The 57,399-nt window shown below is 65.0% G+C and carries 47 protein-coding genes (2 of these 47 running past the window's edge); 26 read left to right on the top strand and 21 right to left on the bottom strand.

The genetic code is table 11. The features are described from left to right. Positions 1-2,034, bottom strand: partial view of a penicillin-binding protein 1A gene (locus OPU71_RS06410; RefSeq protein ID WP_267726332.1) — the 5' portion only. Its footprint begins 354 nt before the window's first position; the window shows 2,034 of its 2,388 coding nt (coding positions 1-2,034); the start codon lies at positions 2,032-2,034; its stop codon lies off the left edge, out of view. 256 nt (positions 2,035-2,290) lie between these two features. Between OPU71_RS06410 and OPU71_RS06415 the strand changes: the two genes are divergently transcribed. Next, positions 2,291-3,301: a hypothetical protein gene (locus tag OPU71_RS06415; protein ID WP_267726334.1), complete on the top strand. Its 1,011-nt coding sequence runs from the start codon at positions 2,291-2,293 to the stop codon at positions 3,299-3,301. Positions 3,302-3,404: 103 nt separating this feature from the next. On the opposite strand, the gene katG is transcribed toward OPU71_RS06415, so the two are convergent. Then, complete coding sequence (gene katG / locus OPU71_RS06420) at positions 3,405-5,621, bottom strand: catalase/peroxidase HPI (protein ID WP_267726336.1); 2,217 nt, start codon at positions 5,619-5,621, stop codon at positions 3,405-3,407. Between the two features lie 358 nt (positions 5,622-5,979). On the opposite strand from katG, the gene OPU71_RS06425 reads away from it, so the two are divergent. Further along, entirely contained in the window at positions 5,980-8,358 is a 2,379-nt protein-coding gene (locus OPU71_RS06425) for a glycogen debranching protein (protein ID WP_267726338.1), read from the top strand. A gap of 40 nt (positions 8,359-8,398) precedes the next feature. Here OPU71_RS06425 and OPU71_RS06430 read toward each other — a convergent pair whose 3' ends face one another. Further along, on the bottom strand, positions 8,399-9,568 hold the full coding sequence (locus OPU71_RS06430) for an isovaleryl-CoA dehydrogenase (RefSeq protein ID WP_267726340.1): 1,170 nt from the start codon (positions 9,566-9,568) through the stop codon (positions 8,399-8,401). Positions 9,569-9,796: 228 nt separating this feature from the next. Here OPU71_RS06430 and OPU71_RS06435 point away from each other — a divergent pair, with 228 nt between their 5' ends. From OPU71_RS06435 to OPU71_RS06450, 4 genes are all read left to right on the top strand, one after another. Continuing rightward, positions 9,797-10,822 carry an MBL fold metallo-hydrolase gene (locus OPU71_RS06435; protein WP_267726343.1) on the top strand — a complete coding sequence of 342 codons (1,026 nt, stop codon included), beginning with the start codon at positions 9,797-9,799 and terminating at the stop codon, positions 10,820-10,822. A 40-nt stretch (positions 10,823-10,862) separates the two neighbouring features. Beyond that, complete coding sequence (gene phaC, locus OPU71_RS06440; RefSeq protein ID WP_267726345.1) at positions 10,863-12,689, top strand: class I poly(R)-hydroxyalkanoic acid synthase; 1,827 nt, start codon at positions 10,863-10,865, stop codon at positions 12,687-12,689. A gap of 106 nt (positions 12,690-12,795) precedes the next feature. Then, complete coding sequence (locus tag OPU71_RS06445; RefSeq protein ID WP_267726348.1) at positions 12,796-14,109, top strand: DUF3300 domain-containing protein; 1,314 nt, start codon at positions 12,796-12,798, stop codon at positions 14,107-14,109. A 35-nt stretch (positions 14,110-14,144) separates the two neighbouring features. Then, complete coding sequence (locus OPU71_RS06450) at positions 14,145-15,086, top strand: DUF2950 domain-containing protein (RefSeq protein ID WP_267726350.1); 942 nt, start codon at positions 14,145-14,147, stop codon at positions 15,084-15,086. A gap of 70 nt (positions 15,087-15,156) precedes the next feature. Here OPU71_RS06450 and OPU71_RS06455 read toward each other — a convergent pair whose 3' ends face one another. Then, complete coding sequence (locus tag OPU71_RS06455) at positions 15,157-16,173, bottom strand: questin oxidase family protein (RefSeq protein WP_267726352.1); 1,017 nt, start codon at positions 16,171-16,173, stop codon at positions 15,157-15,159. A gap of 258 nt (positions 16,174-16,431) precedes the next feature. Between OPU71_RS06455 and OPU71_RS06460 the strand changes: the two genes are divergently transcribed. Continuing rightward, entirely contained in the window at positions 16,432-16,872 is a 441-nt protein-coding gene (locus OPU71_RS06460; RefSeq protein ID WP_267726354.1) for a hypothetical protein, read from the top strand. Between the two features lie 174 nt (positions 16,873-17,046). Here OPU71_RS06460 and OPU71_RS06465 read toward each other — a convergent pair whose 3' ends face one another. Next, positions 17,047-19,125 carry a PAS domain-containing methyl-accepting chemotaxis protein gene (locus OPU71_RS06465; protein WP_267726356.1) on the bottom strand — a complete coding sequence of 693 codons (2,079 nt, stop codon included), beginning with the start codon at positions 19,123-19,125 and terminating at the stop codon, positions 17,047-17,049. 512 nt (positions 19,126-19,637) lie between these two features. On the opposite strand from OPU71_RS06465, the gene OPU71_RS06470 reads away from it, so the two are divergent. The 3 genes from OPU71_RS06470 (at position 19,638) to groL (ending at position 22,403) form a co-directional block, all read left to right on the top strand. Continuing rightward, positions 19,638-20,270, top strand: a complete 633-nt coding sequence (locus OPU71_RS06470) for a hypothetical protein (RefSeq protein WP_267726358.1) — start codon at positions 19,638-19,640, stop codon at positions 20,268-20,270. Positions 20,271-20,412: 142 nt separating this feature from the next. Continuing rightward, positions 20,413-20,730 carry a co-chaperone GroES gene (locus tag OPU71_RS06475; RefSeq protein ID WP_267726360.1) on the top strand — a complete coding sequence of 106 codons (318 nt, stop codon included), beginning with the start codon at positions 20,413-20,415 and terminating at the stop codon, positions 20,728-20,730. A 50-nt stretch (positions 20,731-20,780) separates the two neighbouring features. Then, positions 20,781-22,403: a chaperonin GroEL gene (groL, locus tag OPU71_RS06480; RefSeq protein ID WP_267726362.1), complete on the top strand. Its 1,623-nt coding sequence runs from the start codon at positions 20,781-20,783 to the stop codon at positions 22,401-22,403. 144 nt (positions 22,404-22,547) lie between these two features. On the opposite strand, the gene OPU71_RS06485 is transcribed toward groL, so the two are convergent. After that, positions 22,548-22,946, bottom strand: coding sequence for a hypothetical protein (locus OPU71_RS06485; RefSeq protein ID WP_267726364.1), 399 nt, complete (start codon positions 22,944-22,946; stop codon positions 22,548-22,550). A 130-nt stretch (positions 22,947-23,076) separates the two neighbouring features. Here OPU71_RS06485 and OPU71_RS06490 point away from each other — a divergent pair, with 130 nt between their 5' ends. From OPU71_RS06490 to OPU71_RS06500, 3 genes are all read left to right on the top strand, one after another. Further along, the gene (locus OPU71_RS06490) at positions 23,077-24,033 is read left to right on the top strand and encodes a restriction endonuclease (RefSeq protein WP_267726367.1); all 957 of its coding nucleotides are present in this window, start codon (positions 23,077-23,079) and stop codon (positions 24,031-24,033) included. An 824-nt stretch (positions 24,034-24,857) separates the two neighbouring features. Next, positions 24,858-25,601, top strand: coding sequence for a hypothetical protein (locus OPU71_RS06495; RefSeq protein WP_267726369.1), 744 nt, complete (start codon positions 24,858-24,860; stop codon positions 25,599-25,601). A 753-nt stretch (positions 25,602-26,354) separates the two neighbouring features. Then, positions 26,355-26,954: a hypothetical protein gene (locus OPU71_RS06500; RefSeq protein WP_267726372.1), complete on the top strand. Its 600-nt coding sequence runs from the start codon at positions 26,355-26,357 to the stop codon at positions 26,952-26,954. Between the two features lie 277 nt (positions 26,955-27,231). Here the strand turns inward: OPU71_RS06500 and yjjJ are convergent, their stop codons facing one another. From yjjJ to OPU71_RS06530, 6 genes are all read right to left on the bottom strand, one after another. Beyond that, positions 27,232-28,587, bottom strand: coding sequence for a type II toxin-antitoxin system HipA family toxin YjjJ (yjjJ, locus tag OPU71_RS06505; RefSeq protein WP_267726374.1), 1,356 nt, complete (start codon positions 28,585-28,587; stop codon positions 27,232-27,234). Between the two features lie 192 nt (positions 28,588-28,779). Further along, positions 28,780-30,444, bottom strand: coding sequence for an energy-dependent translational throttle protein EttA (gene ettA / locus OPU71_RS06510; RefSeq protein WP_267726376.1), 1,665 nt, complete (start codon positions 30,442-30,444; stop codon positions 28,780-28,782). 157 nt (positions 30,445-30,601) lie between these two features. Next, on the bottom strand, positions 30,602-31,222 hold the full coding sequence (locus OPU71_RS06515) for a carbonic anhydrase (protein WP_267726378.1): 621 nt from the start codon (positions 31,220-31,222) through the stop codon (positions 30,602-30,604). A 34-nt stretch (positions 31,223-31,256) separates the two neighbouring features. After that, positions 31,257-32,192 carry a hypothetical protein gene (locus OPU71_RS06520; protein ID WP_267726380.1) on the bottom strand — a complete coding sequence of 312 codons (936 nt, stop codon included), beginning with the start codon at positions 32,190-32,192 and terminating at the stop codon, positions 31,257-31,259. Continuing rightward, positions 32,189-32,923, bottom strand: coding sequence for an RNA polymerase sigma factor (locus OPU71_RS06525; protein ID WP_267726382.1), 735 nt, complete (start codon positions 32,921-32,923; stop codon positions 32,189-32,191). The genes OPU71_RS06520 and OPU71_RS06525 overlap by 4 nt, the downstream gene beginning before the upstream one ends. Positions 32,924-32,927: 4 nt before the next feature. Next, on the bottom strand, positions 32,928-34,790 hold the full coding sequence (locus tag OPU71_RS06530) for a vWA domain-containing protein (RefSeq protein WP_267726384.1): 1,863 nt from the start codon (positions 34,788-34,790) through the stop codon (positions 32,928-32,930). A 167-nt stretch (positions 34,791-34,957) separates the two neighbouring features. On the opposite strand from OPU71_RS06530, the gene OPU71_RS06535 reads away from it, so the two are divergent. Next, positions 34,958-35,998, top strand: a complete 1,041-nt coding sequence (locus tag OPU71_RS06535; RefSeq protein ID WP_267726386.1) for an adenosine deaminase — start codon at positions 34,958-34,960, stop codon at positions 35,996-35,998. Between the two features lie 3 nt (positions 35,999-36,001). Here the strand turns inward: OPU71_RS06535 and OPU71_RS06540 are convergent, their stop codons facing one another. After that, positions 36,002-36,559 (bottom strand): HD domain-containing protein, encoded by a 558-nt coding sequence (locus OPU71_RS06540; protein WP_267726388.1) that lies wholly within the window; start codon positions 36,557-36,559, stop codon positions 36,002-36,004. Positions 36,560-36,561: 2 nt separating this feature from the next. After that, entirely contained in the window at positions 36,562-39,378 is a 2,817-nt protein-coding gene (gene uvrA, locus OPU71_RS06545; protein ID WP_267726390.1) for an excinuclease ABC subunit UvrA, read from the bottom strand. A 238-nt stretch (positions 39,379-39,616) separates the two neighbouring features. Between uvrA and OPU71_RS06550 the strand changes: the two genes are divergently transcribed. Together OPU71_RS06550 and ssb are read left to right on the top strand one after the other, a co-directional pair. Next, complete coding sequence (locus OPU71_RS06550) at positions 39,617-40,984, top strand: MFS transporter (protein ID WP_267726392.1); 1,368 nt, start codon at positions 39,617-39,619, stop codon at positions 40,982-40,984. Continuing rightward, positions 40,984-41,502 carry a single-stranded DNA-binding protein gene (ssb, locus tag OPU71_RS06555; protein WP_267726395.1) on the top strand — a complete coding sequence of 173 codons (519 nt, stop codon included), beginning with the start codon at positions 40,984-40,986 and terminating at the stop codon, positions 41,500-41,502. Before OPU71_RS06550 ends, ssb begins: the two co-directional genes overlap by 1 nt. 138 nt (positions 41,503-41,640) lie before the next feature. Here ssb and OPU71_RS06560 read toward each other — a convergent pair whose 3' ends face one another. From OPU71_RS06560 to OPU71_RS06570, 3 genes are all read right to left on the bottom strand, one after another. Beyond that, the gene (locus tag OPU71_RS06560) at positions 41,641-41,940 is read right to left on the bottom strand and encodes an HU family DNA-binding protein (protein WP_267726469.1); all 300 of its coding nucleotides are present in this window, start codon (positions 41,938-41,940) and stop codon (positions 41,641-41,643) included. Positions 41,941-42,043: 103 nt separating this feature from the next. Continuing rightward, the gene (locus OPU71_RS06565) at positions 42,044-42,271 is read right to left on the bottom strand and encodes a hypothetical protein (RefSeq protein ID WP_267726397.1); all 228 of its coding nucleotides are present in this window, start codon (positions 42,269-42,271) and stop codon (positions 42,044-42,046) included. A 38-nt stretch (positions 42,272-42,309) separates the two neighbouring features. Further along, positions 42,310-43,944, bottom strand: coding sequence for a response regulator (locus tag OPU71_RS06570; protein WP_267726471.1), 1,635 nt, complete (start codon positions 43,942-43,944; stop codon positions 42,310-42,312). Positions 43,945-44,103: 159 nt separating this feature from the next. Between OPU71_RS06570 and rapZ the strand changes: the two genes are divergently transcribed. The 4 genes from rapZ (at position 44,104) to mgtE (ending at position 47,397) form a co-directional block, all read left to right on the top strand. Further along, complete coding sequence (gene rapZ / locus OPU71_RS06575) at positions 44,104-44,946, top strand: RNase adapter RapZ (protein WP_267726473.1); 843 nt, start codon at positions 44,104-44,106, stop codon at positions 44,944-44,946. Positions 44,947-44,960: 14 nt separating this feature from the next. Then, the gene (locus OPU71_RS06580) at positions 44,961-45,350 is read left to right on the top strand and encodes a NusG domain II-containing protein (RefSeq protein WP_267726475.1); all 390 of its coding nucleotides are present in this window, start codon (positions 44,961-44,963) and stop codon (positions 45,348-45,350) included. Then, positions 45,331-45,888 carry a Gx transporter family protein gene (locus OPU71_RS06585; RefSeq protein WP_267726399.1) on the top strand — a complete coding sequence of 186 codons (558 nt, stop codon included), beginning with the start codon at positions 45,331-45,333 and terminating at the stop codon, positions 45,886-45,888. The genes OPU71_RS06580 and OPU71_RS06585 overlap by 20 nt, the downstream gene beginning before the upstream one ends. A gap of 63 nt (positions 45,889-45,951) precedes the next feature. After that, a complete protein-coding gene (gene mgtE / locus OPU71_RS06590) occupies positions 45,952-47,397 on the top strand; it encodes a magnesium transporter (protein WP_267726401.1) in 1,446 nt (481 codons plus the stop codon). 11 nt (positions 47,398-47,408) lie between these two features. Here mgtE and OPU71_RS06595 read toward each other — a convergent pair whose 3' ends face one another. From OPU71_RS06595 to thiD, 4 genes are all read right to left on the bottom strand, one after another. After that, positions 47,409-48,635, bottom strand: coding sequence for an MFS transporter (locus OPU71_RS06595; RefSeq protein ID WP_267726403.1), 1,227 nt, complete (start codon positions 48,633-48,635; stop codon positions 47,409-47,411). Between the two features lie 100 nt (positions 48,636-48,735). Further along, complete coding sequence (gene hemL / locus OPU71_RS06600; protein WP_267726405.1) at positions 48,736-50,019, bottom strand: glutamate-1-semialdehyde 2,1-aminomutase; 1,284 nt, start codon at positions 50,017-50,019, stop codon at positions 48,736-48,738. Positions 50,020-50,090: 71 nt separating this feature from the next. Then, complete coding sequence (thiE, locus tag OPU71_RS06605) at positions 50,091-50,714, bottom strand: thiamine phosphate synthase (protein ID WP_267726407.1); 624 nt, start codon at positions 50,712-50,714, stop codon at positions 50,091-50,093. Beyond that, positions 50,711-51,538: a bifunctional hydroxymethylpyrimidine kinase/phosphomethylpyrimidine kinase gene (thiD, locus tag OPU71_RS06610; RefSeq protein WP_267726409.1), complete on the bottom strand. Its 828-nt coding sequence runs from the start codon at positions 51,536-51,538 to the stop codon at positions 50,711-50,713. Before thiD ends, thiE begins: the two co-directional genes overlap by 4 nt. Before the next feature lie 104 nt (positions 51,539-51,642). Between thiD and OPU71_RS06615 the strand changes: the two genes are divergently transcribed. The 6 genes from OPU71_RS06615 to OPU71_RS06640 all read left to right on the top strand — a co-directional run. Further along, complete coding sequence (locus OPU71_RS06615; protein ID WP_206256560.1) at positions 51,643-51,795, top strand: rubredoxin; 153 nt, start codon at positions 51,643-51,645, stop codon at positions 51,793-51,795. Positions 51,796-51,959: 164 nt separating this feature from the next. Then, positions 51,960-52,316 carry a response regulator gene (locus OPU71_RS06620; RefSeq protein WP_267726480.1) on the top strand — a complete coding sequence of 119 codons (357 nt, stop codon included), beginning with the start codon at positions 51,960-51,962 and terminating at the stop codon, positions 52,314-52,316. 26 nt (positions 52,317-52,342) lie between these two features. After that, entirely contained in the window at positions 52,343-52,708 is a 366-nt protein-coding gene (locus OPU71_RS06625; protein ID WP_324256040.1) for a response regulator transcription factor, read from the top strand. A 15-nt stretch (positions 52,709-52,723) separates the two neighbouring features. After that, positions 52,724-53,245 (top strand): chemotaxis protein CheW, encoded by a 522-nt coding sequence (locus tag OPU71_RS06630; protein WP_267726411.1) that lies wholly within the window; start codon positions 52,724-52,726, stop codon positions 53,243-53,245. A gap of 60 nt (positions 53,246-53,305) precedes the next feature. Further along, a complete protein-coding gene (locus OPU71_RS06635; protein WP_267726413.1) occupies positions 53,306-55,459 on the top strand; it encodes a methyl-accepting chemotaxis protein in 2,154 nt (717 codons plus the stop codon). Between the two features lie 24 nt (positions 55,460-55,483). Continuing rightward, positions 55,484-57,399, top strand: the start of a protein-coding gene (locus OPU71_RS06640; protein WP_267726415.1) for an Hpt domain-containing protein. Its footprint extends 4,645 nt past the window's final position; 1,916 of the gene's 6,561 nt are visible here — the first part of the coding sequence; its start codon is at positions 55,484-55,486; its stop codon lies off the right edge, out of view.

Genomic DNA, 57,399 nt, shown 5'->3' on the forward strand with positions numbered 1-57,399 from the left:
AACGTCGCCGACAATCGGCAGGGCGCTGCGGGCACCCTGGCCCCAGTAGTCGCTGCGCAGGGTGATGCGGGCATCGTTGAAGCCGACCCAGGCACCGCCCACAAGCTGCGGATGCATCAGGATGAACCAGCCGTCGGTGTTGTCTTGCGTGGTGCCGGTTTTGCCGGCCAGGTCGCCGCGCACGCCAAAGCGATTGCGGATCGCACTGCCGGTGCCGCGGTCGATCACGCCGCGCATTGCGTCAAGCAGCATGTCTTCGGCTTCGGCCGAAATGGCGCGCTGCGCATCGGCCGGGTGGAATTCTTCCAGCACTTCGCCCTTGCGGTTTTCGATCCGCAGCACCATTGCCGGTGCGATGTAGTGGCCGGCGTTGGCGATGGTGGCGTAGGCGCTGACCATTTCGTACAGGGTCACCGGGCTGGTTCCGAGCGCCAGCGAGGGGACCTCTTCGAGCTTGCTGTCGCGCACGCCCATCGCGCGGGCAAGTCTGGCGACGCGCGCAGCGCCCAGTTCGTGAACCAGCTGTGCGGTGATGCGGTTGCGCGACAGCGCGAGTGCGGTGGCAAGGCGCATCGGCTCGCCCGTCGGCGGGGCGGCATCGTCGGGCCGCCAGACTTCGCCGCCCGGCAGCGGGATCTCGACCGGGGTATCCAGCAGCGTGTCGTCCGGCTTGGCGCCGTCTTCGAAGGCGGCGCCATACACGAAGGGTTTGAAGGTGGAGCCCGGCTGGCGGCGCGCCTGGCGCACATGGTCGAAAGCGTCTTCGGCATAGTCCCGGCTGCCCACCCAGGCAAGGATGGCGCCGGTACGCGGGTCGATCGCCATGAAGCCCGCTTCGATGCGCGTTTTCTCGGCACGCAGCGCGCGCATGAAGGCGGCGTCGGCAAGCAGGCGCTTGAGTGCCGCGGCCTCGGATTCGCCCCCCGCCTGCGCATCGGCAAATGCCTTGCTGTCGCGCACCAGCGCCTCGACCACCCGGTTGCCGGCTCGCCATTGCCCTGCCCAGGCACCGTCGGCCACGCCCTGCAAGGCGCTGCCGCGTTGTTCCACCGCACGGGTGGCATAGGTTTGCAGGCGGGCGTCGATCGTGGTTCGCACGACCAGGCCATCGGTGTAGATGTCGTAGTCGTTGCGGTCGGCCCAGTCGATAAGCCATCGCTTCAGGTGCATCACGAAGTGCGACGCGGGGCCGGGCTCGGCACGCTGGCGTTCAAAGTCGAGCTTGAGCGGCCGCTGGGCCAGCGCTTCGTAACGCGCGGTGGAAAGCTTGTCCTGCCGCGCCATCAGCGACAGCACCAGGTTGCGCCGCTCGCGCGCGCGTTCGGGGTTGAGCACCGGGTTGTAGTAGCTGGTGCCCTTCAACATGCCGATCAGCGTGGCGCTTTCCAGCAGATCCAGCGCTTTGGCCGGCTTGCCGAAATAGGTGCGCGCCGCCATGTCGATGCCGTAGGCGTTGAAGAGGAAGGGCACCGTGTTGAGGTAAGTCTCAAGGATCTGCTGTTTCGAGTACACCGCCTCGATCTTCAGCGCGGTGATCGCCTCCTTGAGCTTGCGGGTGAGGTTCTGCTTGCGGCCAATTTCGTCCGGGAAGAGGTTGCGCGCGAGCTGCTGGGTGATCGTCGATCCGCCTTGCGTGTCGCCCTTCAAGGTCGCCAGCGTGGCGCCGGCAAGCCGGCGGAAGTCGATGCCGTGGTGGGCGTAGAAGCGGCGGTCTTCGGTGGCGATCAGCGCTTCGATCACGCGAGGGGAGATCGCATCGAGCGCCACCCAGTCGCGGTTGCCGCGCTTGAACTCTGCCAATGCCTTGCCGTCGGCCGTGAGGACCTGCGTTGGCGCCTCTTCGCGCGCCTTGCAGATATCCGAGATGCCCGGCGTGAAGGGGATCAGCAGCAGCACCCACGCGAGCAGCAGCGCGGGCGGCGTCGCCAGCGCGATCAGGATGTCGCGCCGGCGCGGGTGGCGCAGGCGTTGCCAGAGCGCCTGCAGCGCAGGCTTTACGGCAGACCATGAGATGAATGACAGAGCTTGAGGCACGATCAGGTACGCGGGGGTTCGGGGGCCTGCGCATTATGCGCCCGCCGCTTGTGCCCAGGCGCTGGGCGCGGCAGTGATGGCTGCGCAGCTGCTGCAAGGCCACAGCTTGATCAGACTGATGGAGCCGGCCTTGCCGGACACCTAGAATCGCAGGCATGACATTTCGCCCCGCTCTGCCGCACACCCACCGGCGCGCGCCAGCCCTGGTGCCGTCAAGGGCTTCCTGCCAATTGCCTTGCGCACAGCGCCGCTAGCGATGTCGACACACTTTTCGCTCGTGGTCGTGAAGGCCCCCGGTGACACCGGATTCGCCTTGGCAGAGGTGCTGGCCCCATTCGAGCAACACAGCCGGTCAGAGCCTTACGGCAGGTTCTGCGACACGTCGGCGCGCTTGCGATGGGAGTACGAACACAGCGTGGTCGACCCGATCCTCTGGTTCACCCGCGAGGTGACCGAGCCGCAGGCCGGGATGATCTGCGCCGGCGATGTTCCGCTGCAAACGGCCTCGCCTGCTGCGGACACGGCAGCGGGGCGCAGCACGCCACTCAAAGCCTTGTATCCCCGATTTGAAGACTTCCTGCTTGCGGAGGGCTACTCGCCAGCCGCCATTGCAGCCGGCCGTATCGGCTACTGGTACAACCCTCAGCGCCGCTGCAATGGCTGGCTGCTTGGCGGAAGGTGGCGCGGTTTCTTCAAGGTGAAGCCCGGCTTCGAAGCGCAGACTCGCTTGGGCGACCCGCTCCGATACGATGACCCAGCGCCCGAGGGCTTTGCTGATGTAGTGCTGAAGAAACACTGGGACGTCGAGGCGCAGCGTACGCAGAACGTGCGGCGCGCCGTGGCGGCCCATGCGGCTTTTCATCATGCGAGCGATGGCGTCGCAGGTGCGGCGCCATCGCGTGCCCAGGCGCTGGGGATGCTGGATGCGATCTCGATCGAACGTCTGGTGGGCACCCGCCTGGCGCCTTGCCCGGCACACGGCGCGATGCCGGAGTCCGGCGAAGCCAATGCCTACCCCGCGGTCACCCGCGCAAGCCTGGCGCGCTTTGGTGCAGATGAGGCCGGGTTCGTCGAGTACGTTCGTCAGAACACCGCCTTGCCGTTCGCGCTTCTGGTGGATGGCCAGTGGTATGCCGAAGCCCGGTTGTTTGACCATGGCGCCGATGCGGAACGCGTGGCGCCGCAAGATTGGGTTCGTGAGGCCTCGGCGCTGCTGGCGGCACAAGCCGACGACGCCGAATTGTTCGCGGTGGATTGCTACCTCTAGGCTGCCGCACCCGCGTTCGTCCTTGGGCGTCAAGCTGCGACACCACAAAGCACAAGCCCGCCAACCGGCGGGCTTGTGCTTCCCAGCTGCCCAGAGCGTGCGCTTACTTCAGATCGAAGCGATCCAGATTCATCACTTTCACCCACGCAGCGACGAAGTCGCGCACGAACTTCTCGCCCGCATCGTGCTGCGCATACACCTCGGCCAGGGCGCGCAGCTGCGAGTTGGAGCCGAACACCAGATCCACCCGGGTGCCGGTCCATTTCACGGCGCCGGTGCGGCGGTCGCGGCCTTCGAAGCGCTGCGCGCTCTCATCCGCTGGATGCCACACCGTGCCCATGTCGAGCAGGTTGGTGAAGAAGTCGTTGGTGAGCCGGCCGGCGCGCTGGGTGAACACACCGTCCATCCCACCGCCGTAGTTCGCGCCGAGTACCCGCAGGCCACCCACCAGCACCGTCATCTCGGGCGCCGAGAGTGTCAGCAGCTGCGCCTTGTCGACCAGCAGTTCCTCGGCCGGCACGCGGTACTGCGCCTTCTGGTAGTTGCGGAAGCCATCGGCCTGCGGCTCCAGCGGCTCGAAGGAGGCAGCATCGGTCTGCGCTTCGCTCGCATCCATGCGGCCGGGGGCGAAGGGCACCTCGATCGCGTGGCCTGCGGCCTTGGCGGCGGCCTCCACCGCGGCCGAACCGGCGAGCACGATCAGGTCGGCGAGGGAGACTCGTTTGCCACCACTCTTGCCGCCGGTGGCCTGCGCGTTGAAGTCACGCTGAATGCCCTCCAGCACACCGAGCACCTTTGCCAGCTGCGCGGGCTGATTGACCTCCCAGCCCTTCTGCGGGGCGAGGCGGATACGCGCACCGTTGGCGCCGCCGCGCTTGTCCGAGCCACGGAAGCTCGCGGCCGACGACCAGGCGGTGTAGACCAGTTCGGCTGTCGTTAGGCCCGAGCCGAGGATCTTCGCCTTCAGCGCGGCCACATCCGCGGCATCAACCAAGGAGTGATCCACCGCCGGAATCGGGTCTTGCCAGATCAGGTCTTCGGCTGGCACTTCCGGGCCAAGGTAGCGCCCCTTCGGCCCCATGTCGCGGTGGGTGAGCTTGAACCAGGCGCGGGCGAAGGCGTCGGCGAAGGCGGCCGGGTCCTGATGGAAGCGGCGCGAGATCTTTTCGTAGATCGGGTCGAAGCGCAGCGACAGGTCGGCCGTGGTCATCATCGGCGGGTGCTTCTTCGACGGGTCATGCGCGTCGGGGATCATGTGCTCCGGCTTCACGTTCTTCGCCACCCACTGGTGTGCGCCGGCGGGGCTCTTGGTGAGTTCCCACTCATAGCCGAAGAGCATGTCGAAGTAGCCGTTGTCCCAGGTGGTGGGGTTGGGCTTCCAGGCGCCTTCGATGCCGCTGGTGGTGGTGTGCACGCCCTTGCCGGTGCCGAGCTGGTTGATCCAGCCAAAGCCCTGCGCCTCGATCGGCGCCGCTTCCGGCTCGGGGCCGACGAGCTTCGGGTCACCCGCGCCGTGCGCCTTGCCGAAGGTGTGGCCACCGGCGACCAGCGCCACGGTCTCTTCGTCGTTCATCGCCATGCGGGCGAAGGTTTCGCGCACGTCGCGGCCACTTGCCACCGGGTCCGGGTTGCCGTCCGGCCCTTCCGGGTTCACATAGATCAGGCCCATCTGCACCGCAGCCAACGGGTTGGCCAGCTCACGGTTGCCGGAGTAGCGGCTGTTCGGCTTGTCCGACGTAGCCAGCCATTCCTTCTCCGCACCCCAGTAGATGTCCTCCTCGGGCTGCCAGATGTCGGCACGGCCGCCACCGAAACCGAAGGTCTTGAAGCCCATCGATTCGAGCGCGACGTTGCCCGCGAGGATCATCAGATCCGCCCACGAGAGCTTGTTGCCGTACTTCTGCTTGATCGGCCACAGCAGCCGGCGCGCCTTGTCGAGGTTGCCGTTGTCCGGCCAGCTATTGATCGGCGCGAAACGCTGGTTGCCGGTGCCCGCGCCGCCGCGGCCGTCTGCCGTGCGGTAGGTGCCAGCGCTGTGCCAGGCCATGCGGATCATCAGGCCGCCATAGTGACCCCAGTCGGCCGGCCACCAGTCCTGCGAGTCGGTCATCAGCGCCTTGAGGTCCGCCTTCAGCGCGGCGTAGTCGATCGACTTGAAGGCCTCGGCGTAGTCAAAACCCGGGTCCATCGGGTTCGAGGCCGGCGCGTGCTGATGCAGGATCGAGAGGTTCAACTGATTCGGCCACCAGTCGCGGTTGGACTGCCGGGCGGGGGTGGTGCGGGAACCGTGGCCGAAGGGGCATTTCTGTTCGCTGCTCATGATCGCTGTCTCCGTTTGAACCGATGAAAGTGTCGGGGTCTGGCTTCAAAGCGTAGTCGTCGGCACGGGGCATCACCATTGAATTGAGGCGATGATGGCGATTGATTCTGGCTATGAATGGCCGCTAATTCGATAGCGGCTTTCGTCGGAGCGCTGCCGGCGCTGCAAAGTGCGGCTCACGCTCGCGGAGAACACTGCATTGTCGTCAGCGACACGCAATCCACAAGAACTGTCGTTGCCTGTGTGCTGGCTCAGAGAAGGCGCATGTCGCGCATTGAAATGTCGTGTGTTCAGGTCTAGGTTTGGCTGGTACATGTCTTAGCGCGCAGCAGCATCCACACTGCATCGGAGAAAGACCATGGCATCCCGCACCCGCATCGGCACCCGTCATCCTGAAAGCGGGGCGCTTGCCCCGGTGAGTGAAGCCACCTGGGCCAGAGCAAACTGGCCGCTCGGCGCGCACTTCGATGGCACCGACCTCTGCGTGGCGGTGTACTCACGCCACGCAAGCCATGTACTGCTGGAGCTTTACGAGCAGCCAACCGGCCTTGAGGCCAGTCAGGAATACTGGCTTCAGCCCAACCCGGCAGACGCCATCTGGCGTGGCCGCATTGCGGGCGTCAAGCCGGGCACCTGTTACGCCTTTCGCTGCTGGGGTCCGAACTGGCCGTTCAACGAAAGCTGGGCGCGCGGCAACAGCGGGGCTGGCTTCGTGTGCGATGTGGACACGGCGGGTAATCGCTTCAACCCCAACAAGGTGCTGTTCGACCCCTACGCGCGCGAGCTCTCGCACGACAAGGAAACCCCCGCAATGCTTGCGGCCGGCCACGACGGCGGCATGTACGGCACCGGCGGCGCGCATTACAAGGGGGTGCTGCGGCGGGAGTTCGATACCGGCCCCTGGGTGCCCAAGGGCATCGCGCTGGCGCCGGACAAGACGTCGACCGGCAAACGCCCGATGCTTCCGGCCGAGCGCGCGGCGATCTACGAGGCGCATGTGCGCGGCCTGACGCGGCACGAGTCCGCGTCACAACTGCACCAACTGCTCGGCGGCGTGCACGGGTTCTCGCATGTCGTGGATATCCCGCACGCACTGCGCGGCACCTACGCCGGCGCGGCCTTGATGGCGCCGTACCTGAAGGCGCTTGGTTTCAGCACCATCGAACTGTTGCCGGTGCACGAATCGAGCAACGACGCCAACCCTGACACCCATTCCGGTGGCAACTACTGGGGCTACATGACCTTCGGCTACTTCGCGCCGGATCGCCGCTACGCGCACGATCGCTCGCCCGGCGGGCCGACGCGAGAGTTCAAGGCCATGGTGCGTGCCTTCCACGAGGCCGGCATGGAGGTCTACCTCGACGTGGTGTTCAACCACACCGGAGAAGGCGGTAACTGGGGGCAGAACGACGTCACCGGCTTTGTCAGCTTCGGCGGCTTTGATGCGGCCGAGTACTATCAGATGGCCGACAACGGCTCCCTGGTGGACGGCGCAACCGGCTGTGGCAACCAGCTCAATTTCTCCAACCCGGTTGCCGACGCGCTGGTGATCGATTCGCTGACCTACTGGCTCAGCGAAATGGGGGTCGATGGATTCCGCTTCGATCTGGCCCCGGTGCTGGGCCGTACCCCGGATGCGGCGGCGCGTGAAAACTGGGGCGAGCAACGCCGCTTCTTCCAGACCCACCCCCTGCTTGATCGCATTCGCGATCTGGGCATCCGATACCGCGCCGAGATGATTGCCGAGGCCTGGGACATGTGGGGCTACGAAGTCGGCAACTTCCCCGCCGGCTGGGGCGAATGGAACGGCCGCTATCGTGACGCGGTGCGCCGCTTCATGAAGGGCGACGGCAACACCCAGAGCTTCATCGATCAGGTAAACGGTGACTGGAAATCCTTCAACGACCAGGGCGGTGCGCAGCGCTCGATCAACTTCATTGTCGCGCACGACGGTTTCACGCTGATGGATCTGGTCAGCTACAACAGCAAGAACAACTCCGCCGCGTGGCCCTTCGGCCCCTCTGACGGCGGCAACGACAACAACGACTCATGGGATAGCGACGGCGACGAGGCCCTGCGGCGGCAACGCCTGCGCAACTTCTGGACGATCCAGTTCTTCTCGCGCGGGGTGCCGATGGTGGTGTGGGGCGACGAATTCGGCCGCACCCAGAACGGCAACAACAACGCCTACAACGTTGACGGTGTGGGCACCTGGAACAACTACGCGATGGCCGTGACCAACCGCCCCACCGCGCTGCCGCTGGCCGAAGGCGCCTACCACGACAACTTCGGCACCGCCGACTGCGCGCCCGACTGCAACCCGCTGTTCCGCTTTGCCGCTTTCGTCGCCGGCCTGCGCCGCGATCACCGCTGCCTGCGCCAGCGCAAGTACGGCGACTTCGAAATGGATGCGGGCGACGATGTCACCTACATGTTCAAGCAGCCCGACTGCGAGACCGACCTCGCCCCCGGCGACCGCGCACTCACCTTGCGGGTGGATGGCAGCGCGGTCGGCGACCACGACTTCCTGCTGCTGATCAACATGCAAAGCCAGCCGGTGGACTTCACTATCCCCGCCAGCGACGGTATGCGCTGGCTACGCATCATCGACACCGCCGCGTGGGCCGAGCACGAATGCAACCGCTGGCCGGCCGGGCCTCATGCAGCAGTCATCGAAGGTAGCTACCGCGTGCACCCGTATGCGATTGCAGTGCTACTGGAGGCGGAAGTAGCCTGATGAGGGGGTTGAGCCTGCGGCGTGGCCTTCCGACGCAGGCTCAGGCCGTCTCGGCGAACAGCTCGCGCCCGATCAGCATGCGGCGGATTTCGCTGGTGCCGGCGCCGATCTCGTAGAGCTTGGCATCGCGCCAAAGGCGCCCGACGGGATACTCGTTGATGTAGCCGTTGCCGCCGAGGGTCTGGATCGCCTCACCGGCCATCCAGGTCGCCTTTTCGGCGGCGTAGAGGATGGCGCCGGCGGCATCCTTGCGCAGCGCGCGTGCATGGTCGCCGCGGTCGCAGGCCTGCCCCACCGCATAGACGTAGGCGCGGGTGGCTTGCCAGGTGGTGTAGAGGTCGGCCACCTTGCCTTGCATCAGCTGGAACTCGCCGATCGCCTGGCCGAACTGCTTGCGGTCGTGGATGTAGGGCATCACCACATCCATGCAGGCTGCCATGATGCCCAGCGGGCCGCCCGAAAGCACCGCGCGCTCGTAATCGAGCCCGCTCATCAACACCTTCACGCCATTGCCGACGCCGCCCATCACGCTCTCGGCCGGCACTTCGCAATCCTGGAAGACGAGTTCGCCGGTGTGCGAGCCGCGCATGCCCAGCTTGTCGAGCTTCTGCGCCACCGAGAAACCCTTCATGCCCTTCTCGATCAGGAAGGCGGTGATGCCGCGCGGGCCGGCGGCAGGGTCGGTCTTCGCGTACACCACCAGCACATCGGCGTCCGGCCCGTTGGTGATCCACATCTTGGTGCCGTTAAGGACGTAGTGGTCGCCACGCTGGTCTGCCCGCAAGCGCATCGACACCACGTCGGAGCCGGCGTCCGGCTCGCTCATCGCGAGGGCGCCGACGTATTCGCCCGAGATCAGTTTCGGCAGGTAGCGCTCTTTCTGCGCAGCGCTACCGTTGCGGTGGATCTGGTTCACGCACAGGTTCGAGTGCGCGCCGTAGGAGAGCCCCACCGAGGCCGAGGCGCGCGAGATTTCTTCCATCGCAATGATGTGCGCGAGGTAGCCCATGTTGGCGCCGCCGTAGTCCTCACCGGCGGTCATGCCGAGCACGCCCAGGTCGCCGAACTTGCGCCACAGATCCATCGGGAACTGGTCGCTGCGGTCGATCTCTGCCGCACGCGGCGCGATCTCGCGGGCCGCGAAATCGGCGACGGTGTCGCGCAGCATGTCGAGGGTTTCACCGAGGGCGAAGTTCAGACCGAGACTCATGGATCGGCTCCTGATGCTGGGGATGTGGGCGGCGCAGCGCATGCCTTGTGGGTCAGTTTGCGCGCCGCCGGTACGGATTGCGAGGGCCCGTTCGGGCCAAGGCGTTGCGGTGGGGGCATCTTACGGCGCGGTGCCGCAGGCGGATGTCCTGCGCCCGACAAACGGCCTTGACAGCCAATGCCGCAGCGCAACATAAGGCGAGTACACTGATCCGCTGGACGCCGCCCCATGAGTACCGAACTCGAGTTTCCCTTCGCCGATCTGCCCGCGCCGGGTGCCACGCTGTGTGTCGAAGCCGGTGTGCACTGGGTGCGTATGCCGCTGCCCTTTGCGCTCGACCACATCAACCTGTGGTTGCTCGACGACGGCGAGGGCGTGGCCATCGTTGACACCGGCATCGGCCATGCCGACACCCGCGCGCTGTGGGGTCAGGTGTTCGCCACGCTGGCCCGCCCCGTCACGCAGATCATCGTCACCCACGCCCACCCGGATCACATCGGCAACGCACGCTGGCTGGCGGATCGCTTCGGCGTGCCGGTGCATGTCACGCTCGGCGAGTACCTGTGGGCGCATGCCGTTCGCGATGCGCGCGCCGGCTTCACATCCGAAGCGATGGTCGCGCTGTTCCGCCGCCACGGGCTTGACGACGCCCGCGCGCAAGCGCTGCTGGCGCGTGGCAACAATTACGCGCGCGGCGTGCCCGAATTGCCGGAAAGCTATCTGCGGATTCGCGATGGCAGCGCAATCACGATTGGCGGCAACACATGGCGCGTGATCGCCGGCTACGGCCATTCGGCCGAACACGCCGCGCTGTGGTGTGAGGCGCTGCATGTGCTGATTTCGGGCGACATGCTGTTGCCGCGCATCTCGACCAACGTGAGCACCAGCACCGTTACGCCGCAGGACGATCCGGTCGCGCAGTACACCGAATCACTCGCGCGCTTTGCCGCGCTGCCCGCCGACGCGCTGGTGTTGCCCTCGCACGGGCGGCCGTTCCGCGGTGCGCAGGCACGCATTGCGCAGCTGGTGGCGCATCACGAAGAACGCTGCGGCGCGCTGCTCGCCGCGCTGTACCAGCCGATGAGCGCGGGCGAGCTGCTCGCCACGTTGTTCCCCCGCGAACTCGACACCCATCAGGTGATGTTCGCGATGGGCGAAGCGATCGGCCACCTCAATCACCTTGCCGCCCGCGGGCTTGTAAGCCCGGTGGAAGCCGCAGGCGGCATGCTGAAGTTTGCGCGTACGGGCACTTGAAGCCCGGCAGAGAAAACAAGTCACCAAGGGAGAATCCATCATGGCCGCAACGACCGAACTGCCCAAGCCCGAGATGCCCGATCCGCAAGAGGTCGCCAAGACCTACGCCGAGGTCGCCCAGCGTGCATCAAAACTGCTGCACGAGCATGTGAAACGCCAGGCCGCACGGGGCATCTCACCACCGGAAGACGAGTTGGGCATCGCCCAAGCCTTCATGGACATGATGGCCAAGCTGCTCGCCAACCCCTACAAGCTTGCGCAAGCGCAGATGAACCTGGTGTGGGATTACTTCTCACTGTGGCAACACTCGACCATGCGCTTCATGGGCATGAGTGGCGCACCGGTTGCGGCCCCCGCCAAGGAAGACAAACGCTTCAAGGATGAGGAGTGGCAGGACCACTTCCTGTTCGATTTCATCAAACAGAGCTACCTGATCTCGGCGCGCCACATCCACGACGTGGTGAGCAATGTCGAAGGCCTCGACGAGATCTCGCGCAAGAAGGTCAACTTCTTCACCAGCCAGTACATCAACGCGCTGTCGCCATCGAACTTCGCGCTGACCAACCCGGAGGTATTCCGCGAAACGGTACGCAGCCACGGCCAGAACCTCGTCAAGGGGCTCAACAACCTGCTGCGCGACGTGGAAGAGGGCGATGGCCAGCTGCGCGTGAAGATGACCGATACCTCGGCCTTCGAGTGCGGCAAGAACGTCGCCACGACGCCGGGCAAGGTGGTGTTCCAGAACGATCTGATCCAGCTGCTGCAGTACACCCCGACCACGCCGGACGTGCTCAAACGCCCGCTGCTGATCGTGCCGCCTTGGATCAACAAGTACTACATCCTCGATCTGCGCGAGAAGAATTCGCTGATCAAGTGGGCGGTTGAGCAGGGCCACACCGTCTTCGTGATGAGCTGGGTGAACCCGGACGCGAAGCTCGCCGAAAAGGGCTACGACGATTACGTGAAGGAAGGCGTGCTCGCCGCGGTCGACGCGATCGAAACCCAGACTGGCGAGAAGCAGATCAACGCATCGGCCTATTGCCTCGGCGGCACCCTGCTGGCCACAACACTGGCCTACATGACCGCCAAGAAGGACAAGCGCATCGCCAGCGCCACCTTCTTCACCACCCTCACCGACTTCTCACAGCCGGGCGAACTGGGGGTGTTCATCGACGAAGGTCAGGTCGCCAGCCTTGAGAAGAAGATGGCCGAGCGCGGCTACCTTGAAGGCACCGAGATGGCCAACACCTTCAACATGCTGCGCAGCAACGACCTGGTGTGGTCCTTCGTGGTGAACAACTACCTGATGGGCAAGGATCCCTTCCCCTTCGACCTGCTGTACTGGAACTCCGATTCCACCCGCATGCCAGCCAAGATGCACAGCTTCTACCTGCGCAACATGTACATGAAGAACGCGCTGGTGCAGCCGGGCGGGATCGAGATCGACGGTGTGAAGATCGACCTCTCGAAGATCAAGGTGCCTTGCTACTTCATCTCGACGATCGAAGACCACATCGCACCGTGGAAGAGCACCTACCTCGGCGCCAAGGTATTTGGCGGACCGGTGCGTTTCGTGCTCGGCGGCTCGGGGCACATTGCCGGCATCGTCAACCCGCCGTCGGCAAACAAGTACGGCTACTGGACCAACCCGACCAAGGCATTGCCCGAAACCTCCGAAGACTGGCTCGCAGGAGCCTCGCAGAATGCCGGCTCCTGGTGGACCGACTGGCAGGCCTGGGTCACCGCGCACGACGACACCAAAGTGGCAGCGCGCGACCCGGTTGGTGGCGTGCTTGGCGTCATCGAGGATGCGCCGGGCAGCTTCGTCAAGGCGCGTCTGGACAAGGCGCCCGAGAAAGCGGCTTGAACATCGCATCAAGGGGGCATTGGCCCCCTTTTTTGATTCAGGCGAATAGCGCGCAGGCACCTATCGCACTAGACTAGCCGATCGACGCAAATCCAGGAGGCATCAAATGGCCGGCCGTCCGTCCAGAATCCTTTCCCTGCTGCTGTCTTCGGCTGTTGCGCTGACTGCCAATGCCACGCTGATTCCAGCGGCATTTGCGCAAACAGCCCCTGCTGCCGATGCCAAGCAATCCTCGGGCAAGGTCTTCTCCCAGCAAGAACTTGATGAACTGCTTGCGCCCGTAGCACTGCACCCCGATGCACTGCTCGCGCAGATCCTGATGGCCTCGACCTACCCGCTCGACGTGGTTGAAACCGCGCGCTGGCGCAAGGCCAATCCGAAGCTCGAAGGCAAGGCGCTGGAAGACGCCCTCCTCAAGCAGCCCTGGGATCCGAGCGTCAAGGCACTGGCCACCTTCCCCACCGTGCTCGACATGATGAGCGAGAAGCTCGAGTGGACGCAGAAGCTCGGCGACGCTTTCCTGGGCCAGCAGAAGGAAGTCATGCAGACGGTGCAGAAGCTGCGCAGCAAGGCCAAGGAAGCCGGCTCGCTGGCGAGCACCAAGGAACAGAACGTCACCACCGCGAACGAGGGCGGCACAACGATCATCAAGATCGAACAGTCGAACCCCGAGGTGGTCTACGTGCCCACCTACAACCCGGCCGTCGTGTATGGCTCGTGGTGGTATCCGGTGCCGCCACCGTATTACTACTATCCCCCCGCCTATGTGCCCGGCGCGGCCTTCTTCACCTTTACGGCCGGCGTGATCGTGGGCGGTGCGCTCTGGGGCAACTGCAACTGGGGTGGCAACGACATCAACATCAACGTCAACAAGTACAACAACTTCAACAAGACCAACATCAGCAACAAGGAATGGAATCACAACACCGATCGCCGGCGTGGGGTTCCCTACGAGGGAGCAGGCGCACAGAACCGCTATGGCAGTACGCAAGCGCGCGACAACAAGGCGCGTGACGAGTACCGCGGTCGTGCCGAGCAAGGCAGGCAAGACCTGAGCCGCGACCCGGCCACGCGCGAGCGCGCCGCACAGGCAGATCGCGATCTGGCCAACGACCGCGCACGCAACAGCAGCCGCGATACCCCAAGCGCCAGTTCGATGGATCGCAGCGGCAGCCGCGACAGCGCCGCCAGCCGCGACCGCGCGACGGCCAATGCCAGCGCCAGCAATCGGGCCAGCACGTCAGACCGCAGCAGCGCATTTGGCAACTCAAGCCAGGGGCAATCCGCGCGCGACTACGGTAGCCGAGGCAGTTCAAGCCGCGCGGGCATGAGCAGCAGCTCTGCCGGTGCGCGTTCTACCGGGGGTGCACGCGCTGGCGGTGGTGGCGGACGCAGCGGTGGCGGCGGACGTGGACGCTAATTCGCTTGCGACAACGCTAACGGACGGATGACGACATGACACACACACTGCACCATCGAATCGCCAGCTTCGCGCGGCGACTGGCTCTTGGCGGCGGTATCGCGGGCCTGCTCGCACTGGCGCCAGCCCTTGCTGCCCCAAGCGTCTTCCAGACGCCGGAAGACGCCGCCGCGGCCCTTGCCGCGGGCGTCAAGGCTGAAAGCGGCAAGCAGATCCTCGCCGTGCTCGGTGAAGAGTCCCGCGAGTGGGTCTTCACCGGCGACAAGCCCACCGACAAGAAGAACTGGGGAGACTTCCTCGCTGCCTACGAAGCGCAGCACACAGTGGTGGAGCTTGAAGACGGCAAGGCCACCCTGATAATCGGCGCGAACCGCTACCCCTTCGCGATGCCGATCGTCCGCGTGGCCGGCGGCTGGCGTTTCGATCCGAAGCTGGGCAAGGAAGAGATCCTCAACCGCCGCATCGGCAAGAACGAGCTGAGCACCATCGAGGTGCTGCGCCAGGTGGTGCTTGCCCAGGGTGAATACCTGCTGATGAAGCGCGGCGCCAACGGGCAGGCCCAGTACGCCACCCGCTTTGACAGCACGCCGGGCAAGCAGGATGGCCTCTACTGGCCAACCGCGGCCGGTGAGCCGCAGAGCCCGCTTGGCCCGCTGGTGGCCGAATCCGAAGCACAGGGTTACGACAAGCAGTCGCGCAAGATCGCCTTCAACGGCTACCGTTTCCGCATGCTCGCTGGCCAGGGGCCGGATGCCGCCGGGGGTGAGCGCACCTACACGGTCGATGGCGTGACGCAAGGCGGCTTTGCCGCGATCGCCTTCCCGGTCGGCTATGGCGTGACGGGCGTCAAGACCTTCGTCGTCAATCAGGAAGGCCAGATCTACGAGAAGGACCTTGGCCCGAAGACGGTCGAAATCGCCAGCAAGACCACGCTGTACAACCCGGACAAGACCTGGAAGCGGGTTGATCTGAAGTAAGCGCGCCAGCAGCGCCAGCAAGGGGGTCGGGTGTCATGCACCCGGCCCCTTTGTGTTCTTGGCGCCGCGCTCAGGCGTGTCCGCGCCGCACCAGCAGCGATGCGCATCGCCGCAGTTGCAGGGGCAGGTCTGATTCCGCTTCATCCAGCGTTGCCGCCATGGCGTGGCAACTCTCCACCAGCTTGATCACATGCTCGTCCGTGCTGTTGAGGGCCACCTGGGTCAGGGTGGGCCAATCCAGCGGCGGGCCGTCGTCGGCGTAGGCCATTGGCCAAGGCCGGCCGATCGCCACATACACGGCACAGAACGCAAACCAGAATCGCTGCAGGCACGCCGCATGGTCGCGCATGAAGGGCCACAAAACCTGCAGGGCGTGCAAGGCCGTGATCAGGTGCAAGGCCGAAAAATCGGCCGTCGCCCGATACAGTCTGGTGGCTGCCAGCGCCAGACTGCTCCACGCCCGATCGGCGCCCTTCTCGATTCGCAGGGGCGACACCGCAGCGGCAAAGGCCGGATGCCGCATCACCTCGACCAGCCGCCGCATGATCATGGGTTGTTCGAAACGCACTTCGGCGAGGGCCGTACCTTGCGCCAGGGCACGCAAACCTTCCGCTGCGCCGGTGCTGCCCACGCCCGTGGGCAGCGGGGTCAGCGTGCGGTAGGCAGCAAGCATGGCTAGCCCCCCGGCCATCTCGGTCGCACAGGCGAAACGCACCCCGTAAGCAAGCCGGATCAGGCCGTGAAAGGCGGCAGTCGAAATCCCCTCAAGCAAGGCCGGCAGCCAGTCGGCCAACACCTGTTCTGGCCCCTGCAAGGCAATTTGGCCGGTGAAGAAATCGAGCCAGGCCGGGTAGCCCGTACCGTCACCCAGTGAAGGGCTGGCAACCGCCGCCGGCGCGGGCGGCAGTGGCCGCACCTGGCCCCGATAGTGGGCGGTGAAGCGGTCCAGAACCATTGCATCGGCACCCAGCGCGCTCAGCGCAGCCAGCGTCATCGGCAGGTGATTGGTAAAGCCGTTGGTCAGACTCGTGTCGTCGCTCCGCAAGGCGGTCAGGCGTTCGACAAGGGGGAGGGCAGGCGCTGTCATGGCGGGGTCTTTAGGGAAGGCCTGAATAAGTGGCTGCGACGGCGCATCGCTGCGTTGCGGCGTGCTCGCTCCCGCGCCTATCCCTTTGATATGTCTTGGTCGCTGCGCGCGCCGCGCCTTGCGCTGCATCCGTCTCGCTCACTTATTCAGACCTTCATTAGCTGGCCGAGGCCCATTCTTGTCCGCAGTGGGCGCAGACATCAAGCACACGAGCGTATGGGTTATCGTGTCGCCCTCACGCAATCGCCTTGCTGCACCATGCCCATCGCCCATCGCTACCGGCTGCTCGCCAGCCTTGCCTGCGCCCTGCTCGCGCCAGCCGCCCATGCCGAAGACTGGTTCGTCGTTTCCGGCGCCTCGTATCACTTCGAGCGGCGCGACGAATTCCGCAGCGACAACCCCGGCATCGGCTGGGAACGCCCGGACCCGGAGATCCCGCTGGTGTACGCCGTGGGCTACTACCGCAACAGCTACGACCGCGACACCTTCTACGCCGGCGCCCGCTGGGAACCGCTGCGCTGGCAATACGCCAGCCTTGGCATCTTTGCCGCCTTCGCCAGCGGCTACTGGACACCGGTGGTTGCGCTGCCAATGCTCAGCCTGCAGTACGAACGCGTCGGCATCAACTTCGTCGCCGCCCCGACGATCCGCGACTATGTGGGCTACGTCGGCGCGCAGGTGAAGGTCCGATTCGACTGAGCGACATGTCGCCGCGCCTGCGGCGCAGTCGATGCTGATCGGCAGGGGCGAGTGCGGACAATGTCCGCCCGATTGGCCACTTCGAAGCGGCCCGCAGGGCGGCAATCGGCGCCGCGGTGCGCGTGGCGAAAGCCCCGGATTCCGGCGCGTGCCGTCATCCGGGCTCCTTGCGGGTCAGGCGATGCGGAACTGTTCGGTCAGCGCATGGGTCTGGGCCGCAAGTTGTTCGAGGTGGCGGGCGGACTCGGCCACCAGCGTGGCGGCGGTGCTGCCGGTTTCGGCGTTGCGGGCAACGAATTCGACCTGTTTGGTGATTTCGCGCGCCGCCGCAGCCTGTTCGCGCAGCGCGTGGCTGATGTCGTGCACCGCGGCCAGCACCCGTTGCGAGCCGTCGAGGATGCCGGTGATCGAATGGCCCGCCTGCTCGGCAAGTTGCACGCCGCTGGCGGCCTGGGTGACGCTGCTGTTCATCTCCTGCACCGCGCGGCCGGTGCATTGCTGAATCTGGCTGATCATGCCGCCGATTTCGCCGGTGGCCTTGCCGGTGCGTTCGGCGAGCTTGCGCACCTCGTCGGCCACCACCGCAAAGCCGCGGCCCTGTTCGCCGGCGCGGGCCGCTTCGATGGCGGCGTTCAGCGCGAGCAGGTTGGTCTGATCCGACACTTCGCGGATCACGCCGACGATGCTGGAAATTTGCCGCGAGAGTTGTTCAAGCTCGCCGATGCTGCCGGCGGCGGTGTTGATGGCGGCGGCGATGCGCTGCATTTCACTGCTGGCGTCGCCGATGACGCGCCCCCCTTCGCTTGAGCTTTCGGCAGCTTCCTGCGTGGCGCCCGAGGCAAGATTGGCGCGGTCTTCCACCATGTCGATCGATACCGACAGTTCCTCCACCGCAGCAGCCATGCCCGATGCGGTGCTGGACTGCGCCTGCGAAACCTCGGCGCTGCGCCCGGCCGCGGCGGCAAGTTCGGTCGAGGCCTGGTTCAGCGCCTCGGCGTTCTGGCGGATCGTGGCGATGAGCTCGTGCAGCGAATTTCGCATGATCGCCACGTCGCTGATCATCTCGCCCAGTTCGTCGTTGCTGCCGGGCGGCAGCGTGGCGGTCAGGTTGCCGCGCGCGATGGCGCGGGTGGCGTAGCGGGCGGCACTCAGATTGCGCAGGATGTGGCGCTGGTTAGCCAGTGCAAACGCCAGCGTGAGCCCGCCGCCCAGCGCGATGAGGATGATCGCGCGCATCAGGTTGCTCTGGAAGTTGCGCTTGCTGGCCTCGTACGAATCGGCCGACACGCCGATCTGGTAGCCCTTGAGGCGGTCGATCGATGCTTCCTGCACCATGCGCTGAGCCTGCAGACTCTCGTGGATGGTCTTGCGCGCGGCGTCCAGATTGCCGGCCTCGATTTGCTCCATGCCCTGCTCGATCAACGCCCACATCGCATCGCGCTGCGTAAGGTGTGCGTCGGCGAGTGGCTTCTCGTCAGGCGTGACATCGGTGGCGAGATAGCTTTGCCAGGCCTTGGCAATGCCTGCCTTGTTCTCATTGATCGCAGCGCGGTGCTTTGCAACTGCGGCCTTGTCGGCGGCCTCCTGCTCGGCGAGCAGCAGGTCGATCAGGCTCATCTGGTTAAGGTCGTTGATTTCAGACAGCCGGTCGATCGGCACCAGCCGGTCTTTGTAGATGGTGGCAAGCGCATTGCTCGCGTGGCGCAGGTTGAACAACCCGTCGCTGGCCACCAGGGCAATCGTGAGCAGCGGAATCAGTACCATCAGCCACAAGCGGGAGGCGACACGCATGGCCGGCAGACGCAGCCGCCCGCGACTTGTACGCACTTGGCCCTGCGCCAGCCGGATGCCGGGGTTATCACGCATGCGGGCGTAGAGCGCTTCGGCTGCCGCAACCTCCTCGCGGCTCGGCCGGGTGCGCACCGATGAGTAGCCGCTATCGTCCGGCAGCGGGGCAACGGCGGCCCGCACCCAGTAATGGTCACCGTTCTTGCGCCGGTTCTTGACCATGCCGGACCACGGGCGGCCCTTCTTCAGCGTGGCCCACAGGTCGCGGAAGGCTTCGACCGGCATGTCCGGATGGCGCACAAGGTTGTGCGGCGCCCCGATCAACTCGTCGCGGGTGAAACCGGCCGCCTCGACGAATTCTTCATTGCAGGCGGTGATCTGCCCCTTTTTGTTGGTTCGCGAAATGATCGCGGCGCCATCGTGCAACACGTATTCGTTCTGGGTGACAGGCTGGTTGTTGCGCATTGGCGGCCTCGCTCACGAAGGGATGTCCTGCTCTGCGTTGTAGACCAACGGCATCCGGCGCCAAGAACTTGAATACCGCCTGCTTGAAACGAAGGCATTTGCCACAGTCGCGGCTGGAGGCGCGGTGCGAAGCCGGCGCCGCAGCGATGGCGACGCGCCAAGAAAAAGCCCGCCCGATGGCGGACGCATCAAGTTGTGCGATAGCGCAACTTGGCCGCTGAGCGGCTTATGCCGGATCCGTTTTGGCCCCGTGGATTCTTGTCGTGTTCTCCGCATTCCTGGCCGTTGCCGTTGAAGCCGGTCTATTGCGGCGCGCCTTCGGCGGTGAAGATGTGGGGGGGCGACGAGGTCGAGCAAGCAACGGTCGTACGAGGTGAGGCTCACGCCGGCGGCGCAGTCCAGCGACCCGGGATTGCGCGCCGGGCTCGCGCAAGGCAAGGAGGGGCTTGCCGCGTGGCGGGCGTTCTCGTAACTTTTCGCCCTGCGTTGTTCTTGCTCATGAGGAGGTTCGCATGCGCATCTTCGACACTCTCTCGGCCCAGATCGACAGCGTGGGCCTGCCACTCTTTGCCGTAACCCTAGCCGCGGTGCCGCGCGCCGATACGCCGCTGCTGATGTTCATGCACTGGCACGGCTTCCGGCGCGAAGGCCCGCGCCGCACTGCGGACGCCAGCCGCGAAGCGCGGCCGGTGGCAAGTTCTGCCTTGCAGATCAACAGCCGCTGGCAGGCCATCGCCCACATCGAATCAGACGTCCTCGACGCGGCCTGGCAGTTGGGCGCCTGGAATCTTGAACGCGACGAGAAGCGGGCCTGCAACACCGTCGGGGCGCCGCTCAGCGAGGCACTGGCCTGCCGGCAAGCCTTCGGCGATTACCCCGCCTTCGACGAGCGCGAAACCCTGCTGGCCGAAGCGCCCGATCGCGCATCGCTGATGCAGCTCGCGGCCGAAGTGGGATACGTGCAGTGGCAGTTCCGGCCGGTGGCCGGCGGTGTGTGGGCCGCAAGCGGCGGCGACGACACGCTGGACGCCAGCGGCCACCGCGCGCCGCCCTGTCCGGTCAGCGCTGAAAGCCTCGCCGGGGGCGCGCGGCGCAGTCGCCGCACGGTGTACCGCTTGGGCGCGGTGCATCGCCTGATCGTCTGAAAATGCCCTCTTGAAACCGCCGGGGGCCGCCCCTATTTCGGCCCCGTTGGCCCCCGCAAGGGCCGACGAGCCGGTGCGCCAGTGTGCTCACGGTGCGCCGCGCTCATCCGTTTCCGTTATCTGAATCGCACAGGAGATCGATATGCACATTCGTCCTCTGCACGACCGGATCATCGTCAAGCGGGTCGACAAGGCACGCCAGACCGCATCCGGCATCGTCATCCCCGATACGGCCTCTGAAAAGCCCGAGCAAGGCGAAGTCCTCGCCGTCGGGCCCGGCAAGCGTCACACCGACGGCAGCCTGCTCGCGCTGCAGGTGAAGGTTGGCGACCTCGTCCTGTTCGGCAAGTACAGCGGCCAGACCGTCAAGCTCGACGATCAGGAATACCTCGTCCTGCGCGAGGAAGACGTGCTCGGCGTCATCGAAGGCGCCGGCGAAGCGAAGCTCAAGGCCGCCTGAGGCGCCTGCGCTCGCAATCAATCCCAGTTCATCTTTACAGGAGCCAAGCCATGGCAGCGAAAGAAGTCCGCTTCCACGACAACGCCCGGGATCGCATCGTCACCGGCGTGAACATTCTCGCCAACGCAGTGAAAGTCACCCTCGGCCCGAAGGGTCGCAACGTCTTGCTGGCGCGTAGTTTCGGCGCGCCGCACATCACCAAGGATGGGGTCTCGGTTGCAAAGGAAATCGAACTCAAGGACAAGTTCGAAAACATGGGCGCCCAGATGCTCAAGGAAGTCGCCTCGAAAACGGCCGACGTGGCCGGCGACGGCACCACCACGGCAACGGTGCTGGCCCAGTCGATCGTGCAAGAGGGCATGAAGTACGTTGCATCGGGCATGAACCCGATGGATCTCAAGCGCGGCATCGACAAGGCGGTGAGCGCGGTGGTCAAAGAGCTGCAAACGCTCTCGCGCCCGGTCACCAACAGCAAGGAAACCGCACAGGTGGCAGCGCTCTCGGCCAACGCCGACGCCTCGATCGGCCAGATCATCGCCGACGCAATGGACAAGGTCGGCAAGGAAGGCGTGATCACCGTCGAAGACGGCAAGAGCCTTGAAAACGAACTCGAAGTCGTCGAAGGCATGCAGTTCGACCGCGGTTACCTGAGCCCCTACTTCATCAACAACCCCGAGAAACAGACCGCCGTTCTCGATGACCCGCTGATCCTCATCCACGACAAGAAGATCAGCAGCATCCGCGACCTGCTGCCGGTGCTCGAAACCGTCGCCAAGGCCGGCAAGCCGCTGCTGATCATCGCCGAAGACATCGAAGGCGAAGCGCTCGCGACCCTGGTGGTCAACAGCATGCGTGGCGTGCTCAAGGTGGCGGCGGTCAAGGCGCCCGGCTTCGGTGATCGCCGCAAGGCCATGCTCGAAGACATCGCCATCCTCACCGGCGGCGCCGTCATCTCGGAAGAGACCGGCCGCCAGCTCGAAAAGGCCACGCTCGAAGACCTTGGCCGCGCCAAGCGGGTCGAGATCGAGAAGGAAAACACCACCATCATCGACGGTGCCGGCGCCAAGGCCGCGATCGAAGCGCGCGTGAAGACCATCCGCGCCCAGATCGAAAGCGCCACCAGCGACTACGACCGCGAAAAGCTGCAGGAGCGCGTCGCCAAGCTCGCCGGCGGTGTTGCGGTAATCCGCGTCGGCGCCGCCACCGAAGTCGAGATGAAGGAGAAGAAAGACCGCGTCGACGACGCGCTGCACGCCACCCGCGCGGCGGTGGAAGAGGGCATCGTGGCCGGCGGTGGCGTTGCGCTGCTGCGCGCCCGCTCCCGCATCCAGGGCCTCAAGGGCGACAACGCCGATCAGGACGCCGGCATCCGCATCGTCCTGCGTGCGCTTGAAGAGCCCCTGCGGGCCATTGCCGCCAACGCGGGTGACGAACCCTCGGTGGTGGTGAACAAAGTGCTCGAAGGCAGCGGCAACTTCGGCTACAACGCCGCCGACGGCAGCTACGGCGATCTGGTCGCGCTTGGCGTGATCGACCCGACCAAGGTCACCCGCTCCGCGCTGCAGAACGCCGCCTCGGTCGCCAGCCTCATCCTCACCACCGACGCCACCGTCGCCGAAGCGCCACAGGAAACCAAAGCGGCAAGCCCCGCGCACGCCGACATGGACTACTGAGCCGCATCGCCCCAACAACAAAGCCCGCTTCGGCGGGCTTTGTTGTTGCCGGGCTCGCGCGCGAAGGAAGCGCTTCGCCGGGCGTGGCACGCGCCGACCGGCGCGCCCCTACCGACCGTGAGAAGCCGCGCGTCCCGCGCAGGCTCAGCGCTGCGCCGGCACCGCCCCCACCATTGCCGGGTTCACGTTCACCAGGCTGCTGTCGGCATCGGCTGCACAGGGTCGGTCAGCGTACTCGACCTGCCCGCCGACGACGCATTTGTACGATCGCCCGCGCGGCACGCCACCGTTCGCCGTGGCCGCTGGCGCCGGCAGCTCGCTCGCCTGCCGTGGCGCTGGCTCGACCCAAGGCGGCGTACCGCGGGCATTGCCACCGGGTGCGCGCTGGGCGGGGGGTGAATGCGGTGTCGCCAGGCTTGAATCCGTGGGGGGCAGGCCGAATCGCGGCGCCGGCGAAACGCCCGCCGCCAGCCAGGTGATGAACGCAGCCCCAGCCAATGCGATAGCGAAGTGCTTCCAGGAAAACGCGTACTTGGTGCTCATGATCGGGGCAAGCGAAATCAGGTGTGACGAATTCCAGGCCCGCGCGCCGCATTTGACGTTTGTCCACCCACGGCGCACTTCGTCACCCCTAGAATGGCCACAGCCCCCGCCCCCGCCCCCGATCGCCGCCATGGCCCGCTACCGCCGTAAAGACGAAGGTCTGCTCACCCTCGCGCTGCAAGCGCCGTGGTACGTCTCGGCCGTCTTCGCGCTCGCCATCTTCATCGGCGTCTTCGTCTGGCTGCCGCGCACCACCGCCTTCGGCATCTGGGGCGCCGGCATGTACGCCGGCACGCGGCCCTTCGCACTGATCGCCCTGTTTGTCTTTTCCGCGATCGCGATTTACAAGTTCCTCCAACAGCTCGCGTCTCAACGCGGCGGCTACACCTACGCTTTTGAGCCCAAGGCGCGCCAGACTTCGGCCGATTGGGGCCGCGTCGCATCCGGCGATGCACGCGTCGAGCCGACAAACCAGCTCGCGCCCGATGAGTGTGCGGACGGCTCAGCGCGCGCTGCTGACGCGCGGCCCACCGAATGGTCGCTTACCGTGCTGCGCGATATGGAATGGAAGCGCTTCGAAGACCTGTGCCTCGCCTTCTACCGCGCCAAAGGCATCCGCGCCGAAAGCACCCCGCTGGGGCCAGACGGCGGCGTCGACCTGCGCCTCTACCAGGACGACGCCGACCCGCAACGCTGCACCGCCATCGTCCAATGCAAAGCCTGGGGCGAACGCGCTGTCGGCGTAAAGCTGATCCGCGAACTGCGCGGCGTCATGGCCCACGAAGGCGTCGACAAAGGCTTCTTCATGGCACCCGGCCGCTACACCGAAGAAGCCCGCGCCTTCGCCGCCGCCAACCGGATCACATTGATAGACGGCCGTCAGCTGCTCGCGATGCTCCAGCGCCTGCCCGCCGACGTCAGCCGCAAGCTGCTCGCCGCTGCGACGGCGGGGGACTGGACGACGCCGAGTTGTCCGTCCTGTGGAATCAAGATGGTCGCGCGCGAAAGTGCGCGAGGGGCGTATTGGGGGTGCGCGGCATTTCCAAAGTGCAAACAAACCTTGGGGATGCGCGAATGCAAGACCTGACCCCGCGAACTCCATGACCCTCCAATCACGCCCGCCGGGCTGGCCCTGCAGGGCCAATCGGGCGAACCCAAACTCTCTCACTCATACACCACGCGGTGGGACATCAACACCACTGAAGGCGTTATGACGCGATGAAATCACACTTCTGCATGCTTCTGATTGGAATGCTCCCCTCGCTGGCGCTCGCCTTCCAGCCGAAAGGCACAGTGCTCTGCCAAGACCCCGCGACCGAAGTGCACCGCACTGTGTGGGCAAAGACATGCCCGCGCGGCACCGTGGAGGTGTTCGCGTTGGAAGTCGGAGGCGCAGGAGGGTACTGGACGAGTTCGGGACAGTGGGTCGGTCAAGTTGCGCCACGAGTTGATCGCTCAAAGCTTCGAGAGACGTCCGCCAGCGACCGTCAGGCGGTGGAATCACTGTTAGATCGAGTTCCGAACGCCTCGCGTTAGGAGAGGAGTACAGCCATGTCACGCCGCAAACTTGAACTGAACCCGGCCCCCGGGCCGAGCAAGGGTGCGGGGGTGCGGGGTCAGGTCTTGCATTCACTCATGTACGCGGGCCGGGGGCTGAATCGCAGAGTCGGGTCTTGCAATCGCACATTCACCCTGCCGCTCTGAATGAACGAATGCAAGACCTGACCCCCAAAGTTGCTCGCTACGGGCACCTTGAGGACGTATGAGGCGAGGCTGAGACATGAATCGAAATTTCTCGCCCCTAAATAGGGATGCCGCGACTAACTCGTTCAACCCGCTTACCTACTGCGTCGCTAGCTAAGTGACTTTTGTCACGCAGCTGCGGCTATCTCTCAAAATCAGGAGATTCATGTGACCAAGAGTTTCATATTCATCCTTTCTACAACTCTCATCCTGTCTGCTTGCGTAACGGCACATGACAGAAAGTCGGCAGCGGCGAATATAGACTTGCCTGTAGTCACAATGGCAAACCAGGAAGACTACCGTCTTCCTTACAACGAATCCGCGGAGGCTTTGCTCTTTAGCATCTCACCTCATGGTGGAGACATCCTTGGTTTACATTCTTCCGAAGAAGAATTCTTAGCTCCATCCACTACAACAGGTTTTTCAAAAGAGCAATTATTTGGTCGAATTAAGCAATTTGCAAACCGCTCCGAACCAATCAGGAAAAATGACTACCTTGAAATCTCTATAACCCCCGAAGAAACAAGGCTTTCGCGAGTGGTCATCCTTGCATATGATTCATATCTTTACATGAACGACTTCAGGCGAGATATCGGCTATACAGGCCTAAAAGATACATTATCAAACAACGACTTGCTCCCCTTGTATGTTGATCGACCTTGTTCCATTAAAGGGGTAATCAGACTCAACAACGAAACCGCAGAATTCGATGTTGAAATACCACGACCCGGACTTCACCTGCTAATTGTCGAACGGAAAACGCCCGGAATTGCACGAGTCAAGTTCGCCAATCAAGATATTAGACCAGCCATTGTGGTGGACACATATGCAAGCTATAGGGAGTGGCTGTCTGAAAATCCACCCTCGTTGGGCGAATCAAGAAAAGTACCTCAGCTGGAATTGATGGAGTGACGAGACCATGGACAATACCGAGAACGTGGCTTACGTTTCGCTTAGCAGGGTGATGCAAAACCCGGCGGGTGTACGGGGTCAGGTCTTGCAATCGCGCATTCTGCGTGGAGATCCTGATCTGCCCCGTATTCCGTAGCAGCGGTTTGGCGCGAAATCCTAGGTTGGGATGTGTCTTGGGGAATCGTGATCCGACGCCGACTGCGCCCATCAGTCCGGCATAAGTGCCGACCAAGATGAAGCTAGGCCAGCGGTAGTTTCATTTCCTCAAGGCCCGCCAAAGGGGAGCCCGGGGTCAGGTCTTGCATTCACTCATTTGTCGACGAGCGAAGGCCTGATCTTCTCCCGCCGGCGTTACGCAGCGCCATGACGGCCAGGAGAGAGGCCGAGGACTGTCTGAGCGACGAGCGCAGTGAGGAGCGAGTTCCGCAGGCCCCCGGCCGTGCGAGCAGCGCAGGGACGTCAGGTGCGCAGCGCCTGACCGCAATCGCGAGCGGCGCTCTTTGCTTACTTTCTGGCGCTGGAGGCAGAAAGTAAGCCGCCCGCCGGGGCGGGACCCGGCCGGCCAAGCGAGCAGGTCCGAACCCCCGCTTGCTCGAACAAAGCACCGTAGCCCGGATGCGGCGCAGCGGAATCCGGGGTCCCCGGCACGTGTGCGCAAGGCCCCGGATTCCGGCTTTCGCCTCCATCCAGGCTACGTCGAGCCCGCCCTGCATTCAGCATCCAAGCGAATAGCACCGTAAGGAGCAATTGGAAATGATTGGACTCTTGTATCTCATCGCGGCGGTCATCTACCTGATCGTCTTGGTGTCTGTGGTTCGCTGGGCGTGGCGGATCGGAGAGCACACAAGCAAAAAGCGCGCTGTTGCGTTCTCCGGACTGGCGGGCTTTGTGACGCTATTGCCATTGGTTTATGACTACATCCCCATGCTCATCATTCATCAATACTACTGCGACAAAGATGGCGGCATAGTTGTCTATCAAGATCCTGCCCGATGGATGGAACGGCACTCTTCTGAGATTGATGGCCTTCGTGTGCGGGCGGGAGGAGAACCAATCGCAAATTCAGATCGGAGCTGGACGGGTGAGTACTTAGTTAATAGGAAGGTTGCGCGGCGCTTTCGACAGACGAGCTTCATGGCGCCCGCAGGGGTTGAATTGGTAAAGAGCCGGTACGAACTATTTGATGTTGAAGGAAAGGCTGTGCTTGTCGCGAGGGTGAGTTATAGCGCTGGCAGATCTTTCCAGTCTGGGAATCTTCGGTTCTGGTCGTACGAGAGTGACTGCAAAGACAACAGCGCCAGTCAATTTCATGAGTTCGAGAGCTTGTTGACGGTCTTTTCGGAAAGCCACTGACCATGATTTCAAGGGACCCCGGGGCCAGGTCTTGCAGGCCAGCATTTCCAAAGAGCCCATTGCCGCCAATCGGGTGCCATCCTAGCCTCGTCCGATTGCGCCGAGCAACGGAGCACGGCCGTCAGGTGCGCAGCGCCTGACCGCAATCGCGAGCGGCGCTCTTTGCTTACTTTCTGGCGCTGGAGGCAGAAAGTAAGCCGCCCGCCGGGGCGGGACCCGGCCGGTCAAGCGAGCAAGTCCGAACCCCGCTTGATCGAACCGACTCCCGGCGAGCCCTTCAAGCCAGCGGAAGTTTCAAGGCCTCAAGGCCCGCCAAGGCAGCGTGCGCTGCATTGCGGACGAGTTCGTCGATGCGCGTGTCGGTCGCAACGCTTTCCCAAAAGGCGCTTGCCGCCAGCAAGGCCACCCGCCATGCATCAAGCGCCGGCGGCGTGACGATGAGCGGTGCGAGGAGCGTGGCGGGTACTTCGCCTGAGGCGCGCGGGGCGAGCGCCATGGGCAGCATGTCGTAGGCGGGCGCAAGCTCAAGCGTTGCGCTGCCGGCATGGAGGAATGCGAGGTTGCCGGCGTGCATGTCGGTATTCCCGATCAGGCGCCCGAAGGCCCACAGGCGTTCGGCATCTTGCTGCGCCGCAGGGGTGATGCGGCCCTGTGCCGCGAGTGCCGCGGTGATGACCGGCCAGGGGCGATGGGCTTGGCCGACAAAGGCGGCGTCGAGCGCGGCGAGGGATACGACACCGCAGCGGCCGAGGTGCGGGTGCTGGGCGTTCGTGGCCGGCATGCGGTCGAAGCGTTCGACTTCGAGGAAGGTCTGCCCGCCGAAGTGATGCAGGCTGCTGCGGCTGGCAGGTAGCCCGAATTTGGCGAGCGTCTGCAAGGCCAGGTGTTCGGCGACCAGCAGGCTGGCCCATCGGCGCGCGACCGGGTTGTCGGCTGCGCTGCTGAACTTGACCAGAACCGGCTTCCGCTGCCCGGCCTCTTCGACGATGGCAGCGAACTTGGGTTGCTCGCCGCCGGCTGAGGAACCGGGCAGTTCGCCCGCCAGGGCAGCGGCCGCGAGCGCGGGGTAGCGGTTTGCGCGTTCGTCGCCCCGCACCACTTCCGTTTGCGGTTTGCCGAGGTAGCGCGCGAGCGCCGCATCGCCCACCAGCAGGTTGCCGACCCCGTCGTCCCCAACCGTAGCAAGCGCGGCCAGCACTTCGTCGTCACCCCATTCGCGCAGGTCCGCCGGCAAGTGCAGCGAGGCGGCTTCGCGCCGCGCAAACGCACGGCCGAGAAAGCCCTGCGGCCGCATGTCCTGCAGCCACCACGGCAGGCCCTCGAAGTGCTCGGCCTCGCCGTACTCGGTGAAGTTGACCAGATAGCCCGACGGCGCGACCGGCTCAAGCCAGCCGACTGCGGACACGCGCGCATCCGCTTCGACGCGGTGGATCGGGAAGCGCGTCTGGCCCGCGACGGTGCGCCGCAGCGCGTAGGCCGTCGCCCGTGCCTTGCCGTAGCGGATGACCCGTGCACCGGCGGCCGCCACCGCGCGCGACAGCGTCGGCCGGCTGACACCCAGGCGCGTGCACAGCGCTGAGGCGGAGCGCGGGCCGGAGGACAGTGCGGTGATCAAATTGGAGGCGTCAGTCATGGTGCGTGAAACGATTGCTGAAGCGATACTGTGCCCGCATCACCAGCCCGAAGCAAGGCAAGCGCGATCATGCAGGCCAGTATTTGCAAGGAATTTGTGGTGATCCGCTCTAGCGGAAGATCGCTTAGGCGTCATAACGCTGAAACGATAAAAAAGCCCGCAATCTGCGGGCTTTTCTTGTCTGCTTGCCTGTCAGCGGCTGATCGGCTTGTAGCGGATCCGCTTCGGCTTCGCGCCTTCTTCACCGAGTCGTTTCTTCTTGTCTTCTTCGTATTCCTGGTAGTTGCCGTTGAAGAAGGTCCATTGCGAATCGCCTTCGGCGGCGAGGATGTGGGTGGCGATGCGGTCGAGGAACCAGCGGTCGTGCGAGGTGACGAGCACGCAGCCGGAGAATTCGAGCAGCGCGTCTTCCAGCGCACGCAGCGTTTCCACGTCGAGGTCGTTTGAGGGTTCGTCGAGCAGCAGCACGTTGGCGCCGGCGATCAGCGTTTTCGCCAGGTGCAGGCGGCCGCGCTCACCGCCGGAGAGCTTGCCGACGATCTTCTGCTGGTCGCCGCCCTTGAAGTTGAAGCGGCCGATGTAGGCGCGGCTGGGCATTTCGAACTTGCCCACGGTCAGGATGTCGGCGCCGCCAGCGATGGCTTCGAACACCGTCTTGTCGGCGTCAAGGCCTTCGCGGGTCTGGTCGACGGCGGCGAGCTTCACGGTGGTGCCGATGACGACTTCGCCCGAATCCGGCTTTTCCTTGCCCATGATCATGCGGAACAGCGTGGACTTACCGGCGCCGTTCGGGCCGATCACGCCAACGATGGCGCCGGGCGGAATGCTGAAGTTGAGCTTGTCGATCAGCAGGCGATCACCGAATCCCTTCGAGACATCCTTGAACTCGATCACCTGGTTACCGAGGCGCTCACCCGGCGGGATGAAGATTTCGTGGGTCTCGTTGCGCTTCTGGTATTCGACGTTGGACATTTCCTCGTAGCGGGCCAGACGGGCCTTGCTCTTGGATTGCCGCGCCTTGGCGCCCTGGCGCACCCATTCGAGTTCTTCCTTCATCGCCTTGCGGTGGGCGTCTTCCTGCTTCTGTTCCTGCGCCAGGCGGGCACCCTTCTGCTCCAGCCAGCTGGAGTAGTTGCCCTTCCAGGGGATGCCCTCGCCGCGGTCCAGTTCGAGGATCCACTCGGCGGCGTTGTCGAGGAAGTAGCGATCGTGGGTGACGGCCACCACGGTGCCGGGGAAGCGCACGAGGAACTGCTCCAGCCACTCGACCGATTCGGCGTCGAGGTGGTTGGTGGGTTCGTCGAGCAGCAGCATGTCCGGCTTGCTCAGCAGCAGCTTGGCGAGCGCGACGCGGCGCTTTTCACCGCCGGAAAGCGGGCCGATCTTGGCGTCCCACGCCGGCAGGCGCAGTGCGTCGGCGGCGATTTCGAGCTGGGTATCGAGATCGGCGCCCGAGGTGGCGATGATGTTCTCGTACTTGGCCTGCAGCTCGGCGAGCTTGTCGAAGTCGGCATCCGGCTCGGCGTAGGCGGCGTACACCTCTTCGAGCTTGGTCTTCGCTTCCATCACTTCGCCCAGTGCGGATTCAACTTCTTCACGCACCGTCTTGTTGGCGTCGAGCTCGGGCTCCTGCGGCAGGTAGCCGATGCTCATGTTGGGCTGCCACTGCACCTCGCCGTCGTATTCCTTGTCGGCGCCGGCCATGATGCGCAGCACCGTCGATTTGCCCGAGCCGTTGAGGCCCAGCAGGCCGATCTTCGCGCCGGGGAAGAAGGAAAGGGAGATGTCCTTGATGATCTGACGCTTGGGCGGAACGATCTTGTTCACGCGCAGCATCGACATGACGTACTGGGCCATTTCAGCGTGCTTTCAGTGGTGAATCGGGGAATGGGCGAGAGCTTACCGGAAAGGGGCCGATTTCCGTTGCCGTGGGCGTGCCGCGCCACCCGCGCTGCGTCAGGAAGGCGCTGGCGGATTTGCCGTCAGGCGCACGGCCTGTCGAACACCGCGCGGGTCAATCCGCCAGAAACCTCACCCGCCCCGATTCCAGTTCATAGACGGCACCCACCAGCTGGAAGTCGCCGCGGGCGAGTGATGCTTTGCCTTCGGGCGATTCGCGCAGGGCGCGCAGGGTCCAGCGCACGTTGGCTTCAACGGCGGCGTGCATCAGTTGCTCGGGGGGCCGCGTGGGGTCGAGGTCGTCGAAGGCGGGGACGATGCCTTCGAGCAGCGTTTCGATGCGGCTGCGGTGTTCCGCGCTCTCGTACTTGCGCGCGAGCGCGGCCTTGACTGCGCCGCAGCCTTCATGCCCCATCACGACGAACAGCGGGGTGTGCAGGTGCGTGCCGGCGTACTGCAGGGTGCCGGCGATGGTGGGGCCGAGCACGTTGCCGGCGACGCGGATGATGAACAGCTCGCCGAAGCCGGCGTCGAACACCAGCTCGGGCGGCACCCGGCTGTCGCTGCAGCCGAGGATCGTTGCATACGGCGCCTGCCCCTTGGCGAGATCGGCGAGGACTTCTTTCTGCACGGTGGGGAATCGGGCCTCGCCGGCGACGAATCGGGCGTTGCCGGCCTTGAGGCGTTCAAGCGCTTGTTCGGCGGTGTAGGCGGGGCGGGGATGCGAATCGGGCATGGCGGGCTCCATCAGGTGCCCGGCGGCGCCGGGCTCAGGGCGCGCGGTCGAGTTCGGCAGCGAGGGCGCGCAGATCTTCTGGAAGCGTAGCGCCGGGATGTGCTTCGCGCCAGCGCTTGAGCAGTGCACGGGCCTCATCGGGGCGCTGATCGCGCAGAAGGCGGCGCACTTCGTCGAAGGTCTCGGTATCAAGCGGCGCGGCCATGTCGGCGCTGATGGCGCGTTTCTGCATCGCCTTGGCGGCGGGCACCTCGCTGGCGGCAGGCTTCGCAGCCTGTACCGGTGCCGGCGCTGCCATTGCCGGCGCGGCGTTGAGCGATTCCGCGCTGCGCTCCAGACGGGCGCTGTCCGCCTGCTTGGTGGATTCAGGTTTGGCCTCCGCCTTCGCTTCTGCCTCGGCGGGTGGCGGCGGTGGGGCGGCGCGCTCAAGGCCGCGGAAGACCACTGCGTCTTCCTCCGTGCGGGTGTCCGCCTTCTGCGGGGCGCTCTTCGGTGCCGGCGGGGCTTCGGTGATGGCTTTGGCGACCGACTGCGTGGGCTTGGCCGTTTGCGGCAGCACCGGGGCCGCGCGCGATTCGGCCGGCGCAGCGTCGAGCGCGGCTGTGGCCGCTTCCGGCGCAGGGGCTGGCGCCTCCTGAACCGCGACGGGCGCGGGTTCGTAGGCGCTGTCGGGCGCGCGGTCGGCCAGCCCGTCGACGAACCACATCCGCCCGAGTCCCACCGCCACCATCAGCGTGGCGGCTGCCGCCAGCGGCAGCGACGCGCGGCGCCACCAGGGGAAGGCGATGACTTTGGCGGTCGCGCGCGGCGCTTCGGCGTCGGCGGGGGTTGCGCGGGCAAGTTCGGCCGCAACGGCGGCGCGCACGCGCGCATCGAGCGCCGCGCCCGGTTCGGCCGGCGGCAGCGCGCGGTAGGCGTCCTGCACCTCGTGCAAGTCGCGGTCGTCGGCGGATTCGGTGGGGCGGGTCATGGCCAGATGCCGCGCAGCGCGGCCCTCAGTTTGGCAACGGCGTAACGCAGCCGGCTCTTTGCGGTTTCGACATTCACGCCGGTTAAACGTGCCACTTCTTCCAGTGGCAGTTCACTGTGCTCGCGCAGCAGGAAGGCTTCGCGCTGCACCGCCGGCAGCGCAGCCAGTGCGCGGGCGATGGCGGCGGCTTTCTGGCTGCGGTCCAGCGCTATATCCGGTGTCTGCGTGCCGGTATCGGGGATGGCGTCGAAGGGGTCGGCGTCCTCTTCGGATGACTGCAGTTCGCTCGCCAGCGCGGGGCGCTTTTCGCGCAGCAGGTCGATCGTGCGGTTGCGCGCGATCTGGAACAGCCAGGTGCGGAACTGCGCGGTGGGGCGGTACTGCGCCCGCGCCTTCGCGACCGACAGCCACACATCCTGGAACACATCATCCACCGCAATCCCCTGGCCGATCAGCAGGCGCGCCACAAAGGCATAGAGGCCCCGCTTGTGCCGTGCGTACAGCGTATCGAAAGCCGCCATGTCGCCGGCCGCGAACGCGAGCATCAGCGCTTCGTCGCTATCGGTGGCGGGCGGGGCGGCGGGGTCGGACATGGCGGGCGAGTATACCGCCGCCGGTTCCACCGCCGCGTGGGTCGAGGCACGCAGCTTGGCGCTGAGCAACGCGGCGCCCAACATCAAGGTCGTAAGACAAATCCGTCGGGCTTCACTGCGCTCAGCGCAAACCTGCATTCGATCACTGCGCGATGCTCACTTGTTCCGGCGCGCGGGTTGAGAGTGCGCTGGCGAGCTTCACCAAGCGCACGAATTCGCCGCGGTAGCCGAAGCGATCCGCGCCGCGTGCGCCCGCGGCGAGCGCTTCGATCTGCGGGTAGCCGAAGCTGCCGAGATACTTGCCGCCGCGCAGTTGCTGGCCGAAGGCCGCGACGGCGGCAGCAAAGCGAAGGTCTTCACTCGCCGTGGCGACGCCGCGCTTCACCGGGGTGGCGATTTCCTGTGCGGCATCACCGGCCTTGGCCTTGTAGCGCAGGCGCAGCATGCCGAGCTCGTCAAGCAGATCGGCTTTGCCGACTGCTTGCCACGAATCGGGCTGGTGCCTGGCGGCACCACTTGCTTGACTGCCCCGCTTGCCTTCGGCGGCGCGAGTCGCGTGGTCCGCGTGCAGCGTGGTCTTGGTGACGGCCTTTCCGCCGCCGTAACGCGACTCGCCCAGCAGGCCCTGCTTGCCAAACAGCACGACTTCGTACAGCGCGGTGACGGTGTGGCCGGCGCCTATCTCACCCGCATCGACCTTGTCGTTGCGGAAATCCTCGCGCGCCAGGGTGCGGTTCTCGTAGCCGATCAGGCGGTACTCGGCGACCACGCCGGGGTTGAACTCCATCTGGATCTTCACGTCGCGCGCGACGACCGACAGCGTCGAGCTGGCTTCCTCGACGAGCACCTTCTGCGCTTCGTTGAGCGTGTCGATGTAGGAGTAGTTGCCGTCGCCCGCGTCGGCCACCTGTTCCATCATCGCCTCGTTGTAGTTGCCGGTGCCGAAACCCAGCGTGGAGAGCGAGATGCCGCTCTTGCGCTTCTCTCCGACCATGCCCTTGAGCTGCGAGAAGTCCGTGACGCCGACGTTGAAGTCGCCATCGGTGGCCAGCAGGATGCGGTTGATGCCGTCCTTCACGAAGCCTTGCTGCGCCATCTGGTAGGCGAGCTGGATGCCGGCGGCGCCCGCCGTGGAGCCGCCCGCGACGAGCTGGTCGATCGCCATGCGGATCGTGGCCTTGTCGCGGCCCGAAGTCGGCGGCAGCACAACCCGCGTGCCGCTGGCGTAGGTGACGAGCGAGACGTGGTCCTCCGGACGCAGGCTCTCGACCATCAGCTTCAGCGCGTTCTTCAGCAGCGGGAGTTTGTCCGGCGATTCCATCGAGCCGGACACATCGACGAGGAAGACCAGGTTGCTCGGCGGCAGCGCGGCGCGCGGTTTGTCGAAGGCCTTGATGCCGACGCGCAGCAACAGCGTGTCCTTGTTCCACGGCGAGGCGGCCACTTCGGTGGTGACGCCGAAGGGCGGGCGCTTGCCGTCCATCACGCGCGGCTCGGCGTACTGGTAGGGGAAGTAGTTGATCAGCTCTTCCACGCGCACCGCGTCGGGCGGTGGCAGGCGGCCTTCGTTGAGGAAGCGGCGCACATTCGCGTAAGCGCCGGTATCCACATCGATCGAGAAGGTGGAAAAGGGCTGCTCGGCGGCCGCGACCACGCCGTTGTCCTTGATCGCCGCGTAGCGCTCGCGATCCTCGGCCGGCATCGGCGCCGGCATTGCCATCAGCGAGGGCTGCGCCCTCATCGCCTTGGCGACCGGTGCGGGCGCAGCAAGCGCCTCACGCACTTCAACGCGGCGTTTCTGCTCGGCGACGGCGCCGGCGGCCACCTCAGCACGCACGGCATCCGGCTTGGCCGCCGCCGGCACCGTGTTCGCGCTCGCATCCTGCTCTGGCGCGGTGGACAAACCATTGGTGCCGCAGGCCGCGGCGATCACGGTCAGCGCCGCAAGCAAGGCTGCGTTGCGCGGCTTGAGGTGCGACGGGCGGGGAAGCGAATTGCGGTTCATGTGAGGCTCCGTTTTCAAAGTGTCCGGGAGCGCCCGGAGTGGGCGTCTGGGTACTGAAACGGGGCGGGTCGGGAAAACGGGTTAAGGATTTTGAAAAACGTCGCGGCGCGATCGCAGCGCCCTGCGCGCTATCCTGTCAGCCTTGCTGAATCCGCCAGGGAGCGAACATGCCCGCCACCATTCTTGACCTCGCCCTCGGCATGCCCAAGGCCGAACTCCACATCCACATCGAAGGCTCGCTGGAGCCGGAGCTGGCCTTTGCGCTGGCGCAGCGCAACGGCGTGGCGTTGCCGTTTGCGGATGTGGATGCGCTGCGGCGGGCGTATGACTTCGAAGACCTGCAATCCTTCCTCGACCTCTACTACGCCTGCGCGGCGGTGCTGCAAACCGAGATGGATTTCCACGACCTGATGCTGGCCTACCTGCGTCGCGCGGCGGCCGACGGCGTGGTGCATGCGGAGGTGTTTTTCGATCCGCAGACGCATACGCCGCGCGGCGTGCCGTTTTTGACGGTGCTGGCGGGGCTGGAATCGGGCGCCGAGGCGGCGCGCAAGGAATCGGGCATCAGCACACGGCTGATCCCCAACTTCTTGCGTCACTTGTCGGAAGAAGAGGGCTTTGCGGCGCTCGCCGAGATGGAGCCCTTCATCGAGCGCATCCACGGCTTCGGGCTGGATTCGTCTGAACGCGGGCATCCGCCTTCGAAGTTCGAACGTCTGTTCGCGCGCTGCCGCGAACTGGGCAAGCCGGTGGTTGCGCACGCCGGTGAAGAGGGGCCGCCGGCTTACATCTTCGAGGCGCTCGATCTGCTGAAGGTGGCGCGTATCGACCACGGCGTGCGCGCGGTGGAAGACGCGGCGCTGATGGCGCGGCTCGCGCGTGAGCGGGTGCCGCTGACGGTGTGCCCGCTGTCGAACGTGCGGCTGTGCGTGTTCAAGGACATGCGTGAGCACACCTTGCCGGCGCTACTCGAAGAAGGCCTGTGCGCCACGATCAACTGTGATGACCCGGCCTATTTCGGTGGCTACCTGGGCGACAACATCCGCGCACTGCAGGCGGCCTTCGAGTTCGATGCGGCGACCTGGTATCGGCTGGCGCGCAACAGTTTCGAGGCCAGCCTTGTCGGCGAGACGGAGCGGACCGCGCAGATTGCAGGGCTTGATGCCTGGTTCGAGCGTGCCGGTTACGCCGAGGTGCGGGGTGCCTGAGGCTCAGGCTTCGTCGCCCTGGCTGCGGAAGTAGTCTGCGGTGAGCTCGGTGGCCTGCGCCAGCAGGCGTGGGTCGCCTTCTTGCAGCACCTGGAGCAGCAGCACCATTTCGGCCATGAAGATGCGGGCGAAGCCGGCGTCTCCGGCGATGATGCAGCGGGCGTTGTCGATCAGGTCGGCCAGCTTCACGGTTTTTGCCGCCGGGGTGGCCACTGCGGTGTGAGCGCGATCAAGCTCGCGGCGCGTTGCCCGGTTGCCTTCGCCGGGGCGGCTGACATCGGTGAGCTGCTCAACCAGCGCAGCCACTTCCTCGCCGAACTCGGCCTCCACTTCAGCCAGGGTTACCGGCGTGTCTTCCACTGTGTCGTGCAGCCACGCGGCAGCGAGCATGGCTTCGGTGTGCGGCACGCCGCGCAACATTTCGGCGACCCGTTGCGGGTGCACGATGTAAGGCTCGCCGCTGTACTTGCGGCGCTGGTCGATCGAGGCGTGTGCCGCTTCGGCGAAGCGGGCGGCGCGTGCCTCAAGGCTGTCTGGCGGGTTTTGAATCGTGTCGGGCATGGTCAATCGAGCAGGCGGCGCAGGTACTTGCCGGTATGGCTGATCGGATGCGCGGCAACCACTTCCGGCGCGCCGGCAACGAGGATCTGGCCGCCGCCGCCACCGCCTTCGGGGCCCAGATCGATCAGCCAGTCGGCGGTCTTGATCACGTCGAGGTTGTGTTCGATCACGACGATGGTGTTGCCGTGATCGCGCAGGCGCGCGAGCACCTTGAGCAGCATCTCGATGTCGTGAAAGTGCAGGCCGGTGGTCGGTTCGTCCAGGATGTACAGCGTGCGGCCGGTGTCGCGCTTCGAGAGTTCGAGCGCCAGTTTTACGCGCTGTGCTTCGCCGCCTGAAAGGGTGGTGGCACTCTGGCCGAGGCGGATGTAGCCCAGGCCCACATCCAGCAGGGTTTCGAGCTTGCGCGCGACGGTCGGCACCGCGTCGAAGAAGGCGTGCGCTTCCTCCACCGTCATGTTCAGCACTTCGGCAATGCTCTTGCCGCGATAGCGCACTTCAAGGGTTTCGCGGTTGTAGCGCTGGCCGTGGCAGACGTCGCAGGGCACGAACACATCGGGGAGGAAGTGCATTTCCACCTTGATCATGCCGTCGCCCTGGCAGGCCTCGCAGCGCCCCCCCTTCACGTTGAAGGAGAAGCGCCCCGGGCCGTAGCCGCGTTCGCGCGCCATCGGCACGCCGGCGTACAGCTCGCGGATCGGCGTCAGCAGGCCGGTGTAGGTGGCCGGGTTGGAGCGCGGTGTGCGGCCGATCGGCGCCTGGTCGACGCTGATCACCTTGTCGAAGAAGTCGAGGCCTTCGATCTCGGCGTAGGGCGCGGGTTCGGCGACCGAGCCGTACAGGTGCTTGGCGGCGATGGCGTAGAGCGTGTCGTTGATCAGCGTGCTCTTGCCTGAACCGGATACGCCGGTGATGCAGGTGAACAGCCCGACTGGCAGTTCCAGCGTGACATGCTTGAGGTTGTTGCCGTGTGCGCCGCGCAGGCACAGCAGGCGCTGCGGATCGGGCGACTTGCGCTCGCCGGGCAGGGCGATCTTGCGGCGGCGGGAAAGGAAGGCGCCGGTGATCGAGTCCGGGTGGGTTTCGACCTCGGTTGGCAGGCCATGGGCGATGACCTGGCCGCCGTGTTCGCCGGCGCCGGGGCCCATGTCCACCACGAAGTCGGCGGCGCGGATTGCGTCTTCGTCGTGTTCGACGACGATCACCGTGTTGCCCAGATCGCGCAGCCGCGCCAGGGTGCCAAGCAGGCGGTCGTTGTCGCGCTGGTGCAGGCCGATCGAAGGTTCATCGAGCACGTACATCACGCCGGTGAGGCCCGATCCGATCTGGCTCGCAAGCCGGATGCGCTGCGACTCGCCGCCGGAGAGGGTGTCTGCGCTGCGCTCGAGCATCAGGTAGTCGAGCCCGACATCGATCAGGAACTGCAGGCGTGCCGAAATCTCGTGCACGATCTTGTCGGCGATCTGCGCGCGCTGGCCTTCGAGCTTGAGGGTGTCGAAGAACTGCTTGCACTCGGCCAGCGCCAGGCGCCCGACCTGGGGCAGGGTGCGATCGCCGATGAAGACATGGCGCGCTTCCTGCCGCAGCCGGGTGCCTTCGCAGTGCGGGCAGGCCTGGTGGCTGCGGTACTTGGCCAGCTCTTCGCGCACCGCAATCGAATCGGTCTCGCGGTAGCGGCGTTCGAGGTTGGGCACGATGCCCTCGAAGCTGTGTTCCTTGGTGACGTTGCGGCCGCTCTCCGACATGTACTTGAAACCGATCTTCTCTTTGCCCGAACCGTAGAGGACGATCTGCTGTGTCTCGGGCGCAAGCGCCTCGAAGGTGGTGTCGATGTCGAAGCCGTAGTGCGTGGCCAGGCTTTGCAGCATCTGGAAGTAGAACTGGTTGCGGCGATCCCAGCCGCGGATGGCGCCGCTTGCCAGCGACAGGTGCGGGAAGGCGACAACACGGTGCGGGTCGAAGAACTCCACCGTGCCCAGTCCGTCGCACTTGGGGCAGGCGCCGACCGGGTTGTTGAACGAGAACAGGCGCGGCTCCAGTTCGGCGATGGCGTAGCTGCACACCGGGCAGGCGAAGCGGGCAGAGAACAGGTGCGCCTTGCCCGTATCCATCTCGACCGCGAGGGCGCGCCCCTCGGCATGGGCGAGCGCGGTTTCGAAGCTCTCGGCGAGGCGCTGGCGCGCGTCGGCGCGCACCTTGAGTCGATCGACCACGATGTCGATCGAATGCTTGCCATTCTTTTCAAGTTTGGGCAGGGCGTCGATCTCGTGCAGCGTGCCATCGATGCGAAGGCGCACGAAGCCTTGCGCGCGCAGCTCCGCGAACATCTCCTCGAAGCTGCCCTTGCGTTCGGTCACTACCGGTGCGAGCACCATCACCTTGGTGTCTTCGGGCAGGCCGAGCACGCTGTCCACCATCTGCGAAACGCTCTGCGCAGCCAGCGGCAAGTGGTGATCGGGGCAGTGCGGGATGCCGGCGCGCGCGTAGAGCAGGCGCAGGTAGTCGTGGATCTCGGTGACGGTGCCGACCGTGGAACGCGGGTTGTGGCTGGTGGCCTTCTGCTCGATCGAGATCGCCGGCGAGAGCCCTTCGATCAGGTCGACGTCCGGTTTCTCCATCAACTGCAGGAACTGCCGCGCGTAGGCCGAGAGCGATTCGACGTAGCGGCGCTGGCCCTCGGCGTAGAGCGTGTCGAAGGCCAGCGAACTCTTGCCCGAGCCTGACAAGCCGGTGATCACCGTGAGCTTGTTGCGCGGAATGTCGAGCGAGATGTTCTTCAGATTGTGCGTGCGCGCACCGCGAATGCGGATGTCGTCCATCGGTGAATACCTTCCACCGCAGAGGCGCTGAGACGCAAAGGGCCGCAGAGCGGGCAAGGACGTCGCGGGGAAACCGACACGATCGGGCCCGGTCCGCATCTGCACCTGCCATTCTCTGAGGCCCTCTGCGTCTTGGCGCCTCTGCGGTAATAATCCGGGGCCAGCAGAACCGCGCCGACTGGCACGGAAGGGCAACCTGCTAATATACGCAACTCGCTGATTCAAAGCCATTTTCCTGATGTCATCCCCGTTCACCGATCGCATGAGTGCGCAAGAGCGCCGCGCCGGCACCACGCTGGCCGCGATCTTTGCGCTGCGCATGCTCGGGCTGTTTTTGATCCTCCCGGTGTTCTCGGTTTTCGCGCAGACCTTGCCGGGCGGCAGCGACCTGATGTGGGCGGGGATTGCCTTGGGCGCCTTCGGCATGGTGCAGGCCGTGTTTCAGGTGCCCTTCGGCATGGCCTCAGACCGCTTCGGGCGCAAGCCGGTGATCGTGGCGGGCCTCTTGATGTTTGCCGCCGGCTGCGCGCTGGCCGCCTGGGCGCCCAACATCGGCTGGATGATTGTTGCGCGGGCCCTGCAAGGTGCCGGCGCCATTTCGGCCGCAGTGTCGGCGCTGGCGGCAGACCTTACCCGCGAACAGCACCGCACCAAGGTGATGGCGATGATCGGCTCGACCATCGGGCTGGTGTTCGCGCTGTCGCTGGTTGCCTCGCCGGCGCTCTACCAATGGATCGGCATGGACGGCATGTTCCTGCTGACCGGTGCCTTGTCGCTGTTGGCAATTCCGCTCCTGCTGCGCGCGGTGCCGACGCCGGTACGTATGGATTCCGCGATGCCGCGTGTGCCGTTGGCCAGCGTCGTCGCGGAACCTCAGCTGGCGCCCTTGCACTTTGGCGTGTTCGCGATCCACATGATCCAGATGGGCATGTTCCTGGTTGTGCCGCGCATCCTGGTTGGCGCCGATCACATGCCGATCGGCGAGCACTGGAAGATCTACCTGCCGGTGGTGCTGGCAAGCTTTCTCATCATGGTGCCGGCGATCATCTACGCGGAGCGCCAGCGGCAGATGCGTCATGTGTTGCTGGCCGCGATTGGCCTGATCCTGCTCACGCAAGTCGGATTCCTGCTCGCGGGCGACGCGTTCTGGCCGATCGTTGGCCTGTTGTTCGTGTTTTTCGTCGGTTTCAACATTGTTGAAGCCTCGCTGCCGTCGCTGGTGTCGCGCATTGCGCCGCCGCAGGCCAAGGGCGCGGCGCTGGGGGTGTACAACACCTCGCAGTCGATCGGCGCGGCCTTGGGGGGCGCGGCCGGCGGAGCCATCGCGTCGCACTTCGGCGCGTCGGCGGTGTTTGCCTCGACCACGCTGCTGGCGATTGTCTGGTGGCTCTGGGCGCGCCGCATGAAGAACCCGCCGCTGCTGACCGAGCGTGAACTGGCGATTGACCCGCACATCGAAATTGCAAGCATCCGGCGCGATTTGCTCGCGCTGCCGGGTGTGCGCGAAGCCATCGTCGTTCCCGAGCGTCGAATGGCATACTTGAAAATTAATCCCGAGCGCTGGGACGAAGCATCCCTGCATCGACTTATTGGAGGAAAAGCCTGATGGCTTCTGTGAACAAGGTGATCCTCGTCGGCAACCTGGGTGCCGACCCGGAAACCCGCTATGCCCCGAGCGGCGACGCGATCTGCAACATCCGCATCGCGACCACCGACACCTGGCGCGACAAGGCCACGGGCGAGAAGAAAGAGGCGACCGAATGGCACCGCGTGGTGTTCTTCGGCAAGGTGGCCGAAATCGCCGGCCAGTACCTGAAGAAGGGCTCGTCGGTCTACATCGAAGGCCGCTTGCAGACGCGAAAGTGGCAGGACAAGGAAGGCCGCGACCAGTACACGACCGAGATTCGCGCCGACCAGATGCAGATGCTCGGCGGCCGCCCCGGTGGTGAGGGCGGTGGCTCGCGCGGCGGTTACAACAGCGGTGGCGACGACTACAACCAGGCCCCGCGTGGTGGCAATCATGGCGGCGGCAACGCCCGCCCGGCTTCGCGCCCGGCCCCGGCGCCGGCCCCCAGCCAGGGTGGCAACAACTTTGGCGACTTCGACGACGACATCCCCTTCTAAGGAGATCGTCTCGTTCTTGTTGAAAACGGAACCTGCGGGTTCCGTTTTCATTTGTGGCGGCACAAAAACAAACGCCCCGCATTGGGCGGGGCGTTTGTCTGGTCGGGCGGGGTGCGCCGCGCGACGCGGCGGCAACAATTACTTGTTGACCGCAGCCTTCAGCTTGGCGCCGGCGCTGAACGTCGGGGCCTTCGATGCTGCGATCTGGATCGCTTCGCCGGTCTTCGGGTTACGGCCGGTGCGGGCAGCGCGCTTGCTGACCGAGAAGGCGCCGAAGCCAACCAGCGAGATTTCGTCGCCAGCAGCCAGAGTTTCAGTCACAACATCCAGCAGGCCGTCGAGAGCCTTGGCGGAGTCGGTCTTGGTGAAGCCGGTCTTGGCGGCCAGCGCGTCGATGAGTTCGGATTTGTTCATGATTCGGGTTCTTTTCCGGGTTATGTGAAAAGCGTGTGGCCACGCTGGACAGGGATGTTATCCCATGAAGGCTGAAAATGTTGCTGCTTTGCCCGAAAACGTTGGGCTTGAGGCCAAAAAAATGATTTCAGTCAGATGACGGCCCCGTCATGCCCCGCCAACGGCTCACGCCGGGCAGGCTGCGTCGCAGATCTACGCCGAAAACCCGGCGCACGCTACACCAGCGGAAATCGCCGCCGTACTTGGCCCATTGGGCCATCAGCACTTCGCCGTGGTCCATTTCGACTTCGTACCAGCCATCCCGGATCGGGTGAGTGCTGGCGGGGAACCAGTCGGTGAGCTGGGGTGCTTGCATGCAGGCCTCCGCGGCACAGACGCTATGACAGTGCCATCCTACACCCCTGTTGCGGAGTTTTCCCCCGCCTTGCGGGTGGTCGGCTTGTGGCGCTCGCCGCCGTTGCGCACGGCGATGCGGTCGTAGCGGATGTGGGCCTGGATCACTTCGCGCTCGCGCGGTGCGGCGCTGAAGGCGTCGATCAGCAGTTCGCGGCAGTGTGCGGCGTGCTCGGTATTCCAGTTTGCATCCAGTGCCGCCAGGGCATCGGCGAGCGCATTCAGGAGTTGCCGCACTTCTTCTGCGCTGGCGGTGTCTGTGTCCTCGTCGATGGCTGGCGGCGGCGCTGTGGCCGGCGCTTCGGCGAGCGCCGGTTCGGCGGCCAGCGTGGGCGCGTCGCGCGCCAGATCTTCCGGCCGGATGCGGCCAAGCCGGCGCCGCAGGCTGGCATCGAGCCGATGAACGGCGTCGCCCAGTTTCTCTGCGACTTTCAGTGCGTCGTCGCTGCGGCCGGTTTCGATGCAGACCTCGGCCAGATCCACCGCGATGGCGGGTGCTACTGCGGGTGCGCTGGTGTGACTGTTGAGGGCGCGGTCGATCGCCTCGTTGGCGGCGACATGATCGCCGCTTGCCTGCTTGAGGCGGGCCTCTGCCACGTCGGTCGCAATCAAGCCGTCCGGATCGTCCGCGAAGCTGTTGCGCATGGTCTTGAGGCGTTCGTCGGCCTCTTTGCGGGAGCCTTCGCCGACCAGATTCTTCATCAGCGTCAGGTGGTCATCGATCTTGGTGCGCCCGCTTTTCTGGGTTCGATCGACGACTTTGCGCATGGCCGTGGCCGCGCGTGACTGGTCGCCGGTTTCCGAGGCCAGTTTGCCCAGGTGGCGCAGGCGTTCAAGGTTGGCGGGCGAGATGCCGTCGGCGCGTTCGAGGTAGTCCATCGCCGTATCGAGGTCGCCGCGCTGTTCGTGCGCCTGCGCCAGGAAATCGTAGACCGAGAGGTACTCCGGACATTCGAGGTTCAGTTTCGAGGCTTCTTCTGCCGCTTCGTCCAGCAGGCCGCGCTTCTTGAGCACCATCGCGTAGCCCATGCGTGCCCAGGGAATCGCCCGCTGTTTTGAGACCGAGCCGTAGATTTCCGCGGCCTCGTCGATGCGGTCGAGGGTAAGCAGGGCTTCGGCCTTGATCCGCTGCGCATCCAGCGCGTGGTGCGTCTTGCTCTGGATGACCTTGTCGCAGGCCGCCACGACGCCCGGGTAGTCGTGCTCGGCAAGGCAGGCGAACACCTCTTTGAGGATCTGCTTCTTGAGCAGGGCGGCCATCACGCGATGGCTCAGATCATTGGCCGAGAAGGGCTTGATCAGGTAGTCGTCGGGTGCGAACTCGACCGCCGAGATGACCCGCTTGTAGGTGCGCTCGCCGGTGACGATGAGAAACACCGACGAGAGCGGCAGCAGGCTCTGGTAGCGCAGGTCTTCGAGTAGCTCGACGCCGTCTTTCTGGTTGTCGAGGTGGTGGTCGCACAGCACGACGTCGAAACTGCCGTTACGACACTGGCGCAGCAGATCGGTGGCATTGGCGGCCATGCTTGCCTGCTGGATGCCGATCAGCGCGAGCTGGGTGCGCAGCCAGGTGCGCACCGCGCTCTGCTGGTCTGCGATCAGCACGCGGATCTGGGCGAGGTCAAGCTTGGGCATCTGCACGGATGGGGTTCCTTCTGGCGCGCCTGGCTGCCGATGTCATGCCGGTTTGGGCGTTAACGGCAGCATCGGCAGAATGCTTGAAGCGGGGCGCCTGACAGCTTCACCTGCATCGGCTATGCTCGCATGGCCTCCCCCAAGCCCAAGCCCCCGACCATGCAGTTGATCCTGATTTCCGGACTGTCCGGCTCTGGCAAAAGTATTGCCCTGGCGGTGCTCGAAGACGCCGGTTACTACTGTGTCGATAACCTGCCGGCGCCACTGCTGCCCCAACTGGTGGACACCCTCGGCGCGGCCGGGTACAGCCGTGTCGGCGTTGCGGTGGACGTGCGCGGCGGCGAGAGCCTGCAGGCCTTGCCCGAAACCGTTGAAGCCCTGCGCGACAAGGTCGCCGACGTGCGCTTCGTCTTCCTTGAAGCCCGCAACACCACCCTGATCGCGCGTTTTTCCGAGACCCGCCGCCGGCATCCGCTGGCCAGCGACGGGGTCACCCTGCTCGAAGCCATCGAGCGCGAACGCGATGCGCTCGAAGCGGTGGGGGAGCTGGGCCAGCGCATCGATACCAGCGACCTGCATCCGAACACCCTGCGCACCTGGCTCAAGGATCTGATCCAGATTGCGCCGGCGCACGGGCTGACCTTGCTGGTCGAGTCCTTCGGCTTCAAGCACGGGATTCCGCTCGACGCCGATCTGGTGTTCGACGTCCGCTGCCTGCCCAACCCCTTCTACGACCCGGCCCTGCGCCCGCTGACCGGGCGCGATCAGCCGGTGATCGACTTCCTCTGCGCGCACGATGACGTGAGCCGAATGGTGGGCGACATCAGCACCTGGCTCGCGAACTGGTTGCCGTCCTACATGCGCGACAGCCGTGCTTACCTGACGCTGGCGATCGGCTGCACCGGCGGGCAGCACCGCAGCGTCTATATTGCCGAGACGATTGCCGCGCGCTTTCGCGACCAGGTGCGGGTGCTGGTGCGGCATCGCGCGCTCAAGTCCTGAGCGGCGCGGTGGCGGTGCGATTGCGCGGCCGCGAATGGCTGGCGCTGCTGCGTCCGGGCGATGTGCTGGTGATCGCGCTGGCGGCGGTGTTGGTCGCGGTGCTGGCGCAGTACTTCTGGCGCGGTGGCGTGGCCGATCGCGCCGAGATCCGCGCGGCCGGGAAGCTCTTCGCCAGGGTGTCGCTCGATGTGGCGCAGGTGATCGAGGTACCCGGCCCGATCGGCACCACCCGGATCGAGATCGCGCCGGGCAAGGCCCGAGTCGCCCACGATCCGGGGCCCAAGCAGTACTGCGTCCGCCAGGGCTGGTTGAGCACCGCCGGCGCGGTGGCGATCTGCGCGCCGAATCAGGTCACGCTCTCACTGCACGCGCGAAAGCCGGCTTATGACTCGCTCGGTTATTGAGTTCAGGCCCGATGCGTCCGACTTGCGCGTGGCGCGCTTTGCCGCCGCCGCGATCATGCTCTCGCTCGCCGAGGCCGCGATTCCATTGCCCCTGCCCGGCATCAAACCGGGCCTTGGCAACATCATCGTGCTGATCGTGCTGTGGCGCTGGGGCTGGCGCGAGGCGGCCTGGGTGGCGCTCTTGCGGGTGTTCGTCGCGAGCCTGCTGCTGGGTCAGTTCCTCGCGCCCGGCTTCTTCCTCGGACTGGGCGGCGCGCTCGCCAGTCTGATTGCGCTGGGTGTGGCGATGCACTTGCCGCGGCGCTGGTTCGGCCCGGTCAGCGCCAGCGTGCTGGCCGCCTTTGCCCATATCGGCGCGCAACTGCTGGTGGCGCGGGCATGGCTGGTGCCGCACGATGGCGTGTTCGCGCTGGCGCCCGTCTTCGGGCTTGCTGCGCTGGTGTTCGGCATCGTCAATGGCCTGGTTGCCGCACGCCTGCTGCGGGAAATCGAAACCCTGCCCGCCGCGCCAATCGATGCTGCGCCGCGTCAGGAATGATCGCGGTTGTCACTTGATTCCCGTACACTAGCGGGCCTTTCCTAGCCTGCCGGCGAACTGATCATGGCAGAAACCCCCGAAACCCCGCACCACAGCGACGACGTCCAGCATCACTTGCGTGAGGTGCAGGCAGCGCTTGCGCGCCACAGGGTGGTCGAGGACCTGGTGCACCGGCAGGAAAGCCCCAAGCACGATCTGGTCGAAAACCTGGTGCATCGCCAGCACCTGGCCGAACTGGCGACCAAGCTCGACAAGCTGCACCCGGCAGACATTGCCTACATCCTCGAAGCCTTGCCGCTTGATGACCGGATGGCCGTGTGGGATCTGGTCAAGGCCGAGCGGGACGGCGAGATCCTGCTGGAGGTCTCTGACGCGGTTCGCGAATCGCTGATCGAGACGATGGACCAGGCCGAGCTGGTGGCGGCGGCCGAACAGCTTGACGCGGACGAACTCGCCGACCTTGCGCCCGATCTGCCCAAGCAGGTCATGGAAGACGTGTATCTCGGCCTGGATGCCGAGGCGCGCGAGCAACTGCGCGCGGCGATGTCCTACCCCGACGATTCGGTCGGCGCGCTGATGGACTTCGACATGGTCACCGTGCGCGAAGACGTCAGCCTTGAAGTGGTATTGCGCTACCTGCGCCGCTTCGACGACCTGCCCGACCACACCGACCTGCTCTTCGTGATCGACCGCAAGGAGCGCCTGCGCGGCGTGCTGCCGGTCAACCGGCTGCTGATCAGCGACCCGGAAGTGATCGTGAGCGAGGTGATGCTGACCGAACACCTCACGCTGGAGCCGGCTGATTCTGCCGACGAGGCGGCGATGGCTTTCGAGCGCTACGATCTGGTGTCGGCGCCGGTGGTCGATTCACATCACCGCCTGCTCGGGCGTCTGAAGGTGGCCTCGGTGCTCGACTTCGTGCGCGAGAGTTCCGAAGCGGAACTGCTCGGCCAGGCCGGCTTGAAGGAAGAGGAAGACATCTTTGCGCCGATCGTCGATTCGGTGAAGAACCGCTGGCGTTGGCTGGCGATCAACCTGGTCACCGCCTTCATCGCCTCGCGCGTCATCGGCGCCTTTGAAGGCTCGATCCAGCAGCTGGTCGCGCTCGCCGCGCTGATGCCGATCGTGGCGGGGATCGGCGGCAATTCGGGCAACCAGACCATCACGATGATCGTGCGCGCCATCGCGATGGGGCAGGTCGCCGTCGAGCACGGCAAGCGCCTCTTCCGCAAGGAAATCGGCGTCGCGCTCTTCAACGGCATCGTCTGGGGCGGTCTGCTTGGCTTGATTGCGTTTGTGCTCTACCGCGACCCCAAGCTCGCCCTCGTCCTCACCGCCGCGATGACGCTCAACCTGCTGCTGGCGGCGGTGATGGGGGTTCTGATACCGATCACCATGCTGCGATTTGGCAAGGACCCCGCGATCGGTTCATCGGTGCTGATCACCGCGGTGACTGACTCGGGCGGCTTCCTGATCTTCCTCGGGCTTGCAACGCTGATCCTGCTCTGAAACCAGGCCAGTCAGGCGCCTTGCGGAGCGAGCCGCACCGGCGCTTCGCGGATCGGAAGGTTCACCAGCGCGGCTGCGGCCGCCAGCGCGATATCGGCGTACCACATCAGATCGAAATTCCCGAGTTCGGTGACGGCGATGCCACCGAGCCAGGCGCCAAGGAAACCGCCGATCTGGTGCGACAGCAGGGTCAGGCCGAACAGCGTTGCGAGGTAGCGGTGGCCGAACAGTTTGCCGACGACGGCTGCCGTGGGCGGCACGGTGGCGAGCCAGGTCAGGCCCAGCCCGGCGGCGAACAGGTAGAAGGTCAGCGGCGTCTTCGGTGCGATCAGGTAGAGCGCCACCAGCAGTGCGCGCGAGCCGTACATCCAGAACAGCACGTACTTGCTGCGCATGCGTTGCACCGCCCAGCCGGCGGCGAGGCTGCCGAAGATGTTGGCCAGCCCGATGATCGCCAGCGACCAGCTCGCCACATTGCCCGGCAGACCGCACAACTGCACTTCGCCCGGCAGGTGGGTGACGAGGAAGGCAATGTGGAAACCGCAGGTGAAGAAGCCGGCGTGCAGCAGCAGGTAGCTGCGGTCGCCCAGCGCGTCGCGGATCGCCGCGCGCAGGCCGCGGTCGGCCGGTGCGTGCGGGGCCGCTGGCTGCGGCGCGGCATCGCGATCACTGACCAGCGGGCGAATCAGCGGCAGCGCCGCGAGCGAGATCAGCGCGAGCGAGAACATCGCCCCCATCCAGCCAAATCCGCCGATCAGCCGCTGCACCAGCGGCGCGAACACGAACTGCCCGAAGGAGCCGCCGGCGTTGATGATGCCGGAGGCCATGCCGCGCTTCTCCATCGGCAGCTTGCGTGCTGCCGCGCCGATCAGCACCGAGAAGCTGCCGGCGCCGGCGCCAGCGGCGGTCAGCACGCCAATTGCCAGCGACAGCCCGAAGGCCGACTGCATCAGCGGCGTCAGCGCAAGCCCGGCGGCCATCAGCAAGGTACCGCCGACCAGCACGCGGCCGGGCCCCCAGCGGTCGGCAATCGCGCCGGCCACGGGCTGCGCCGCACCCCACATGAACTGGCCGATCGCCATCGCGAAGCTGATTGTGACGACGCCTAACCCGGTCGCGCTGTTGATCGGCGAGACGAAGAGCCCCATCGACTGCCGCGCACCCATCGTGATCATCAGGATCGCGGCGGCGGCGAGGGTAACGGTCCACCAGGTGCGGGCTTGGGTCGGGGTCAGCATGGCGGCTCCGTCGAGGCAAGGCGGCGATTATCGGGACCGCGCCGAGCGGCTGCCATCGATACCGATACGGAGGCGACAATGCCGCCTCCGTCTGCGTCGATCAGCCGAGTTTGGCGAACACCGCTTCGGCAGCGGCGATGGTGGCCGTAACGTCGGCTTCGGTATGCGCGGCCGACACGAAACCGGCTTCGAAGGAGGCGGGCGCAAAGTAGTGGCCGGCCTCCAGCATGCCGTGGAAGAAGCGGTTGAAACGCTCCTTGTCGCAGGCCATCACCTGCTCGTACGAACTCGGCAGCGTGTCGGTGAAGTAGAGCCCGAACATGCCGCCCACGGCTTGCGCGCAGAAGGCGATGCCGTGCTTCTGCGCGGCCGCGGCGAGGCCGTCGGTGAGCTGCTGCGTACGTGTCGAGAGGTTCTCATAGAAGCCCGGTTCGCTGATCAGGCGCAGGGTTTCGAGGCCCGCCGCGACGGCGACCGGGCTGCCCGACAGGGTGCCCGCCTGATAGACGGCGCCGAGCGGCGAGATCTTTTCCATGATGTCGCGCCGGCCGCCGAAGGCGCCGACCGGCATGCCACCGCCGATCACCTTGCCCAGCGTCACCAGATCGGCATCGATACCGAAGAGGCCTTGTGCGCCCTTGGGGCCGACGCGGAAACCGGTCATCACCTCGTCGAAGATCAGGATGCTGCCGTGCTTCGTGCACAGCGCGCGCAGCGCGTCGAGGAAGGCGCGGCTGGGCATCACGAGGTTCATGTTGCCGACCACCGGCTCCAGAATCACGGTGGCGATCTCGCCCCCGCGGTTGGCGAACACTTCTTCCAGCGCGGCGACATCGTTGTAGGGCAGCACGATGGTGTGCTTGGCGAAATCCGCCGGTACGCCGCCCGAGGACGGGTTGCCGAAGGTCAGCAGGCCTGAGCCGGCCTTCACCAGCAGGCTGTCGGCGTGCCCGTGGTAGCAGCCTTCGAATTTCACGATCGCGTCGCGGCCGGTGAAGCCGCGCGCCAGCCGGATCGCGCTCATCGTCGCCTCGGTGCCGGATGACACCAGGCGCACCATTTCAAGATTTGGGACGAGGCGGCAGAGGGTTTCGGCCATGTCGACTTCGATTTCGGTCGGCGCGCCGAACGAGAGCCCCAGCGCGGCCTTTTCCTGCACCGCACGGATCACGTCCGGATGCGCATGGCCGAGGATCGCCGGGCCCCAGGAGCCGACGTAGTCGATGTATTCCTTGCCGTTGGCGTCCCACAGCCGGCAGCCGGCCGCGCGGGCGAAGAAGCGCGGCGTACCGCCCACGTTGCGGAAGGCGCGGACCGGCGAATTGACGCCGCCCGGAATGCTGCGCTGGGCGCGGTCGAAGAGCTCTTGATTGCGATCGGACATGGTCGGGACTCGGGAATGCGATTTCGAGGCCGGCGATTGTCTCACCGCCGGGCGTCCGCGTCCCGAACCGTTCAGTGGCCGGCGAACAGGGCCGCGTAGGTGGCGGCGCGCTCGCGCGGTTCGGCAGCTTCGTACAGGTCGCTGATCACCGCGAGCAGGTCGGCGCCAGCGGTGACCAGTGCGCCGGCGTTCTCTGCGGTGATGCCGCCAATGCAGGTCACTGGTTTGCCGAACGCGCGCGCCGCCCCGAGCAGCGACATCGGTGCAGGCGGCGCATGGGGTTTGGTCGGCGACGCGAACATCGCACCGAACGCGACATAGTCGGCACCGCCCATTGCCGCGTCGCGTGCGCGGTTGAGGTCGGCGTAACACGACACGCCGATGATCGCTTTGGCGCCGAGCCGCGCACGCGCGGCGGCCAGTTCGCCGTCGTCACGGCCGATGTGGGCGCCGTCCGCGCCAATGTCGGTGGCGAGTGCGACGTCGTCGTTGATCAGCAGTGGCACCTCGTAGCGGCGGCACAGGCCGAGCAGCGCGCTTGCCTGCGCATGGGCGAGGGCTGCGTCGGCCATCTTGTTGCGGTATTGCAGCAGCACCGCACCGCCGGTCAGGATCGATTCGGTGACCGCCAGCAGGCGCGCGGTATCGCGCCAGTCGGGGGTGATGGCATACAGCCCGCGGCGCAGGCGCGTCATGATTCCCCTCTCGGCAGGCGATCCGGAATCCGTCGCCCCATGCCCAGCTGTTGTGCATTTGCGAGCGCTTGCCAGGTGTAGGCCTGTGCGCCGCGCACCGCGTCGGCAAGCGCTTCGCCGTGCGCAAGCCGGGCTGCGATGGCGGTCGACAAGGTGACGCCGGCGCCAAGAAAGCTGCCCGGAAGGCGTTCCCAGGCATCGGCCCGCACCACACCGCGAATGCCGTAGAGCGTGTTGATGACTTGCGCCGTGGGCTCGTGGCTGCCGGTGATGAGCACATGCTCACAGCCGGAGTCGAGCAGGATCTGTGCGTATTCGGCGAGCGACCGACTGGCGGCCGGCTCCTCGCTCTCCTGATCGTCGGCCAACCAACGCGCCTCGATGCTGTTTGGAATGAACAGCGCGCACTGCGGCAACAAAAGTTCACAAAGTGCGCCGATCAGGTCTTCATCGATCTGGCCGTCGTCGCGGCCACCGTAAAAGTCCGGGTCCAGCACGACCGGCACGCTCGGATAGTCGGCCACCAGCGCCGCGACCATTGCGGCGGTCCGTGCGTCCGCCAGCGTGCCGACGTGGAAGGCCGAAACCGGCAGATCTTCAAGCACGGCGCGCGCTTGCTCGTCGATCAACTCCACATCGACCGGCCAGAAACGCTCCACGTTGCGTGTGTCGCGCACGCTCAAACCGGTCGTTACGCAAGCGGCATGCGCACCGGCTGCCGCGATCGAAAAAGCAGCACCAACGTTGCCGCCACCCCCGGAAGGGTCGCTGCAGGCGAGGCTCAGCACGACTGGAAGTGCCGTGGCGTGGGGCGGGGAGGGCATTGAGGGACGGCGGGCGGGGCCGCGAAATGCGGTAAGATCGTAAAATCTTAAATGAATTTCATAAAGAAATGAGTCTCGCAGCCGATACCCCCTTACGGACGTGGATGTGCCTGATCTGCGGATTCATTTATGACGAAGCGCAAGGTCTGCCCGACGAAGGCATTGCACCGGGCACGCGATGGGAAGATGTTCCTCCGAACTGGACCTGCCCCGAGTGCGAAGCGCGCAAGGATGACTTTGAACTGGTTGAAATCTGAAGTGCAAGCCGCCGGGCCTTCCGCCGCACTGCCTTTGCTGCGCTGCTGCGCGGTGGTTTTCGGTTATATTCGTGCGTCACATACACAATTCCAACAACATTCGGGCATGAACTGCGGAGGTATGCGTCTTGGCTGATGCTCCGACCCTCAATAACGTGAAGGTGATGGTGATTGACGATTCCAACACCATCCGACGCAGTGCAGAAATATTCCTGGCTCAGGCGGGCTGTCAGGTCTTGCTGGCCGAAGATGGCTTCGACGCACTGGCCAAGATCGCCGACCATCATCCAGATATCGTCTTCGTTGACATCATGATGCCGCGGCTCGACGGCTATCAGACTTGTGCGCTGATCAAGAAGAATCCGAAGTTCTCCGGTACGCCGGTGATCATGCTTTCATCCAAGGACGGTCTGTTTGACCGGGCGCGCGGACGCATGGTCGGTTCCAACGAATACCTTACGAAACCCTTTACCAAGGACAGCCTGCTCAAGGCGGTAGCCGCTCACGCGGGCCGTAGCTGAGCGCGTTGAGCACATTAGGAGCACCCATGCCGATCAAGAAAATCCTCATCGTTGATGACTCGCCGACTGAACGCTTCGCGTTGATGGAGTACCTCGTCAAGCAGGGCTTCAACGTCGTGACCGCCGAAGATGGCGCGGACGGCGTGCAAAAGGCAAAGACTGAATTGCCTGACCTGATCCTGATGGACGTCGTGATGCCGGGTATCAACGGTTATCAAGCCACCCGCACGATTTCGCGCGAAGACACCACCCGTCACATCCCGATCTTCATGTGCACCTCGAAGGATCAGGAGACCGACAAGATCTGGGGCATGCGTCAGGGCGCGAACGACTACCTGACAAAGCCGCTCGATCTGGATCTGTTGCTCGAAAAGATCAAGGCGCTGGGCTAAGGCGGAGCGGCGAGAATGGCCAAACGTATCAGTCTGCGCGAGTTTCAGCAGGATCTGTCGAATCGACTCGCCGGCACCAAGAACTCGACGGCCAAACCGGCACTGCTAGCGGTGCTGGCGGGCGGTGAGGGCTGGTTGGTCGACCTGACCGATACAGGCGAGATTCTCGCCGTGCCGCCGATTGCGCCGGTGCCCCTTACGCATGAATGGTTTCGCGGGCTCGCAAACGTCCGCGGCAACCTTTTCAGTGTCGTTGATTTCCCGGCCTTCATTGGCCTGGCGCCGGTTGTCTCAAGCAGTGAGTCACGACTGCTCCTGATCGGCTCGCGACTTGGCATCAACACCGCATTGCTCGTTTCCCGGGCGATCGGCTTGCGTAACCCGGACGACTTCGAAGTCGATCCGCGCTTCCAGGACCCCCGTCCTTGGGTCGCGAGCGGGCTGCGTGATAGTCAGGATCGGCTCTGGAAGCGTCTTTCCGTCAGGCATCTGCTGGGCGATTCGCGTTTCCTGGATGCCGCGCATATCGGCCACTAAAGCGTTGAGCTAGTTTTTCGCTTACACAACAACTAAACATCCGCACCTCGGAGTACCTGAATGGCCCTCAAACTGTTCGGCCGCAAACTCGGCCAGAAGCGCAGCGGCGCTGAGCTGTCCGGCGACAGCACGATCATGGAAGACACAGTGATGGAGGCCAAGTCGGGTTCTACCGGCGCGGCGAGCCTGTCACGTATCCCGTTGCTGGCCGGTAAGACCACTGCCGAGCAAATGCGTTTGCTTGGTCTGCTTTTCGGTCTCTTCACGGTGATCGCTGTCGGCTTGACATACTGGCAGCTGCGTACCGCCGGTTATGGCACGGCCTACGTGTCGGCCGCAGGGCAGATGCGCACCTTGTCGCAGCGTCTTGCAAAAGCGGCGCAGCAGGCCCTTCAAGGTAACCCGGGTGCGTTCGTTGAACTGAAGGACAGCCGTGAGCGCTTCGAGCAGCTCATCGGTGCGGTGACTTCGGGTGGTGCGGTCGATGGTACGACGGTTCCGGCCAGCCCTGGCAGCGTCAAGGAAGAGCTGAGCGCAGTCACCAAGCTTTGGGAAAAGACGAACAAGGATGCGCAGCAACTCGTTGCCCAGCAGAAGAACCTCTCGACCCTGGGCGCGGCGGTGACGACGATCAACTCGGAAAACCCGAAGCTGCTCGACTTGTCCGAACAGGTTGCCGCCTTGAAGCTGCAAACGGGCGCGAATGCGCGTGAAATCGCAACCTCGAACCAGGTCGTGATGTTGACGCAGCGGATGGCAAAGAACGCGAACGCGCTGTTGGTTGCAGACGCCATCGACCCGGAAGTGGCCTTCCTGCTGGGTAAGGACGCCAACACCTTCCGCGAACTGATCGAACTGCTGCTGACCATGACGCCCACTTCGGATCGCGACATGGTGAACAAGATCGGCTCGCTTAAAGAGGCGGGCGAAGAGCACCTTGCTGGTGTGCAGAGCATTCTGGGCAACATCCAGTTGCTGGTGCAGGCAAAGCGTGCCGGTAGCCAGATCTTCAATGATTCTTCGAAGCTGCTGACCGCGACCGATGCGCTCGCCACTTCGTACAGCAAGGCCTACGTCGGATTTACTTCGGTAACGGCGCTGATCCTTGTTTTCGGCGCGCTTGCGCTGGTCACGCTTGCGATGCTTGCGAAGGTCTACAACGATGACTTGAAGAATCGTCAGGCTGAAACGGAACGCCAGCGTGCGCAGGCCGAATCGGAAAAGAACGCCACCCAGCAGGCCATTCTGCGTTTGATGAACGAGATGGGCGACTTGGCGGATGGTGACTTGACGGTGCGCGCAACGGTTACCGAAGACATTACCGGTGCCATCGCTGACTCGGTCAACTACACGATTGAAGAGCTCTCGGTTCTGGTACGCCGCCTTAACGACGCGGCAGGTCGCGTGACCGCTGCAACCGAGTCTGCGAAGCAAACTTCGGACGAACTGATCGATGCGGCCGAGAAGCAGTCGCGTGAGATTCAGCAGGCGGGTTCGCAGGTGACTGACATGGCGCGCGAAATGACCGACGTGTCGGGCAGCGCGCTCCAGTCCGCACAGGTGGCGCGCCGCTCCCTGGACGCAGCCCGTAAGGGTCAGGACGCGGTGCAGAACACCATCAAGGGCATGAACGAAATCCGTGAGCAGATTCAGGAAACGTCCAAGCGAATCAAGCGCCTTGGCGAAAGCTCGCAGGAGATCGGTGAAATCGTGGAACTGATTTCCGACATTACCGAGCAGACCAACGTGCTGGCACTTAACGCAGCCATTCAGGCAGCGTCCGCCGGTGAAGCCGGCCGAGGCTTTACGGTGGTTGCGGAAGAAGTTCAGCGCCTTGCAGAACGTTCTGCCGAAGCAACCAAGCAGATCGCTGCGATCGTGAAAACCATTCAGACCGACACGCAAGATGCCGTGGCCGCTATGGAAAACTCGACCCGCGGTGTGGTTGACGGTGCCAAGCTGTCCGACGCGGCAGGTCAAGCACTGGTTGAACTCGGCGACGTGTCGGTGGAAGTGGCCAAGCTGGTTGAGAAGATCTCTTCCGACACGCAGAAGCAAGCAAACGTTGCAACCGAGGTGGCGGGCACCATGCGCGACATCCAGAGCCTGAACGAACAGACAACGCGCGGTACGCAACAGACCGCCGTGTCGATTGGCCAGCTGGCCGATCTTGCCGTCGAGCTCAAGGGCTCGGTCTCCGGCTTCAAGGTGTAAGACCCCCAGGGAAAGACGCTGACGATGAATTCCGAGATGGATCTCGACATCGCCCCGCTGACTTGGGTCCGGGGCGAGATCGACGCTGCGCTTGCACGCGCACTGGAAGCACTCAATAAGGTGGAAGCGGGCGAGGATCGCAGCCAGCAGCTGCGGTTTGCCCAGAACCATGTCCACCAGGTTCAGGGCGCGCTTTCAGTCGTCGGTCTCGACGGCGTTACACAATTTGCCGAAGCGCTTGACGCTTGCTTCGCCAGCCTTGCCAGTGGAGAACTGGCGTATGCGGACGAGCATGTACCCTTGCTGCGCCGCGCGTTGATTGCGCTTGGCAATTACCTTGCCGAGTTGCAGGACGGCGCACCGAATCAACCGCTTCGCCTTTATCCCCTGTACGCTGAAATTGCCGAAGCGCGCGGCGGTGAGGCACCGGGGCAGAGCGAGCTGTTCTTCCCGAATCTCTCGGCCCGGCCTGCGCTCGGCGCGCCGATTTCGCTCGCACCAGACCTTGCCGCGAAAGAGCTGCGCACCTCGCGTGCGCGCTTTGAAAAGGGTTTGCTGAGCTGGCTGCGTGAGCCTGGCTCCGACGCTGGTCCCCGCTTGATGTTGGTCGCCATCCAGCGGATCGCTCAGATCAACCCGGCGCCGGGGGCGCAGGGCTTCTGGTGGTCTTCGATTGCCTTCTTTGAAGGGCTGGCCCAGCGCGCCATCAAGGCCGATCGGGAAGCGCAGCGCTTGTGTCGTCGTATCGATACACAGATGAAGCGCTTGCTCGAAGGCTCACATGTGGTGGCCGAGCGCTTGGTGCGTGATGTGCTGTTTCATGTTGCCAGTTCGGACATCAACACCGAACACGCGCGTGCTGTGCGTCAGGCCTTCCATCTTGATTCATTATTGCCTGGGCAAGGTGAAGCGCGGCTTGCCGAGACCCCGCTTGCACCGGTCCAGCGCGCCCTGCGTGAGGCAATCGATCACGCCAAGGAATCGTGGAACAAGTTTGCGGCTGGCTCTGCTGTGGGCTTGCCGCAGATGCAGGACTATCTTGCCGCGGCGCGTGCGCCGCTGCAGACCTTGCACCAACCGGCCGTTGCTCGCCTGATTGAGGCTTTGCATGGTACAGCCACTTGGCTGCGCAAGGATCCACTCAAGTCCAGCGACGACCTCTCGATGGATGTGGCGACCGCGCTCTTGATCGCCGAGCAGGCGGTTGATCCGGTGTCGGCGCCAAGTCAGGACATCCTGCAGCGTCAGGTTGATGCGTTGATCGCGCGACTTGCGGCACGTGAAGTGGGGCGCGACCCGGGTGAGCTTGACGAGCACCTGTTTGGCGAGAGCTCGCGGCGAGCACAGGAGCGCTTGTTCTTCAATCAACTTGCGCGTGAGATTCAGACCAGTCTTGGTCAAGTCGAACAGACGCTCGACACCTTCTTCCGCAATCCGGCCAGCAAGAGCGCGCTGGCGGCACTAACCGCGCCGCTCAAGCAAGTGCAGGGCGCTTTCGCGATGCTTGGCGAAGTGGATGCCGCCGCGCTGGTGGCCAGCAATGCCGAGCGCGTCGAGCAACTTGCCCAAGCCGAGGCCGCTGAGCCAGAAGTGTGCGAGCAGATCGCGCACGAATTCTCCGCACTGGGATTTTTCGTTGAAGCGCTGCGTTTTGGCCCGGCGCGACTCGAGCGCTTCCTGACACCCGAAGGGGGCGCGGTAGCACCGGAAGCGCCGGCGACGATCGAAGCCGAAGTTCGCCAACAAAGCCGCGAAACCCAGCAGCTCATCCAGCAACTGGCCGAAGCGCCGGCTGATCAGAAGGTCCGCGACGAGCTCAAGCAAAACCTTGAAACCCTGCGCGATGACGCGGCCTTGCTTGCGGATACCAAGCTCGAGCAGCAGGCACGTGAGGCGCTTGCGGCGCTCAAGACGGGCGATGACTCCGGCAGGGTTCAGGA

This window comes from Niveibacterium sp. 24ML (assembly GCF_026586805.1).
GTDB lineage: Bacteria > Pseudomonadota > Gammaproteobacteria > Burkholderiales > Rhodocyclaceae > Niveibacterium.

Excerpts from the sequence above, each read along its gene's own strand:
- OPU71_RS06415 (WP_267726334.1), top strand. The coding sequence starts at position 2,291 with ATGTCGACACACTTTTCGCTCGTGGTCGTGAAGGCCCCCGGTGACACC.
- katG (WP_267726336.1), bottom strand. The coding sequence starts at position 5,621 with ATGAGCAGCGAACAGAAATGCCCCTTCGGCCACGGTTCCCGCACCACC.
- OPU71_RS06425 (WP_267726338.1), top strand. The coding sequence starts at position 5,980 with ATGGCATCCCGCACCCGCATCGGCACCCGTCATCCTGAAAGCGGGGCG.
- OPU71_RS06430 (WP_267726340.1), bottom strand. The coding sequence starts at position 9,568 with ATGAGTCTCGGTCTGAACTTCGCCCTCGGTGAAACCCTCGACATGCTG.
- OPU71_RS06435 (WP_267726343.1), top strand. The coding sequence starts at position 9,797 with ATGAGTACCGAACTCGAGTTTCCCTTCGCCGATCTGCCCGCGCCGGGT.
- phaC (WP_267726345.1), top strand. The coding sequence starts at position 10,863 with ATGGCCGCAACGACCGAACTGCCCAAGCCCGAGATGCCCGATCCGCAA.
- OPU71_RS06445 (WP_267726348.1), top strand. The coding sequence starts at position 12,796 with ATGGCCGGCCGTCCGTCCAGAATCCTTTCCCTGCTGCTGTCTTCGGCT.
- OPU71_RS06450 (WP_267726350.1), top strand. The coding sequence starts at position 14,145 with ATGACACACACACTGCACCATCGAATCGCCAGCTTCGCGCGGCGACTG.
- OPU71_RS06455 (WP_267726352.1), bottom strand. The coding sequence starts at position 16,173 with ATGACAGCGCCTGCCCTCCCCCTTGTCGAACGCCTGACCGCCTTGCGG.
- OPU71_RS06460 (WP_267726354.1), top strand. The coding sequence starts at position 16,432 with ATGCCCATCGCCCATCGCTACCGGCTGCTCGCCAGCCTTGCCTGCGCC.
- OPU71_RS06465 (WP_267726356.1), bottom strand. The coding sequence starts at position 19,125 with ATGCGCAACAACCAGCCTGTCACCCAGAACGAATACGTGTTGCACGAT.
- OPU71_RS06470 (WP_267726358.1), top strand. The coding sequence starts at position 19,638 with ATGCGCATCTTCGACACTCTCTCGGCCCAGATCGACAGCGTGGGCCTG.
- OPU71_RS06475 (WP_267726360.1), top strand. The coding sequence starts at position 20,413 with ATGCACATTCGTCCTCTGCACGACCGGATCATCGTCAAGCGGGTCGAC.
- groL (WP_267726362.1), top strand. The coding sequence starts at position 20,781 with ATGGCAGCGAAAGAAGTCCGCTTCCACGACAACGCCCGGGATCGCATC.
- OPU71_RS06485 (WP_267726364.1), bottom strand. The coding sequence starts at position 22,946 with ATGAGCACCAAGTACGCGTTTTCCTGGAAGCACTTCGCTATCGCATTG.
- OPU71_RS06490 (WP_267726367.1), top strand. The coding sequence starts at position 23,077 with ATGGCCCGCTACCGCCGTAAAGACGAAGGTCTGCTCACCCTCGCGCTG.
- OPU71_RS06500 (WP_267726372.1), top strand. The coding sequence starts at position 26,355 with ATGATTGGACTCTTGTATCTCATCGCGGCGGTCATCTACCTGATCGTC.
- yjjJ (WP_267726374.1), bottom strand. The coding sequence starts at position 28,587 with ATGACTGACGCCTCCAATTTGATCACCGCACTGTCCTCCGGCCCGCGC.
- ettA (WP_267726376.1), bottom strand. The coding sequence starts at position 30,444 with ATGGCCCAGTACGTCATGTCGATGCTGCGCGTGAACAAGATCGTTCCG.
- OPU71_RS06515 (WP_267726378.1), bottom strand. The coding sequence starts at position 31,222 with ATGCCCGATTCGCATCCCCGCCCCGCCTACACCGCCGAACAAGCGCTT.
- OPU71_RS06520 (WP_267726380.1), bottom strand. The coding sequence starts at position 32,192 with ATGACCCGCCCCACCGAATCCGCCGACGACCGCGACTTGCACGAGGTG.
- OPU71_RS06525 (WP_267726382.1), bottom strand. The coding sequence starts at position 32,923 with ATGCAGGTTTGCGCTGAGCGCAGTGAAGCCCGACGGATTTGTCTTACG.
- OPU71_RS06530 (WP_267726384.1), bottom strand. The coding sequence starts at position 34,790 with ATGAACCGCAATTCGCTTCCCCGCCCGTCGCACCTCAAGCCGCGCAAC.
- OPU71_RS06535 (WP_267726386.1), top strand. The coding sequence starts at position 34,958 with ATGCCCGCCACCATTCTTGACCTCGCCCTCGGCATGCCCAAGGCCGAA.
- OPU71_RS06540 (WP_267726388.1), bottom strand. The coding sequence starts at position 36,559 with ATGCCCGACACGATTCAAAACCCGCCAGACAGCCTTGAGGCACGCGCC.
- uvrA (WP_267726390.1), bottom strand. The coding sequence starts at position 39,378 with ATGGACGACATCCGCATTCGCGGTGCGCGCACGCACAATCTGAAGAAC.
- OPU71_RS06550 (WP_267726392.1), top strand. The coding sequence starts at position 39,617 with ATGTCATCCCCGTTCACCGATCGCATGAGTGCGCAAGAGCGCCGCGCC.
- ssb (WP_267726395.1), top strand. The coding sequence starts at position 40,984 with ATGGCTTCTGTGAACAAGGTGATCCTCGTCGGCAACCTGGGTGCCGAC.
- OPU71_RS06565 (WP_267726397.1), bottom strand. The coding sequence starts at position 42,271 with ATGCAAGCACCCCAGCTCACCGACTGGTTCCCCGCCAGCACTCACCCG.
- OPU71_RS06570 (WP_267726471.1), bottom strand. The coding sequence starts at position 43,944 with ATGCCCAAGCTTGACCTCGCCCAGATCCGCGTGCTGATCGCAGACCAG.
- rapZ (WP_267726473.1), top strand. The coding sequence starts at position 44,104 with ATGCAGTTGATCCTGATTTCCGGACTGTCCGGCTCTGGCAAAAGTATT.
- OPU71_RS06585 (WP_267726399.1), top strand. The coding sequence starts at position 45,331 with ATGACTCGCTCGGTTATTGAGTTCAGGCCCGATGCGTCCGACTTGCGC.
- mgtE (WP_267726401.1), top strand. The coding sequence starts at position 45,952 with ATGGCAGAAACCCCCGAAACCCCGCACCACAGCGACGACGTCCAGCAT.
- OPU71_RS06595 (WP_267726403.1), bottom strand. The coding sequence starts at position 48,635 with ATGCTGACCCCGACCCAAGCCCGCACCTGGTGGACCGTTACCCTCGCC.
- hemL (WP_267726405.1), bottom strand. The coding sequence starts at position 50,019 with ATGTCCGATCGCAATCAAGAGCTCTTCGACCGCGCCCAGCGCAGCATT.
- thiE (WP_267726407.1), bottom strand. The coding sequence starts at position 50,714 with ATGACGCGCCTGCGCCGCGGGCTGTATGCCATCACCCCCGACTGGCGC.
- thiD (WP_267726409.1), bottom strand. The coding sequence starts at position 51,538 with ATGCCCTCCCCGCCCCACGCCACGGCACTTCCAGTCGTGCTGAGCCTC.
- OPU71_RS06615 (WP_206256560.1), top strand. The coding sequence starts at position 51,643 with ATGTGCCTGATCTGCGGATTCATTTATGACGAAGCGCAAGGTCTGCCC.
- OPU71_RS06620 (WP_267726480.1), top strand. The coding sequence starts at position 51,960 with ATGGTGATTGACGATTCCAACACCATCCGACGCAGTGCAGAAATATTC.
- OPU71_RS06625 (WP_324256040.1), top strand. The coding sequence starts at position 52,343 with ATGCCGATCAAGAAAATCCTCATCGTTGATGACTCGCCGACTGAACGC.
- OPU71_RS06630 (WP_267726411.1), top strand. The coding sequence starts at position 52,724 with ATGGCCAAACGTATCAGTCTGCGCGAGTTTCAGCAGGATCTGTCGAAT.
- OPU71_RS06635 (WP_267726413.1), top strand. The coding sequence starts at position 53,306 with ATGGCCCTCAAACTGTTCGGCCGCAAACTCGGCCAGAAGCGCAGCGGC.